The following is a 57,671-nucleotide window of genomic DNA, read 5'->3' on the forward strand; positions in this document are numbered from 1 at the left end:
GTGGTACAGGTGTCGCGGGCACTCCCCCGCCATCATGGCGGCTGACCCGCCCACCCCGACCTCGACGCCGGCAGCTGCGGTACGCCGTCCCGTCACGCCACGCTTGAACACTGTTCGCGCATTGCACCATCTCGAGAGCCCCCGTGCGGTCGATTCACCCTTATCTGATCTGACGCCGCGGGGACCTGTGCGGTTCCCGCGGCGTAAAGATCACACCGCACGAGAGGTGAGCTACCCGCTGTTGCGAAGGGCAGTCGCAAGGCCGTTCATGGTGAGCAGGATTCCTCGCTTGACTCGTTCGTCCTCGTCGCCCGCACGGTAGCGGCGCAGCATTTCCACCTGCATCTGGTTCAGCGGTTCGAGGTACGGGAACCTGTTGTGCACCGACCTCTCCAACGCCGGATTGTCCTCGAGAAGCCGCGAGAACCCGGTGATCCTCAGGTACATCTCGATGGTTCTCGCGTGCTCTTCCTCGATCATCCGGAAGATCCGTATGCGCAGCTCTTCGTCCGGCACCAATTCGGCGTAACGTGCGGCGATCCCCAGATCGGACTTGGCCATCACCTGTGCCAGGTTCGAGAGCACGGTCCGGAAGAAGGGCCACTTCCGGTAGAGCTCGGTGAGCTCGGCAAGCTTGGCGTCGTCGCCGTCGACCCATTCTTCGAACGCAGACCCTGTCCCGTACCAACCGGGCAGCATCACGCGGCACTGACTCCACGACATCACCCAAGGAATCGCACGGAGGTCGTACACCGAGTTGGTCGGCTTCCGCGACGCCGGGCGACTGCCGATGTTGAGCTCGCCCACCTCCGCCACCGGTGTAGACGTCCGGAAATACTCCACGAACCCGGGTTCTTCGTGGACCAACCTGCCGTACGCGGCACGCGCCTTCTCCGCCAGTTCGTCGAGCACCGCATACGCGGGCTCGGCGCTGTCTCCGAGACCCTCGACGTCGAGCAACGTGGACTCGAGCGTTCCGGCCACGAGCGACTCGAGATTGCGGCGCGCCATCGACGGTTCTGCGTACTTGGCAGCAATGATCTCGCCCTGCTCGGTCAACCTCAGCGAACCTTGGACCACCCCCGGAGGCTGCGCAAGGATCGCGTCGTAACTGGGGCCGCCACCGCGACCGACGGTGCCGCCGCGGCCGTGGAAGAGCCGCAATCTGATTCCGGTCTTGCGTGAGGCCTCCAGCAAGTCCAGCTCGGCACGGTAGAGCGCCCAGTTCGCTGCCAGGTAGCCACCGTCCTTGTTGGAGTCGGAGTATCCGAGCATGACCTCCTGATTCATGCCGCGTCCGGCGACCAGTGCCCGATAGACCGGGACATCGAGAGTCGCAACAAGGGTGTTCGCGCCCTGCTGCAGATCCTCGATCGTCTCGAAGAGCGGAACCACACCGACCGTCGAGGTCGGCGCGGACCCGTCCGCACCCGGATCGAGAATGCCCGCTTCCTTGAGCAGCACCGCCGCTTCCAACATGTCGCTGACCGACTGGCACATGCTGATGATGTAGTTCTGAATGGTCTCCGGCCCCAGGTGATCGATTGCGATCTTGGCAGCACGAACGATCCCCAGCTCTTTGACGGCCAACTCGCTCAGTTCGGCGTCAAGCGCGACGAGCGGTCGCCGCGTGGACAACTCCTGGGACAAGACAGCCACCCGCTCGTCCTCGTCCAGCGACAAATAGTCGGCATGTACCCCGGCCCAGGCCAGCATTTCCGCGACCACGATCTCGTGGGTTTCGGAGTTCTGCCTCATGTCGAGCGCCTGCAAATGGAAGCCGAAAGTTTCGACCGATCGACGCAGCGAGAGCAGTCGGTCGTCGGCGATCAGCGCGTCACCGTCCGCCCGCAGCGCCCGGTCGAGCGTGTCGAGGTCGTCGAGCACTTCCTGGGGTGTCGAATACGGCGTCGATCCGATTTCCAACCCGGCCACCGGAACCGAGTCGAGCACGGAGGCCGCGGTAGCGGTCAGCCTGGCTCGGACACCCCGTACTGCCACCCGGTACGGCTCGTCGTCTCGCTTGTCGTTCGGATCACCGGAATGGCTTGCAAGCGTGAGGAGTTCGTCTGTGACGGCAACGAGCCGAGCAGACATCGACAATTCCTTCTCGAGCGCGACCAGCTCCTCCAGATAGTGCGAGAACGCAACGTGGCCGGCCTGATGGGTTGCCGTGTGGACAACGTCGGCCGTGACGTTCGGATTGCCGTCGCGATCGCCGCCGATCCACGATCCTGGGCGCAGAATCGGCCTGGACAGCAGGTCTTCCTCGGGCCACCGCTGGCGTAACGCTGCGCGTACATCGGCGTTCAGGGCGGGGATGACCTCGAACAGTGAAGTCTCGAAGTACCGCAGCCCGACCTCGATCTCATCCTGAATTCGCAAGCGCGACAGACGAATCAACGCTGTTTCCCACAGCGTCAGGATCTGTCGCCTGATCTGAACATCGACGGCGGCGAGTTCGGTGGACGCGAGGCCATTCGACGTCGCTGCCGCCACCTCCCGGCGACGCATCAGTTCGGTGATCTTCGACTGGACGTCGAAGATCGTGCGCCGACGTGTCTCAGTCGGATGGGCGGTGATGACCGGCGAGACCAAGGCGTCGGTCAGACCTTCGACCACCTGCTCACGCGTGAGCGCGGCAGCGTCCAGCTTGAGCCACGTGGCATCGATACTGCTGTCCTGCGGCGGGTCCTCGCGCTGCAGATGTATCGCCCGACGACGCTCTCGGTGAAGGTCCTCGGCGAGGTTCGCGAGCAGGGAGAAGTGACTGAATGCGCGGATCAATGGAATCGCGCTTGCGATCTCGAGGTCGGCATAGATGCCGAGCGAATCGTCGCGACCGACCTCGGCGCGGCGCACTGCGAAAGATTCGACGCGGGCGCGTTCGATCAGATCGAAGACATCCTCGCCCTCGTGTTCGCGAACGATATCGCCGAGAATCCCGCCGAGGTAGCGAATGTCCTCGCGCAGTGGCTCCGTCAGCTCCCGGCCCCGGGTCGTGGGAGTGACGAACGCGGGAGATCCAGCCGATTCGGAAGGGGTTTTGCTCATGTGACGATTATCGTCGAACATCTACCCAGGCGCAGTCCGGGACCGACCCCTATCGGGTCAGGAGTACTTGATCTCCAAGCCGATACCGAGAATTGCGATCAACCACACGACAGCGGTGAAGACGGTGAGACGGTCGAGGTTCTTCTCCACCACGGTGGAGCTGGAGAGCGACGACTGAACACCACCACCGAACAGGCTGGACAGGCCACCTCCCTTGCCGCGGTGCAGCAGCACCAGCAATATCAGCGCCAGGCTGGTGATAACCAGCAGAATATCCAGGAACAGTGCCATATCCGCCTCACATCGATTCAGCTCACAACCTGTGTCAGCGTACCCGTACGACGAACACTGCCGCGCCACCACCTCGGGGGTGACGGCGCGGCAGGTACGACGGGCACGTAAGAAGCAGTCCGATTCGGTACAGCTTCTCAACGCAGCAATGCTGCGTCAGTGCATGTCGGTCAGGGTAGAGGTCCGCCGGCAGCAATGGCCGACAACGTCGCGAACTGGTCCGCCTGGAGCGACGCACCTCCGACGAGCGCGCCGTCCACATCGGGCTGGCCGACGATCTCGCCGACGTTCTTGGCGTTGACCGACCCGCCGTAGAGAACACGGACGCCTGATGCGACCTCGGCCGATGCGAGAGTCTTCAGTTCCTCTCGGATCGCCGAGCACACCTCCTGCGCATCCGACGCGCTGGCGACACGGCCGGTACCGATTGCCCACACCGGCTCGTACGCGATGACGACCTTGGCGATGTCCTCCACGGAGAGCCCACTCAGCGATCCGCGTAGCTGCGCCACGTTGTAGGCAACGTGCTCCCCCGCCTCACGGACATCGAGTCCCTCGCCGATGCACACGATCGGAGTGAGATCGTGCTTCAGCGCGGCCTTCGTCTTGGCGAGGACGGTCGCGTCGTCCTCGCTGTGGTGGGTACGACGCTCCGAGTGTCCGACGACGACGAACGTGCAGCCGAGCTTGGCGAGCATGGACCCGCTCACCTCGCCGGTGTATGCACCCGAATCGTGTGCCGAAAGGTCCTGGGCGCCGAAGGTGAGCAGTAGCTTGTCACCCTCGATCAACGTCTGGACGCTACGGATGTCGGTGAACGGGGGGATGACGGTCACATCCACCTTGTCGAAGTACTTCGTGGGCAACGAGAAGGCGATCTTCTGCACCAACGAAATAGCTTCGAGGTGATTGAGGTTCATCTTCCAGTTGCCGGCGATGAGCGGCTTACGTGCCATTTTCTAGCCCTCCAGAGCTGCGAGACCGGGAAGCGCCTTGCCTTCGAGGTATTCAAGCGACGCGCCACCCCCGGTCGAGATGTGGGAGAAACCGTCGTCCGGCAGTCCGAGCGCTCGAACGGCCGCCGCCGAGTCACCGCCCCCGACAACGCTGAACGCGCCCTTCGAGGTGGCCCCGACGATCGCCTCGGCGAGCCCCTTGGTACCGGCTGCGAACTTCTCGAACTCGAACACACCCATCGGGCCGTTCCAGAACACCGTCTTCGCCGCGCGGAGCACCGTTCCGAAACGGTCGACCGACTCCGGACCGATGTCCAAGCCCATCCACCCGTCGGGGATCTCGTAGGACGGCACCGTCTTCGCCTCCGCGCTCGCGGAGAACGAATCGGCAACGACGACATCCTTGGGGAGATGGATGACGTCACCGAACCGCTCCAGCAAGTCCTTGCACGTGGGGATCATGTCCTCCTGCAGGAGCGAGGTACCGACCTTCAATCCCTGTGCCGCCAGGAAGGTGAAGCACATGCCGCCACCGATGACGAGGGTGTCGACCTTGGGCGCCAGGGCCTCGATGACCGCCAGCTTGTCCGAAACCTTCGAGCCGCCGAGGACGACCGCGTAGGGACGCTCGGGGGTCTCGGTGAGCTTCTTCAAGACCTCGACCTCGGTGGCAACCAGACCGCCCGCGTAGGACGGCAGCAACTGCGCCACGTCGTACACGGACGCCTGCTTGCGATGCACCACACCGAAACCGTCGGAGACGAATGCGCCCTCGCCGTCGGTCAGCGCCACCAGCTCGGCAGCCAGCTGCGCGCGCTCGTCGTCGTCCTTGCTGGTTTCGCGAGCATCGAAACGGATGTTCTCGAGCAGCAGCACGTCTCCGTCGGTGAGACCCTCGGCCCGCGCCTGAGCGTCCTGACCGACGACATCGCCGGCCAACTGGACGTGTCGACCCAGGAGTTCACCGAGCTTCGACGCGACCGGCGCCAAGGAGTACGCGGCGTCGGGCTTGCCGTCGGGGCGACCCAGATGCGCGGTGACGATCAACTTGGCACCGGCATCGAGCAACGCCTGCAGTGTCGGCACCGACGCGACGATCCGGCCCGGATCGGTGATCACACCGTTCTCGATCGGAACGTTGAAGTCCGAACGAACGAGCACCGGGCGACCGGAGACGCCGTCGTCGATCAGGTCTTGCAGAGTTTTGACTGCCATGTGATCAGAGAGACTTTCCGACGAGACCGATGAGGTCGGCGAGGCGGTTGGAGTAGCCCCACTCGTTGTCGTACCAGGACACGATCTTGACCTGGTCGTCGATGACCTTGGTCAGGCCCGAGTCGAAGATCGAGGAGTGGGGATCTGTCACGATGTCGGACGAGACGATCGGTGCATCGGTGTACTTGAGGATGCCCTTCAGCGGGCCCTCTGCAGCGGCCTTCATCGCGGCATTGATCTCGTCGGCGGTGGCCGACTTCTTCAGGTTCGCGGTGAGGTCGGTGACCGAGCCCGTTGGGATCGGCACGCGCAGTGCGTAACCGTCGAGCTTGCCGAGCAGCTGCGGGAGAACCAGGCCGATTGCCTTCGCTGCACCGGTGCCGGTGGGAACGATGTTCAGCGCGGCGGCACGGGCGCGACGGAGGTCGGCGTGCGGAGCGTCCTGCAGGTTCTGGTCCTGGGTGTACGCGTGGATCGTGGTCATCAGACCCTTGACGATGCCGAACTCGTCATCGAGGACCTTGGCGATGGGGCCGAGGCAGTTGGTGGTGCACGAGGCGTTGGAGATGATGTTCTGACTGCCGTCGTACTTTTCGTCGTTGACGCCCATGACGATGGTGATGTCCTCACCCTTGGCCGGAGCCGAGATGATGACCTTCTTGGCGCCGGCTTCGAGGTGTCCCTTGGCCTTTGCGGCATCGGTGAAGATTCCGGTGGACTCGACTACGACGTCGACGCCCAGCTCGCCCCAGGGAAGCTCGTTCAACGGGCCACGGTGCGCGAGGGCCTTGATGCGCTGGTCGCCGACGACGATGGTGTCGTCACCGTCGAGCGAAACCTCGTACGGCAAACGGCCGAGGATGGAGTCGTACTTCAGCAGGTGAGCGAGCGTCGCGTTGTCGGTCAGGTCGTTGACAGCCACGATCTCGATGTCGGTGGTGCCCAGTGCTTTCTGCGCATCGACCGCTCTGAAGAAGTTACGTCCGATGCGGCCGAAGCCGTTCACGCCTACCCGGATCGTCACTGTTCGCTCCTAAGTTGTTGAAAGTTGTGTGAATCAATGGTCGTGCTCAGCACGCGGGTACGTCCCCACATGCGGTTTCCACCCTAGTGGTCGAGCGGCGCCAGCGCGCGCGTCACCCGTTGCCGCACACTCACGCCTCGTCGAGCAGTTCAGCGGTGACCGCCGACTCGGTATCGGGGATACCGGTGTCCTTGGCCTTCCGATCGGCCATCGACAACAGCCGCCGAATTCGTCCGGCCACCGCGTCTTTGGTCATGGGCGGGTCTGCAAGCTGACCCAGCTCTTCCAGTGAAGCCTGCCGATGCTGCACCCGCAACGCACCGGCCGCGGCCAGATGATCCGGCACGTCCTCACCGAGTATCAGCAATGCCCGCTCCACGCGTGCAGCGGCAGCCACCGCGGCGCGGGCCGAACGACGCAGATTGGCATCGTCGAAGTTCGCGAGACGATTCGCGGTCGCACGAACCTCGCGGCGCATGCGGCGCTCCTCCCACACCAGCCTGGTGTCCTGCGCGCCCATCCGAGTGAGCAGGGCGCCGATGGCCTCGCCATCGCGCACCACCACCCGATCGGTTCCGCGGACTTCGCGCGCCTTCGCTGCCACGCCGAGTCGACGGGCCGCACCCACCAAGGCCAGAGCGGCCTCGGGACCCGGACAACTGATTTCCAGAGCTGAGGACCGGCCCGGTTCGGTCAGCGATCCGTGCGCTAGAAACGCGCCCCGCCACGCCGCCTCAGCGTCGCCGACCGTACCGCCTACGACCTGCGCGGGGAGCCCGCGTACGGGCCGGCCGCGCATATCGAGCAACCCCGTCTGGCGCGCGAGGGCCTCACCGTCCTTGGCCACACGCACCACGTAACGAGAGCTCTTTCGCAAACCTCCGGCGCTCAGGACGTGCACGTCGGAGGAGTATCCGTACAGATCGAAGATTTCACGACGCAACCGCCGTGCGATGGACCCGAGGTCGACCTCGGCTTCCACGACGACTCGTCCCGCAACGATGTGAAGCCCTCCGGCGAAACGCAGGAGCGCCGACACCTCGGCTCGCCTGCAGCTGACCTGAGTGATCACGAGCCTGCTCAGCTCGTCCTTCACCTCCGCTGTCATGGCCACGAAGTGATCCCCTCTCTGCGCGGCACATCAGTCGCGGTGTCGTCACCCGAGGTGACGATGCTACCGAGTGCCGCAGCCAGCTTTCCGAAATGATGAGCGTGAGAACCTGATTCAGCAACGTCGACATAGACGATTTCGGCTCCGAGACGCGACGCGGCCCGAGCGAGATGGTCGCGTTCGCCCCCCTGAGGCACGAAGGCAGAGTCCACCACGATGTGGTCGACTCGGAAATCAGGCGCGTGTTGGGAGAGTACGTGCAGATGCCTCTCCGCAGAGAATCCGGTCGTTTCGCCGAGCTCGGGTGCCAGGTTGAGCACCAGCACCTTGTGCGCCGTCGACCGGTCCAGCGCGGCCAGCAGTTCCGGAACCAGAACGTGTGGAATGACACTCGAAAACCACGAGCCCGGACCCAGAACAACCAGGTCGGCCGCCTCGATAGCCTCGACGGCTTCCGGTGTCGCGGGCGGCTCGGACGGCATCAACCGCACCCGACGTACCTTGCCTGGCGTGGTGGCCACCGCCACCTGTCCCCGAATGACCCTGCTGACACGCGGATCTTCTTCGAGTCCGGACACATCTGCTTCGATGTCGAGCGGAATCGGCGCCATCGGCACCACTCGGCCGGCGACCCCCAGCAGCCGCGCCGCCTCGTCGAGTGCCAGCACCGTATCGCCCAGCACCTCGGTCAGCCCAGCAAGAATCAGATTGCCCACCGAATGCCCCGCCAGCGCCCCGGAACCACCGAAACGATGCTGCATGACATCGGCCCACATTCGCGTCCGCGGCTCGTCGCATGCCAGCGCCGCCAGCGCCATCCGAAGATCCCCGGGCGGAAGCATGCCGAGCTCGGTCCGGAGGCGACCCGACGAGCCACCGTCGTCGGCGACGGTCACCACGGCTGTGACGTCCGAGGCAAGCATTCGCACCGCACTGAGTGTCGCGTACAGCCCGTGTCCACCCCCGAGCGCCACCGCTTTGAATTGCCGTCGCTCGACAGGCACCCCGTCGGCACCGCCCGGCGCCGGCTGCGCGAGTGCATCGTTGGTCGGTCGCAGGGTCATTCGCGACCCACATCTCGGTGCAGCACCCGCACCGACAGGTCATCGTGTGCATCCAGCATTGTCGCCAACGCCTCGGACATCGCCACGCTGCGATGCTTACCTCCCGTGCAACCGACCGCCACCGTCATGTAGCTCTTTCCTTCTCGCCGGTAGCCCTCGACGGTCAACCGCAGCAGATGATGATAAGTCTCCAGATAGTCCTGCGCCCCATCCTGACCGAGCACATAGTCGCGTACCGCCGGTTCGCGTCCGGTATGGGCACTCAACTCCGGAACCCAGTGTGGATTGGGGAGAAAACGCACGTCGCACACCAGATCGGCGTCGATCGGCAGCCCGTACTTGAAGCCGAACGACTGCACAGTCACCCCGATCATCACGGTGTCAGACCCGCTGAACGACGCCTCGATCTTGCGACGAAGCTGATGAACCGACATCGACGTCGTGTCGATTACTACATCAGCGACCGCCTTGACCTGCGCCAAACGGATTCTCTCCGCCGCGATACCCTCCGTGAGAGTGCCGTCCTGGCCGTCGTTCTGCAGAGGATGGCTGCGCCGGTTGGACTCGAAACGTTGAATCAACACCGCGTCGGACGCGTCGAGAAACAACACACGGTTTCGAACGCCCTTGGACTCCAGTTCCTTGACGACCCAGCCCAGATCACCGGTGAACAAGCGACTTCGTACATCCATCACCAGCGCGAGCCGCTCGATCCGTGGCTGCGACTCCAACCCCAAATCGATCATCTTCGAGATCAATTCGGGAGGCAGATTGTCCGCGACATACCACCCCAGGTCCTCCAAGACCATCGCGGCAGTCCGCAGCCCCGCACCCGAGAGCCCTGTGACCAGAGCAACCTCTATCTCCCCCGACTTCGTGCGGTCCACGCTTCCAGTCGGCTCCGGCCGCAGCTCGGTGCGCCGAACATCCGATTCGCTCACGTCACAGCCTGCCCTGTCGAAGTTGTCTCGTGCCGGCCCCCACCATCGCGAGCATCCCCGAGAAGTCGAGTCCGGTCGTATCGGGCACCATCATCCCCCACCACCGGCACAGGTGTGCCGGAACCCGGGTCGCTGGCTTCCACTACCTCCGGTACCTCCGGGGCGCCCGCTCCCAGTACCTCCGGGTCGCCCGCTCCCAGGGCCTCCAGGACGGCCTTCGCGGTGGTCGCCCCGATCCCCGGCACCTCCGTTATCTCGGCGACGCTCGCCTGCTTGAGTTTCGCAACAGACCCGAAATGCGTTACGAGCGCGGAACGGCGAGCCTCACCAAGCCCGCGAACCGAGTCGAGTGCAGAGGCCGTCATGCGGCGAGACCGTTTGCTGCGGTGGAACGTGATGGCGAACCGGTGTGCTTCGTCTCGGACTCGTTGAAGAAGGTACAAGGACTCGCTGGTTCTCGGCAGAATCACCGGGTCGGATTCCCCCGGCACCCACACCTCTTCCAGACGCTTCGCCAGACCGACCACGGCAACGTCGGTGATACCCAACTCGTCCAGCACTTCAGCAGCCGCAGCGACCTGTGGTGCACCGCCGTCCACGACGAACAGGTTCGGCGGGTACGCGAACCGTCGCGGGCGTCCGGTCTGCGGATCCAACGCGGCCTCCGGAGCCAGGTCACCACCGGAAAGGGCGTCACCCAGCGTCGACGCACCCGAATCCGCTGTGTGCCGCAGAAAACGACGACGTGTCACTTCGGCGATGCTGCCGACGTCATCGGAGCGTCCGTCGCCGGCCGCCTCTTTGATTGCGTAATGCCGGTAGTCACTCTTGCGCGGTAGGCCGTCCTCGAATACGACCAACGAGGCCACCACATCGGTGCCTTGAACGTGGGAGATGTCGATGCACTCGATTCGCAGGGGGGCCGAATCGAGATCCAGCGCCTCCTGGATGCCCTGCAACGCCGCCGACCGCGACGTGAAGTCGCCGGCACGCTTGAGTTTGTGCTGCTGCAACGCTTCTTTGGCATTGCGCTCGACCGTTTCCGCCAGCGCCTTCTTGTCACCGCGCTGTGGCACTCGGAGTTGAACATTGGAGCCGCGCAGTGCCGACAACCACTGTTGCACCTCCTCGGCATTGCCCGGCAGCACCGGTACGAGAACTTCACGCGGCACCGCGTTGGAACTCCCGTCCTCGGCGTTCGGTGACTGCACGGCCAGCGCCGCTTCCTGACCGTAGAACTGTGTGAGGAACTGCTCGACGAGAGCCGGCAGGTCCGATTGGTCGTCGTGCTGCTGTTCGATGACCTCGCCGGCCTTCTCCACCACCCAGCCACGCTGGCCGCGAACGCGTCCACCACGCACGTGGAAGACCTGGACTGCCGCCTCGAGCGGGTCGGTGGCGAAGGCAACGAGATCTGCGTCCGTGCCGTCGCCGAGAACCACAGCCTGCTTTTCGAGCGCTCTCCGCAGCGCGCCGACGTCGTCTCGGAGCCGCGCCGCGGTCTCGAAGTCGAGATCCTCGGACGCGTCCTGCATCTTCTTCTCGATCTGCCGGACCAGTTTGTCCGTCTTGCCGGACAGGAAGTCGCAGAAGTTCTCGACGATTGTTCGGTGCTCCTCGGCGGTGACACGCCCGACACACGGCGCCGAGCACTTGTCGATGTAGCCCAGCAAGCACGGTCGACCGATTTGCTGGTGCCGTTTGAATACCCCGGCCGAGCACGTGCGCGACGGAAACACCCGCAGGAGGAGATCAAGGGTCTCGCGAATCGCCCACGCATGCGCATAGGGCCCGAAGTAGCGCACGCCTTTGCGGCGCGGACCCCGATAGACGAACAACCGCGGATATTTCTCGTTCATGGTGACCGCGAGCATCGGATAGCTCTTGTCGTCCCGATAGCGGACGTTGAACCGGGGATCGAACTCCTTGATCCAGTTGTACTCGAGTTGCAGCGCCTCCACTTCCGTGGTGACGACCGTCCATTCGACGGAGGCAGCGGTAGTGACCATCTGCCGGGTGCGCGGATGCAGGGAAGCGATATCCGCGAAGTAGGAGTTCAGTCGGCTGCGCAGGCTTTTGGCCTTGCCGACGTAGATCACGCGCCCGTGCGGGTCGCGAAACTTGTAGACGCCGGGCTCGACCGGGATGGTTCCGGTTGCCGGACGATATGTAGCTGGGTCGGACACGAATTCCAGGCTAGTCGCAGCCACCGACGAGGTGCCGCGCGCAATCGATCACGACTGCGCCCCCGCGTACTTCTTCTCCAAGGAGCGAAACGCGCGGACCGCGGCCACCGCGTGATCGTTGTCATTGGCCTGGATGGCCATCACGGAGATGAACTCGTCGTCCGGGATGTCGACGCGGGCCCAGATCGCACCTTCAGGAAAAGACAGCCCCTGAACGAGGTCCCATTCGATGAGGCGCTCGGACAATATGTTGCGAACCGCAACGCCCTCTGGCCCCACGCGGATACGCGGTCGCGTCAGCAGCAACGCCAACGAGGCCATCAGCACGCCCAAACCGGCCAGCGCGATCTGGTCCGCTGTGCGGAAGTAGACACCCGTGGGTGTGATCCGCAACAGAAAAGCGACCGCAAGGTGACTGATCAACAGCACCACGGCCGTAGCGATCGCGTATCGAGCCGACTTCTTGGAACGGACCTCGAGGTCCCACTGCGCCTCGGCACTCATCGAAACTCCTGGTCCGTCCACGGCCGACGAAGGTGCTTCAGCGTCAGGGCTGTGTCGATCGCGGCAGCGGCAGCCTGAGCGCCCTTGTCTTCCTTGGATCCCGGCAAACCGGAACGGTCGAGGGCTTGCTGCTCGTCGTCGGTGGTCAGAACACCGTTGGTGACGGGGGTGCTCTCGTCGAGTGAGACGCGTGTCAGTCCCGCTGTGACCGCGTCGCACACGTACTCGAAGTGCGGTGTGCCACCACGAATGACCACACCCAGCGCAATGACCGCATCATTGGACTTGGCAAGCGCTTGCGCGACCACCGGTAGCTCGATGGCACCTGCGACTCGCACCACGGTGATGTCGGTGACACCCGCCTGCTCGACTCTTCTCTTGGCGCCCTCCAACAGCGCGTCGGAGATGGTGCGGTGCCACTGGCCCGCCACGATGGCCACTTTCAGATCGGCAGCGCCGTCGAGCTGCAGCTGGGGTTCGCCCTCGCCGCTCACGGTTTGGTGCCTGCGTCGAAGTCGGCTGCGGAGTTCACTTCGTAGTCCTCGAGTCCGATGAGATCGTGGCCCATGCGGTCACGTTTGGTACGGAGATAGGTCAAGTTCTCGGCGTTGGCGCGCAGCGGCATAGGCACGCGTTCCGTCACGTGCAAACCGTATCCGTCGAGGCCGACGCGCTTGGCGGGATTGTTGGTGAGCAGACGCATCGAGGAGATACCGAGATCGACGAGGATCTGTGCGCCGATTCCGTAGTCACGTGAGTCGGCGGGCAGTCCGAGCTGCAGGTTGGCGTCCACGGTGTCCGACCCGGCGTCCTGCAGTTGGTAGGCCTGCAACTTGTGCAGAAGTCCGATCCCGCGGCCTTCGTGACCTCGCATGTAGAGCACGACCCCTCGACCTTCGTGCGCAATCATCTCGAGTGCGGCGTCGAGTTGTGGTCCGCAGTCGCAGCGGAGCGATCCGAACACGTCACCGGTGAGGCATTCGGAGTGCACGCGCACGAGAACATCGCTGCCATCCTCGTCGGGCCCGGGTATGTCACCTTTGACCAGCGCGACGTGCTCGACCTCGTCGTAGACGCTCTGATAACCGACGGCTCGGAAGACCCCATGGGAGGTGGGTATTCGGGCGTCGGCGACGCGAACGACGTGCTTTTCGTGCTTCCTTCGCCACGCGATGAGATCGGCAATGGAAATGAGGGCGAGATCATGATCATCGGCGAATACGCGTAACTCGTCGGTCTGAGCCATCGCGCCTTCGTCTTTCTGGCTGACGATCTCACAGATGACGCCGGCCGGACGTAGGTCGGCCATGCGTGCCAGGTCGACAGCTGCTTCGGTGTGTCCCGGGCGACGCAGGACTCCGCCGTCCTTGGCGCGGAGCGGTACCACGTGCCCAGGTCGAGTGAAGTCGTTGGCGCCGGTGTCTGCGTCGGCCAGCAACCGCATGGTCGCCGCCCGATCCGAGGCAGATATGCCGGTGCCGATGCCCTCACGCGCGTCCACCGTCACGGTGTACGCAGTGCCGTGCTTGTCCTGATTGGTGGAGTACATCGGCGGCAGACCCAGGCGATCACAATCGTCACCGGACAGCGGGACACACAGGTAGCCGGATGTGTAGCGCACCATGAACGCCACGAGTTCCGGTGTCGCCTTCTCCGCCGCGAAAATCAGATCGCCTTCGTTCTCACGATCCTCGTCGTCGACGACCACTACGGCTTTGCCTGCGGCTATGTCGGCGACCGCACGCTCGATACTGTCGAACCTTGTCACGTCCTACGCTCCATACGTCCCGTTCCGCACCCTGACTCGGCAGGCGAACACACCGCGATGAGACGGCGGCGCGACCACACAGCGATGCGGATACCCCACAACAGTACTTTCCGGTATACCTACTCCGCGGCGAGGGTCTGCAGCCGCTCCACGTACTTGGCGATGACGTCGACCTCGAGGTTGACCGGTGTTCCCACCTCGGCGCGGCCGAGCGTGGTGAGGTCGAGCGTGGTCGGTATCAGCGAGATTTCGAACCAGTGACTGTTGTCACCGTCGCTGTCACGGCCGAGTCCGGACACTGTCAACGACACACCGTCGACGGTGATGGAGCCCTTCTCGACAACGTATTTGGCCACCGAGGTCGGCATGGCGATTCGTACCACCGTCCAGTTTTCGGACGGCGACCGACTCACGACTCGGCCGGTTCCGTCCACGTGCCCCTGCACGAGGTGGCCCCCGAGCCGACTGCCCAACGAGGCCGCCCGCTCGAGATTGACCCGACTGCCGATCTCGAGCCGTCCGAGACTCGACCGGTTCAATGTTTCCTGCATCACATCGGCGGTGAACGACCCCTCGGCCGACACCTCCACGACGGTCAAACACACGCCGTTGACGGCGATGGAATCACCGTGCCGCGCATCGGAGGTGACGATCGGCCCCTTTACTGTGAACCGGGCCGCATCAGCGAGTGTTTCGGCGCCGACGATCTCGCCCAGCTCTTCGACTATTCCGGTGAACATCTCTTCACACTCCTGTTCGACGAAACCGAATCGGCTCGCTGTCTTCCATGTCACGTCGCTGCGACCTATTTCGCTGGAGCGACGTCTTTCGGCGGGGCGAGGTCTTTCGGCGGGGCGGGCACCGCACTGATCACGATGTCCGAACCGATCGGCTCGACACTCTCGATCGAAAACCTCAGCGCATCGGCGATTGTTCCGACTCCCGCATTCTCCAGCGCGGATGTGCCCGATCCCAGCACGACCGGTGCGATGTATGCCACGATCCGGTCGACCATGCCTGCAGCGAGAAACGCACCGGCCAGCTGCGGACCACCTTCGACGAGCACCTCGGTATGGTCGGCGAGCGCGGCGACCACGGTCTGCACCTCGCGCGTACGCAAGAACACCGTCGGTGCCGTGGCATTGCGAATCCGGGCGTCGGCGGGGATCTCTCGGAGTCCGACCACCACTCGCACCGGTTGATGAGGGGCATCGGAACCGTCGGGAAAGCGGGCTGTCAGAAGTGGATCGTCCGCCAGCACGGTCCCAGTGCCGACGACGATGGCATCGAGCTTCGCGCGCTGCGAATGCACGTGCTCGCGCGCGTCGGGGCCGGTGATCCACTGGCTAGTGCCGTCCGCGGCGGCGCTCCGACCGTCCAGACTCGCCGCGTACTTCAGTGTGATGTGGGGCCGACCAGTGCGCTGCTTGTGCAACCAGGCCCGAAGCGGGCCGCGCTCGACCCGATCCGCCCCCACCCCCGCTTCGACGCGCACGCCTGCCTCGGCGAGGGCACGTGCGCCGCCCTCGGCCAGCGGATTCGGATCGGCGACGGCGTAGACGACTCGCGCGATGCCCGCCTCGATCAGCGCACGCGAACACGGCCCGGTTCGGCCGGTGTGGTTGCACGGTTCGAGTGTCACCACAGCCGTGCCGCCGCGCGCCGCGGCCCCAGCCCGCTGCAACGCCACGACCTCGGCGTGGGGTCCGCCGGGTGGACGCGTCGATCCCACCCCGACGACGTTTCCGGAGGCGTCGAGCACGACTGCTCCGACCGGCGGATTGGGGCTGGTTCGCCCGCGGGCGGCCTCGGACGCGTCGACGGCTGTTGCCATCGCCTCGTTCACTGTCGCCTGGTCGAGCGTCACCTCGCTCATCAGAGAGACAGGTGCCTGGATGCTCCCGCTGCCTGCGCGCGCAGAGCGCGAACCGTTGCGGCCGGGTCCTGGGTTCCGTAGACAGCCGACCCGGCAACGAAGCAGTCGACTCCGGCCTCTGCGGCCTGTTCGATGGTATCGGCGTTGATTCCGCCGTCGATCTCGACGATGAGCCTGAGCTCACCCGAATCGACCAGGTTGCGAACGAGGCGGGCCTTGCTCAGCACTTCGGGCATGAAGGATTGGCCTCCGAAGCCCGGTTCGACGCTCATCACCAGGAGAGTGTCGAACTCGCGAAGGATCTCGAGGTACGGCTCGATGGGGGTGTTCGGTTTGACACTGAGACCGGCTTTGGCGCCGGCTGCGCGGATATCTTTGGCCACCGCTATCGGGTCATCGGCCGCCTCGGCGTGGAAGGTGACGTTGTAGGCCCCTGCCTCGGCGTACGGCGGCGCCCACCGCGCGGGATCCTCGATCATCAGATGGCAGTCGAGTGGGATGTCTGTTGCCTTCAGCAGACTCTGCACGACCGGCAATCCCAGTGTCAGGTTGGGAACGAAGTGGGCATCCATGACGTCGACATGCAGCCAGTCGGAGCCGGCCACTGCGTCGGCCTCGGCCCCCAACCGTGCGAAGTCGGCGGAGAGAATGGACGGTGCGATCATCGGAGCTGCCACGAGTGAACAGCCTAATGGGACGGAACGGAGCGTCTTCGACAGGCGTGCGTTCCGGCAGGAATCAGAGGGGTCGGCGCAGAGCCGCCATGAACATGGCGTCGGTACCGTGTCGATGCGGCCACAGTTGCACCGACGTTCCGTCACCGAGCTGCGGCACCCCGGGTAGAAGCGCACGGGTGTCGAGCTGTTCGACGCCGTAGCGTCGAACAGCATCGGCGACGACACCGGTGGTCTCGGCCAGATGCGGCGAACAGGTGGAATAGACCACGACACCTCCGGGACGCACCAGCGTCAACGCCGACGCGAGCAGCTCCTTCTGCAACGTGACCAGACCGGCGACATCCTTGGGCGAACGACGCCACCGCGCCTCGGGACGACGCCTTAGAGCGCCGAGACCGGTGCAGGGCGCATCGACGAGCACTCGGTCGTAGCCGCCCTCCAGACCGGGCTCACGTCCGTCGACCACGTGAACCGACACCGGTAGCGCCCCGGTGGTCTTGCGCACGAGCTCAGCACGATGCGGCGTCGGTTCCACCGCGTCGAGATGAGCACCGTCGATCTCGGCGATCGCGCCGAGCAGAGCCGCCTTGCCACCGGGGCCGGCACACAGGTCGAGCCACCGGCCGTGATCCTCGCCGTCGAGCGGGGCAAGCGTGAGTGCACGGGCGACGAGTTGACTGCCTTCGTCCTGGACTCCGGCGAGTCCGTCGCGTACGGCCTCGAGCTTGCCCGGATCACCGCCGTCGAGGTAGACCGCGTACGGCGAGTAGAGCCCCTCTTCGCCGCCGGTGATGACGGCCAGTTCCTCGGCCGAGATCTCTCCGGGACGCGCTACGAGGTGCACTGCCGGGCGTGAGTCGTCGGCCTCGAGTACAGCTGCGAGTTCACCGGCATCGGCGCCGAGCGCATCGGCGAACGCCTGGGCGATCCAGCGCGGATGGGCGTACTCGAAAGCGAGCCTTCCGACCGGGTCCTGCTCCGCCTTCGGAGCCAGCTCGTCCACCCACTGCTCCGCGGTTTTCTCCGATACGCGCCGAAGCACCGCATTGACGAATCCAGCTTTGCCGCTGCCGAATTTGGAACGAGTCAGATCGACCGCTGTTGCAACAGCAGCATGCGGGGCGACCCGCGTGCGGAGGAGCTGATACGCACCGAGTCGCAGAATATCGAGCAACCCGCCGTCGATATCGGCCACCTCTCGGCCGGATCCGCTCTCGATGACAGCGTCGAGTAACCCGCGAGCACGACACGTGCCGTAGGCGAGCTCGGTGGCAAGCGCGGCATCGCGCGTGTCGAGTTTTCGTTCACGCAGGAGTCCCGGGAGCACCAGGTTGGCGTAGGCGTCGCGTTCGCGCACCGCCCTGAGCACGTCGCGTGCCGCCAGCCTGGCGCTGTCGATTGCGGGCGCCGACGCGGGACCGTTGCCGCGGCTCGGTCGGTTGCTCTGCGGCCCTTTGGACCGCGGTGGCTGCGCACCCCGATTGCCTTGGCGTTTGCCCTCGCTGGATCGGCCACCGCTGCGTGGATCCCGGTCTCGGTTGTTTTCCGCACTCATTTCGCCACCACCGTATCGGTCAAGCGCGCACCACGAGCCCAGTCGGTGGCCCGCATCGACTTCTTCCCCTGGGGTTGCACGTCGCCGAGCAGGACTGCCTCGGTGGCCGTACCCACGAATACGCCGTCCTTTCGAATCAGCATCGCCCCGGGTTCGAGCTTCACATCGGAGTCGGTGAGCGGAGAGATGGTGATCGGCGATACCTTCACACGGGTGTCGCCGATCGTCGTCCAGGCCCCTGGCGCGGGTGTCACCGCGCGAATATGACGATCCAGAAATGCGGCCGAGCGTGACCAGTCGATGCGAGCTGCGTCGACAGTGAGCTTCGGCGCATAGGACACACCGTCCTCGGACTGGGGTACGGCCGACGCTTCACCGGCCTCGATTGCATCGAGGGTGGCTTCCAACAGGGCGGCACCGCTGTGCGCGAGCCGGCCGAGAAGGTCTCCAGCGGTGTCGACGGATCGAATGACTTCGGTGACGACACCCAGCACCGGACCGGTGTCCATACCCTCTTCGAGGAGGAAGGTGCTCGCCCCCGTGACGTCGTCGCCCGCGGCGATGGCCGCCTGCACGGGCGCAGCACCGCGCCACGCCGGGAGAAGCGAGAAGTGCAGGTTGATCCAACCGAACTTGGGTACATCCAGGACCGGGCGCGGCAGCAACGCACCGTAGGCGACCACCGGGCACACATCGGGCGCGAGGTCGGCGAGTTCACCGAGGAAATCCGGGTCCGATGGCCGCGCCGGGGTCAGGACCGGTATGCCATGACTGTCGGCGAGAGCTCCCACGGGCGAGCGACCAGTCTTCCGGCCACGCCCAGCAGCTGCGTCGGGGCGAGTGATCACGCCCACCACGTCGTGTTTGGCCGAATCGATCAGACGCTCCAGCGAAGGAATCGCCGGATCAGGCGTCCCTGCAAACACAACTCGCACCAGTGGGCTCCCACGACTAGATAGCTCGGATTACTTGCAATGAACTACCCATCCTAGGGACCACTGCACCGCCTAGGGACCACTGCTCCGCACTATGCCCGGCGGTGCAGCCCTCTCTCAGGCTTCGTTGTCGTCCGAACCCGAATCGGGTGCATCAGGCCGCTCCTCCTCCGCCAGAATTCGGTACAGCTTCCGGCGCGCGGAGCTCAGAACTTCACCTGCCTCCTTGACCTGCTGCGCAGTACCCACTGCGGCAACCTGCCCGGCCGCACCCATCAACAGTCCGATCAAGCCGCGAAGGTCGATGGCGTCTCCCCCGACACTCTCTTTGACCTCGTCCCACGGGGATCCCAGATCGGTGCGGTGCTCCGCGACGTGGGCACGACCCGCATCGGTGAGTTGCGCTGTCTTGCGCCCCGCGATCCTCTCGATGAGCACGAGTCCCTCGTCTTCCAACTGAGCAAGCGCGGGATAGATCGATCCCGGACTCGGCTTCCAGGCACCGTCGCTCCGCGCGACTATCTGCTGGATCAACTCGTATCCGTGCATCGGCGATTCGTCGAGCAAGACCAGTATTGCGGCCCGAACATCGCCGCGGCGTCCGCGGCCGCCGCGGCCTCGGCCGCGACCGAGGTCGTGTCCGAACTCATGTCCCCCGCGCCGATCTCGTCCCCCGTGAGATCGCTTCGGATGAGGACCACGGCGGCCGTGTCCATGGCGTCCATGACGACCATCACCTTCACCGGGGCCCGGCTGTATATCGAAGAAGCTCTCCATCTCTGTTCCCTTTCGTATCGTTGTGACATATTGACGATATATCGACAATATGCCTACGACAAGGAGTCGGTCGACACAGATGGGTCAGCCGATTCGGATTGGGTCTATCTGCACGCGAACCGACTCGGTGTTCTTACGCGCACTGCGCACCGCCTGCGCATCGGCGAGAGCGCGAGCAAGAGCGGCACCCGAACCGCGCGACACACGCAACAGCAGACGCTGCACGTCGCCGTCGAAACCGTCGTCTCTCCCGGATCCCCCGCCCGCGGGATGTCGCTGCCCCTCGGGAAGGTCGACCGGTCCGAGGATCTCGACGCCATCTGGTAGCGCCGCCTCCTCCACGAGGGCGGCGATCGCTGCGCTCGATCCATCGACGGCGGCGACATGCACAGCCGGCGGGAACCCGACCTCGATTCGCTCGTCGAGCTGAGCACGAGCGTGCCCGACCGGATCCCACCGAACCAGCGCCTGGACGGTCGGGATCTCGGATTCCGCCACCACCACCACCCGGCCGCCGTCCGCGCCGGCTCGCACGAGCGCCCCAGCGGTCATCCAGCGCCGCAGTGTCTCCTCCGCAGCCCGCAGATCCGCACGTCCGAGGAGAGCCCAACCGTCCAGCAGGAGCGCTGCACCGTAGCCACCGGGTGTCGATGGTTCGGCACCCACCGTCGAGATGACCAAGCTCGCGCCGGACGCCACCGAATCGAGCACTGTCGCGCCCCCGGAGGTATGCACCGGGACGCCGGGAAACGCCCGCCCCAGTTCCTCGGCGGTCCGGTGCGCCCCGATCACCACTGCCCGCAGAGTTCTCGAACCGCACACCGTGCAGCGATGATTGGCGTCGGCGATGCCGCACCACCGACACGTCGGCGTTCCCGCACCGTCGGCCCCGGGCGCCGATGGCAGCGCGAGCGGCCCGTTGCAGCGGCGGCAGCGCGCGGGATTGCGACATTTTCCGCACGCAAGCGAGGGAACGTAGCCTCCGCGCGGAACCTGCACGAGCACGCCCAGCCCGTTCTTCAGCGCGTTACGTGCTGCATCGAACGCAATGGCCGGCAGTCGCGCTGCCCGCGCTCCGGGATCTCGAGCGAGTGCATGGTCGCTGTCCGCCAGCGCAACCACGTGCGGCTGGCGCTCGCGAACGACGGCACGCGGCGCGAGGAGGTCGTGTGCCCATCCCGCATCCACGAGCGCTTCCGCCTCCGCTGTCCGGGCATGCCCCGCCAGCACCGCTGAGCAACCGATTCCATGCGCACGCAGCAGCGCGATCTCGCGCGCGTGCGGGTACGGCGAGCGCGGCTCGGCGTACCCATCGTCGCCGTCGTCCCACAACACGATCAAACCGAGATTTCGGACAGGCGCAAACACCGCACTTCGAGTTCCGACCACTATGGAAACCTCGCGCCGCAGAGCGCTCAACCAGCGTCGATACCGCTTGGCAGGACCGAGACCCGCCGAGAGTGCAACCACCGAATCAGTACCGTTGACCGCCTCGCACGCCGCTGCAACTCGATCGAGATCACGCTGATCGGGTACGACGACAAGCGCACTCCGCCCGGACGCCGCGCATGTCCCGGCCAACTCGGCGATGCGCGTAGGCCAGTCCTCTCCCGGCAACACCTGCCAAGCCGCCCGCGGGTTTCGGCCTGCGGCCACGGCGTCGAGAAACGCGGCACCATGGGTGTAGGACGCCCAAGCGTCCAGGTCGACCTCCGGCGCTGCGATTTTCGGCGGATCCACCACCGGCTCCGCCTCGACCTTCGCGTGCCGAGGCGGCACTGCCAGTCGCAGCACATCCGCACGGGTCCCGGCATAGCGATGCGCGACCGCTGTGACGAGATCGACGATCTCCGGTGTCAGAACCCGCTCGGCGGACACCACACGATCCAGATAACCCAGCTTGCCCGGGTGATCGGAGGCGGCAATCCGACCGACGATGAACCCATCGACGAGGCGGCCGGCAAATCGCACGCGCACCCGAACCCCGACGGCAGCAGCCTCGTCGAATTCCGCTGGAACGAGATAGTCGAACTCACGGTTCAGATGGGGTAGCGGCAAAAGCGGCAGCACCCGAGCTACGGGAAGCTCGGGTGCCGCCGCTCTCGCCGACCCACTCAGGTGCACACCTTTGGTGGTCGGCCGTGATCCGTTCGATTCGCCGACAGGCTCAGAGACCCGCCGCGGCACGCAGCTTGTCAGCTCTGTCGATCGATTCCCACGGCAGATCGATATCCGTACGACCGAAGTGCCCGTACGCCGCCGTCTGCGCATAGATGGGACGCAGCAGATCGAGGTCCCGGATGATCGCACCGGGCCGCAGATCGAACACCTCGGAGATCGCCGCCTGGATGCGGGCGGGGTCGGTCTTCTCCGTTCCGAACGTCTCGACGAACAACCCGACGGGAGCTGCCTTGCCGATGGCGTAGGCAACCTGAACCTCGATGCGGTCCGCGAGGCCCGCTGCCACGGCGTTCTTGGCAACCCAACGCATCGCGTATGCCGCGCTGCGATCGACTTTCGACGGATCCTTGCCGGAGAATGCCCCGCCACCGTGACGGGCCATGCCGCCGTAGGTGTCGACGATGATCTTGCGGCCGGTGAGTCCGGCGTCGCCCATCGGGCCGCCGAGGACGAATTTTCCGGTCGGGTTGACCAGAAGACGAATGTTCGAAGTGTCCAGCGTCGGAACGTTCAGTTCCGACAGGACGGAGTCGAGAACCTTGTTGCGAATGTCCGGCGTCAGCAAGTTGTCGAGGTCGATGTCGGCAGCATGCTGCGTGGAAATGACCACGGTGTCCAGGCGCACGGCGTTGTCGCCGTCGTACTCGATGGTGACCTGAGTCTTGCCGTCCGGGCGCAGGTAGGGCAGTACGCCACTCTTGCGGACCTCGGTGAGACGGCGAGAGAGTCGGTGCGCCAGCGAGATGGGAAGCGGCATCAGTTCCGGGGTGTCGGTGTTCGCGTAACCGAACATCAGCCCCTGGTCGCCCGCACCCTGACGGTCGATCTCGTCGTCCGACAGACCTTCCACACGAGCTTCGTGCGAATGGTCGACGCCCTGAGCGATCTCGGGCGACTGAGCCCCGATGGCCACGTTCACTCCGCAGGAGTTTCCGTCGAAGCCCTTCGCCGACGAGTCGTATCCGATTTCGAGTACCTTCTCGCGCACGATCTTGGGGATGTCTGCCCAGGCCGTGGTGTTGACCTCTCCGGCTACGTGGACCTGACCGGTGGTGACGAGCGTCTCCACCGCCACCCTCGCCCGCGGGTCTTCGGCGAGCAGTGCATCGAGAATCGAGTCGCTGATCGCGTCACAGATCTTGTCGGGGTGTCCCTCTGTCACGGACTCACTGGTGAAGAGCCGACTACCGGACTTGCTCACGAAATTCCTCTCGAGTTGGGCCTACGACCGATCACTGCAACCGACGCATCGCACCTGGGCGTTAAGAGACACATCGACTTTAGTCATTCGAACTGCGCGAGCGCATGCCCGGTCCGACGCCGATAGACGTCGAACGAGCGTTCAGGGCGGGGTGGGGCACGGCGGGAGAATCGAGACCACTGCATCCAGAACACGCCCGGCCAGCAGCGCTTTCGAACCTTCACCGAGCGCGGACTCCGATCCGTCCGATCCGAGCAACCACCCGTCGTTGTGGTCCACCTCGAAAGCCTTCCCATCGCCGACGGCGTTGACCACCAGCAGGTCACAGCCCTTCCGTGCGAGTTTCGCTCGAGCATAGGTGAGCACGTCACCGTGCTCGTCTCCGGTTTCGGCCGCGAATCCCACGATCACCGTGGATGATCGAATCTGGCCACCGCGACGCGCGTCGACGAGACCCGCGAGGATGTCCTCGTTGCGCGTGAGCGGAATGGAATCCGGTTCCTCGGCGCCACCCTTCTTGATCTTGCTGCTGGCGATCGAGGTGGGACGGAAATCCGCTACCGCGGCCGCCATGACGATCGCATCTGCTTCCGGTCCGAACTTGTCCACGGCGGTATGCATCTGCTGGGCAGTCTTGACCCGAACGACATCGACGGCGGCAGGATCTGCCAGTTCCGTGGTGAAACCGGCAATCAACGTCACATCCGCGCCGCGCTGGGCCGCGACTCGGGCCAGCGCATAGCCCTGCTTCCCGGAGCTGCGATTGCCCAGAAACCGGACAGGATCGAGCGGTTCACGGGTGCCACCCGCGGTGATCACGACCTTGCGGCCGACCAAATCTCGAGGCAGGGAATCTGCGCGCTCGGCCAACAACATGGCGAGTCCGAAGATCTCGTCGGGCTCGGGAAGGCGACCCGCACCGGTGTCCCGGCCGGTCAGACGGCCTGATGCAGGCTCCAGCACCGTGACGCCGCGACTGCGCAGTGTCGCCACGTTTGCGACTGTGGCGGGGTGCTCCCACATCTCGGTGTGCATGGCCGGAGCCACGAGCACCGGACAGCGGGCGGTCAGCAACGTTGCGGTGAGAAGGTCGTCTGCTCGCCCACCAGCCATCCGCGCCATCAAGTCTGCCGTGGCAGGCGCCACAACGACCAGATCCGCTTCTTGCCCGAGACGTACGTGCGGCACCTCAGGGACGTCGTTGAAGACGCCCGTGTGGACGGGACTACCCGAGAGGGCTTCGAACGTGGCGCGCCCCACGAACTCCAACGCGGACTCCGTGGGGACGACCCGAACGTGATGGCCGCTCTCGGTGAAACTACGAATGAGGGAACAGCTCTTGTAGGCGGCGATGCCACCGCCCACCCCGACCACTATGCGCAACGGCTGATTCCTTACCGGTCTTATTCGCCTTCGGTGTGCTCGAGCAGGTCCTCGTGGATCTCACGCAGTGCGATCGAAAGCGGCTTCTCCTGCAGACCCGGCTCCACCAGAGGGCCGACGTATTCGAGGATGCCGTCGCCGAGCTGGTTGTAGTAGTCGTTGATCTGGCGTGCACGCTTGGCTGCATAGATCACCAGGGCGTACTTCGACGACGTGCGAGCAAGGAGCTCGTCGATGGGAGGATTGGTGATACCGAGCGGCGTGTCGTAAGCCGGGAGAGCGCTGTGCGCGTCGAAGTCGGAACCGGCCACTGATGTGCTGCTCACTGTTGATCTCCTGAAATTGCATCGTTGGTGCTGCGAAACCGCTGCTTGGTACAAGGTCGAACCGCGAAAATGATCGGCATCAACCGACTGACGACCTACCGACCAACAAGGATACCAACTCTTCGCACGAATGGTCGACGTCGGTATTGACAACCACCGTGTCGAACTCGCTCTGTGCCGCCAACTCGACCTTCGCAGTCTCGAGCCTCCGCTCCGTCGCGGCCGGTTCCTCGGTGGCCCGCGAGGTCAGCCGATGCACCAAATCCTCCCAGGTCGGCGGAGCCATGAACACGAGCGTTGCCTCCGGCTTGGAGACGCGCACCGCCCGGGCCCCCGCGAGGTCGAGCTCCAACAGAACAGGTTTCCCCTGCTCCAGAGCCCGTTCGACCGGTTCTGCCGGCGTACCGGAGCGATGCAAACCGCCGTGTACGCTCGCCCACTCGAGCAGCTCCCCAGCCTCGATCATGCGATCGAACTCGTCGGCAGTCACGAAGTGGTAGTCCTCACCGTCCACTTCACCGGGCCGAGGATCTCGAGTGGTGACCGACACGCTGAACCACAGCTCGGGCAGCACACGTCGCAGAACTCGGACAACACTGGACTTTCCGACACCGGAGGGACCCGCCAGCACTATCAGCCGACCCCTCCTGCTTGCTGACGCGTCGCTGTCGGACACGTGCGCTACCTCCGCGGTCACCTGTTTACTCAGGCCTCGAAATCGAATTTGGTCAACAGCGCTCTGCGCTGACGGTCACCCAGCCCGCGAAGACGGCGCGAGGGTGCGATCTCCAGTTCGGTCATCAATTCCTGGGCCTTGACCTTGCCGACCTTGGGCAGCGCTTCGAGCAAAGCCGAGACCTTCATCTTGCCGAGGATCTCGTCCGTCTCGGCATCCTTGAGCACCTGCTTGAGATCGGTCCCGCCTCGCTTGAGGCGCTCCTTGAGCTCGGCCCTCACCTTGCGGGCGGCGGCAGCCTTTTCCAGCGCAGCTGCACGTTGCTCGGGGGTCAGTTGGGGAAGCGCCACGTTTCCTCCGTCTCATCGTCGATGAAACATGCACGAGTGTTCTCCGTGCACGTTGCTGCTGTAAGACAAGCGATAACCAGCAACGATAGCGACGGTACCCACGCGGCGCGATGATGGCTAACCCACCCCCGTGGCCGGAGCAGAACAACCGATGGTCTATGCCAACGCGGTTTCGATCTCGTCACGCAAAGCCCGGGCCGCGTCCTGCAACGCTCCGACCGAAGGCCCTGCACTCAGCACACCGCGAGAGGAGTTGGGCAGCAGAAGCTCTCGCGAACCAGTGAATATGTGCCTGAGATCATCCGCGCGCGCACCCTGCGCTCCCAGTCCCGGCGCGAGAATCGGGCCGGAGTACGCGGACAGATCCAGGCCGTGGTCCCGAGTCGCACCGATCACGAGCCCCACAGTCTCCGTGCCGTCCTCGTTGCACGCGACCGCGTCGTCGACGATCGATTGAGCGACGGTCCGGCCATCGGTAACAGAGCCCTGTACGGCCGCACCCTCGGCGTTGGACGTCCGAGCGAGCACGAACACTCCCCTACCGGCGTCCACGGCGGTGGTGAAGGTCTCGGTCAGCGAGTCGAATCCGAGGTACGGCGACACCGTCATCGCGTCCGAGGACAGCGGTGAATCCGCACCGAGCCAGGTGCGGGCATACGCGGTCATCGTGCTGCCGATGTCACCACGCTTGGCATCGGCAACCACCAGCGTGCCCGCGTCCCGCAACACCGTGATGGTGCGTTCGAGCACTGCGTAGCCGGCACTGCCGTACGCCTCGAAGAACGCGACCTGCGGCTTCACCACTGCCACCTCACCGACGAACGCTTCCACGCAGGTTTCGGCGAACACCTCGAGACCGTCCGCGTCGGGAGTCAATCCCCAAGCTTCCAGGAGCGACGGGTGCGGGTCGATTCCCACACACAGGCGCCCCCGCGTGGCCACCGCCGCGCGAAGACGCTCCGACCAGCTACCCGGACGGCTCATGTCCTCGGCGCCGAGCTCTGTTGCTTGGACTGATCGGCAAGCGCGGCGTGCAGGTCTTGAAGCGAGCGCACGCCGATGTCCCCCGCGATCGCGGCCTCGATTCCCTGAACGGCGGCCGACGCACCCTGGACGGTGGTGATGCACGGAATGTTCTGCGCAACCGCAGCACTGCGGATTTCGTATCCGTCCACGCGGGGGCCGGAGTTGCCGTACGGGGTGTTGATCACCATCGCGATATCACCGGCGAGGATCTTGTCGACGATCGTCGATTCGCCGGCGGGTACCTCTTCACCGGACTGCTTGTACACCTTCTCGCACGCAATACCGTTGCGTCGCAGAACCTCTGCGGTGCCGTCGGTGGCCAGAATCGTGAACCCGAGGTCCGCGAGCCGCTTGACCGGGAAGATCAACGAACGCTTGTCCTTGTTGGCCACCGATACGAACACTGCGCCGGAGAGCGGCAGCGATCCGTACGCCGCAGTCTGGCTCTTGGCGAAGGCGGTGCCGAAATCGGCGTCGATTCCCATCACCTCACCGGTCGATTTCATCTCCGGGCTCAGCAGTGTGTCCACCCCGGTGCCGTCCGCACGACGGAATCGATTGAACGGCAGAACCGCTTCCTTGACCGCAATGGGTGCGTCGAGGGGGGTGGTGCCGCCGTCGCCGACAGCCGGGAGCATTCCGCTCGCGCGCAGATCCGCGATCGATTCCCCCAGCATCACCCGGGCGCACGCCTTGGCCAACTGCACCGCCGTAGCCTTGGACACGAACGGCACGGTACGGCTGGCACGGGGGTTCGCTTCGAGGACGTAGAGGATGTCGTCCTTGAGCGCGTACTGGACGTTCAACAGACCCTTGACGCCGATCCCCTTCGCGAGCAGTTCGGTCGAGCGTCGCACGTTCTCGATGTCGGAGCGGCCCAGGGTGATCGGGGGCAGCGCGCAAGCGGAATCGCCCGAGTGGATTCCCGCCTCCTCGATGTGCTCCATCACGCCGCCGAGGTAGACCTCGGTGCCGTCGCACAGGGCGTCGACATCGATTTCGACTGCGTCCTCGAGGAAACGGTCGACCAGAACCGGTCGATCGTGGGAGATTTCCGTGGCCCGAGAGATGTAGTCGGCCAGCGAGGCCTCGTCGTAGACGATCTCCATGCCGCGTCCACCGAGCACGTACGACGGGCGCACGAGCACCGGGTAGCCGATGCCACCGGCGATCTCTCGGGCACCGTCGAACGTCGTCGCCGTCCCGAATTTCGGTGCCGGGAGCCCTGCCTCGGTGAGAACCCGTCCGAATTCGCCGCGGTCCTCAGCGAGGTCGATAGCCTCGGGACTGGTACCGACTATGGGAACTCCCGCCGCCTTCAAACGCTTTGCGAGACCGAGAGGTGTCTGGCCACCCAACTGCACGATCACGCCCACGACGTTGCCGGACTGCGACTCCGCGCGGAAGACCTCGAACACGTCCTCGAAGGTCAGGGGTTCGAAATACAGGCGATCGGCAGTGTCGTAGTCGGTGGAGACCGTCTCGGGATTGCAGTTGATCATGACGGTCTCGTAACCGGCCTCGGACAGAGTCTGCGCCGCGTGCACACAGGAGTAGTCGAACTCGATTCCCTGGCCGATGCGGTTGGGACCGGAGCCCAGGATGATGACCTTCTCGCGCTCGCGCTGCTCGGCAACCTCGGACTCGGCATACGGATCGAGCTCGTAGGTGCCGTAGTGATACGGCGTCTTCGCCTCGAACTCGGCAGCGCAGGTGTCGACGGTCTTGTACACGGGGTGGACACCGAGCGCCTCGCGCAAGGCTCGAACGCCGTCCTCGTCGACCAGTTCCGGTCGCAGAGCTGCGATCTGACGATCGGAGAGCCCGTGATACTTGGCCTGACGCAGCAGTGCCTCGTCGAAGTCTTCCGCGGCGCGAAGCTCGTTGCCGAGCTCGTGGATCTGCTGGAACTGATCCAGGAACCACGGATCGATCTTCGTGGCCTCGAACAGTTGCTCGAGGGTGGCACCCATCGCGAAGGCCTTCTCGATGCCGTACATCCGGCCGTCCTGCGGAACCGAGAGATCCTGCAGCAGTTCCTCGAGGCTGTCTGCCTCCACCTCCGGACCGGTCCAGTAACCCGCGCGCTTGGTCTCGAGCGAACGCATCACCTTGCCGAACGCCTCGGTGAAGTTACGGCCGATCGACATGGCCTCGCCGACGGATTTCATCGTCGTGGTGAGAGTGCCGTCGGCGCCGGGGAACTTCTCGAACGCGAACCGCGGGGCCTTGACGACCACGTAGTCGAGCGTCGGCTCGAAGCAGGCCGGTGTTTCGCGGGTGATGTCGTTCACGATCTCGTCGAGCGTGTAACCAATGGCAAGTTTCGCGGCCATCTTCGCGATCGGATATCCGGTGGCCTTCGATGCCAGGGCCGACGAGCGCGACACACGTGGGTTCATCTCGATGACGACGAGGCGACCGTCGGCCGGATCCATCGCGAACTGGATGTTGCAGCCACCGGTGTCGACGCCGACCTCCCTGAGGATGTCGATGGAGAGGTCGCGCATCTTCTGGTACTCGCGGTCGGTGAGCGTCATGGCCGGTGCGACCGTGACCGAGTCACCGGTGTGCACGCCGACCGGATCGACGTTCTCGATCGAGCAGATGATGACGACGTTGTCGCGACCGTCGCGCATCAGCTCGAGTTCGTATTCTTTCCACCCGAGGATGGACTCCTCGATGAGCACATTCGCGGTCGGCGATGCCGACAGGCCGCCGCCCGCGATGCGGGTCAGATCGGCGTCGTTGTACGCCAACCCCGAGCCGAGCCCGCCCATCGTGAACGATGGCCGAACCACGACCGGGAAACCGAGTTCGTCGACGGCGTCGCGCACTTCGTCCATGGTGTAGCAGACAGCCGATTTAGCCGACTCGCCACCGACCTTGGCGACGATGTCCTTGAACATCTGACGGTCTTCACCGCGCTGGATGGCGTCGAAGTCCGCGCCGATCAACTCGACGTCGTACTTGGCGAGGATGCCCTGATCGTGCAGTCCCACGGCAGCATTGAGAGCTGTCTGACCGCCGAGGGTCGCGAGAACGGCGTCGATCGGGTGGCCTTGAGCAGCCTCCCGAACGAAGATCTTTTCGATGAAATCCGGGGTGATCGGCTCGACGTACGTCGCGTCCGCGAACTCCGGGTCGGTCATGATCGTTGCGGGGTTCGAATTGACCAGGCTGACGCGCAGCCCCTCCTCGCGGAGCACCCGGCAAGCCTGGGTTCCGGAATAGTCGAACTCACAGGCCTGACCGATGACGATCGGCCCCGAACCGATCACCAGGACGTGGCCCAGATCGCTGCGGCGTGGCATTACTTGTCAACTCCCTCGAGCACTGAAGTGAAACGATCGAACAGGTAGGCGGCGTCGTGCGGACCTGCCGCAGCCTCCGGGTGGTACTGGACCGAGAAGGCGCTACCGCCGAGCAGTTCGACGCCCTCGACTGTCCCGTCGTTCGCGCAGGTGTGGCTGATCCGCGCACGCCCGAAGTCGCTGTCGAACTCCTCGCCCGCCTCACCCTCTAGCGCGAACCCGTGGTTCTGTGCCGTGATGGCGATGCGACCGGTGGCGTGTTCGATGACGGGGATGTTCATGCCTCGGTGACCGAACTTCATCTTGTAGGTCGAACGTCCGAGCGCGCGACCGAGAATCTGGTTGCCGAAGCAGATGCCGAACAGTGGCAGCTCTCGCTCGAGTACCTGACGAGTCAGGGCGACATTCGAGTCGGCGGTTGCCGGATCGCCCGGGCCGTTGGAAAGGAAGACACCGTCCGGGTTCAACTCCAGCACCTGTTCGATGCTGGTGGCCGACGGGACGACGTGCACGCGAATGCCGCGCTCGGCGAACATGCGTGGGGTGTTGGTCTTGATGCCGAGATCCACCGCCACCACGGTGAAGCGCGCTTCACCGGCGGGTTCGATGGTGTAGCTCACATCGGTGGTCACCTCACCGGCTAGATCGGCGCCGAGCATCGTGGCCTGACCCACCACTTGCTCCAGCATCTCCTCCGCGGTTCCGAGTGCGTCACCGGAGAAGACACCGGCACGCATGGACCCTCGGGTGCGCAGGTGCCGAACGAGCGCGCGGGTGTCGATCCCGGCGATGCCGACGATGTTCTGAGCATCGAGTTGATCCTGCAGCGAACCGGTTGCGCGCCAACTCGACACACGGCGGGCCGGGTCGCGAACGACGAATCCGGCAGCCCAGATCTTGTTGGGGTTCTCCGCGCTCGCCGCTTCGCCGTCTTCCTCGTTCCAGCCGGTGTTACCGATCTGGGGCGCCGTGGCGACGATGATCTGGCGGTGGTAGCTGGGATCGGTCAGTGTTTCCTGGTACCCGGTCATACCCGTGCAGAACACGGCTTCACCGAGCGTCCGGCCCTGTGCCCCGAAGGTGGTGCCGCGGAACGTCCGGCCGTCCTCCAGAACAAGAACTGCGCTGCTCACGCGGTTGTCTCCTTAGATTCGTTCGTGTCGGTATCGGTGTGTACCCAGATCGGGTACACACCCTTGTCGTCTGCGCGGAAGCCCGTGTCGATTTCGGTTCCTGTCGGCAATTCCCAGCGGATGACCAGGAGGCCGTCCTTGCTCATGACCTTGCCGGCAAGGCCGCGCTCGGTGCGTATCGCGCGCACGGACTCGCGCGGTATCCAGATAGTCGACTCTCCGGTGCGGGTGAGGAGGATTCCCCGCTCGTGCCGAGAAAGCTCGGCGATCGCGCGGTGGCCGATGTCGCCGACTGCGATACGGTCCTGCCAACTCGGGGCAATCGTGCTGCCGACGTACAACCCGGTCGACGGCTCGATCAGTGTCGCGCCCAGGTCGGCCGGCACCGCCGGCAATTCGCCAATTGTCTCGGCCTGGCGCTTCTGACGACCGCGCCAACCCCAGAAGATGAGGGCGATCATCGCGATCCAGAAGATGACGAAGGCGATGACGATCAGAACTCTGTCCATAGGGTCAGGCCTCCGTCCCGGTGCGAGGGATGCCGTCGCGAGCAGTGACTCGGCCGCGGAGCAGCGTCGTGGTCACCTTGGCCGAGAACGTCATCGACTCGTAGGGAGTGTTGTCCGAGATACTGGCGAGTCCCTTGCCGGTCACCGTCCAGGTCGCCTTCGGATCGACCACGGTGAGGTTCGCGATCTCACCGACCTCGATCGGCCGACCCTGGTCGGCAAGTCCGACGATCTCCGCGGGACGCTCGCTCATCACACGCGCAACGCCGCGCCAGTCGAGCAGGCCCGGCTCGACCATGGTCTGCGCGACGATGGCCAAGGCAGTCTCGAGCCCCAACATCCCCGGCCTGGCCTGGGAGAACTCGCAGCACTTTTCCTGCTCGGCATGCGGTGCGTGGTCGGTCGCGACGCAGTCGATGGTGCCGTCGGCGAGACCGCGCCGCAGCGCGTCGAGGTCCGAGGGCTCACGAAGCGGCGGATTGACCTTGTTGACGGCGTCGTAGGTCTCCAACCGGGAATCGTCCAGCAGCAGATGATGCGGCGTCACCTCGGCGGTGATCGAGATGCCCTGTCCACGCGCCCACTTCAGCAGTTCCACCGTCCCCGCGGTCGAGGCGTGGCAGATGTGCACCCTCGCCCCCGCATCGCGGGCCAGCAGCGCATCGCGAGCGACGATCGACTCCTCGGCTGCACGCGGCCATCCCGCCAGACCCAAGCGCGCCGCCGTCGGGCCTTCGTGCGCAATCGAACCGACGGTGAGCCGCGGTTCCTCGGCATGTTGCGCGATGAGCACGCCGAGCGAGCTCGAGTATTCGAGGGCTCGGCGCATGATCAGCGGATCGGCGACACAGTGGCCGTCGTCGGAGAACATCCGGACCTTGCCGACGCCGGCTGCCATGGTTGCCATCTCGGCAAGTTGCTTGCCTTCGAGCCCGACGGTGACAGCACCGACAGGGTGGACGTCGACCAGGCCGACTTCCTGACCGCGACGCCAAACATGGTCGGTGATGACCACGGAGTCGGCGACCGGTGAGGTGTTCGCCATGGCGAATACCGCCGTGAAGCCACCCAGAGCTGCAGCTGCCGAGCCTGTTTCGATCGTCTCGGTGTCTTCTCGGCCCGGCTCGCGAAGATGCGTGTGGAGGTCGACGAAGCCGGGCAGCAGGATGTGACCGACGGCATCGACAATCTCGACATCCGCACCATCGACTCCCGCACCATCGACATCGAGATCTGATCCGATGGCGACGATTTGGCCGTCGTCGATGAGAACATCCGTCACGGGCGCTTCCCCGTAGATCAACACCCCGCGCAGCAGCACACTCACAGCGAACCTCCGTCCGAGCCGACGAGCAATCGGAACAAGACCGCCATGCGCACGTGCACTCCGTTCGTAACCTGTTGCAGAACAGCAGTTCTGGGGGAATCTGCGACCGAGGCGGCTATTTCCATCCCGCGCAGCATCGGCCCCGGATGCAGTACTACGGCATGCTCGGGCAGCAGGTCCATTCTCTTCTGGGACAGCCCGTAAGTGAGCGAATACTCCTTGGGGGATGGGAAGAATCCACCGTTCATGCGCTCCGCTTGAACTCGAAGCATCAGCACCGCGTCCAGGGCGGGTAGCTCGGCATCGATGTGATGCGAGAGACGAACCGGCCACGTCGATGCGCCGACCGGAAGCAGAGTCGGGGGCGCGATGAGCACGACCTCCGCGCCCAGCGTCGAGAGCAGAATCGCATTGGATCGAGCGACCCGACTGTGCAGGATGTCCCCGACGATTCCGATGCGTTTGCCTGCGATCGAACCCAGACGCTGACGGAGCGTAAGGGCATCGAGCAGCGCTTGCGTGGGATGCTCGTGCGTGCCGTCGCCGGCATTGATCACCGCGGGTCCGCCCGAAGTGGAGCCTGCGGAACTCCCGAGCGCACCGCTCTCACTCTGACCTGCCGTCCAGGCAGCGATCTGATGGGCTGCACCCGAGGATGGGTGCCGCACCACCAGCGCGTCGGCTCCCGCCGCGCGCAGGGTCATGGCGGTATCGCGCAGGGACTCCCCTTTGCTCACCGACGAGCTGCTCGCACTGACGTTGATGACGTCAGCGCTCATCCACTTGCCCGCCACCTCGAAGGACACACGGGTACGTGTCGAGTTCTCGAAGAACACCGTCATGATCGTGCGGCCGCGCAGGGTGGGGAGCTTCTTGACTTCACGACCGAGCAGCGCCTGCTCGAACCGGTCGGCCTCGTCGAGAAGTTCTGTGGCGGACTCGGCGGTGAGATCGGCGACGGACAGCAGATGCTTCACCGCGGCGTCCTCCCGTCGAACAGCCTGACTGCGTCGTGGCCGTCGTGTTCGGTCAGCTCGACCGAAACATCCTCGGTGCGCGCCGTCGGCACGTTCTTTCCGACGTAGTCGGCCCGCAGCGGGAGCTCCCGGTGACCGCGGTCGATGAGAACCGCCAGCTGAACCGCGCGGGGACGGCCGAGATCTCGGAGCGCATCGAGAGCCGAGCGGACTGTGCGACCCGAGAAGAGAACGTCGTCCACGAGCACCACCAGAGACCCGTCCACGCCCCCGGGTGGAACAGACGTGCGTTCGAGGGGGCGGTGCGGTTTGCCGCGTAGGTCGTCCCGGTAGAGCGTGATGTCCAGCGAGCCCACCGGAGGCCGCACCCCGGAGAACGCCTCGATCCGGTCGGCCAGGCGTTCGGCGAGTGACGTGCCGCGGGTGGGGATGCCCAGCAGGACGACCCGGGGAGCATCCGTGGAATCCAACGCCGACTTCTCGATTATCTGATGCGCCATCCGAGCGATGGTCCGGCCGACATCTGCAGCGGACAGAAGCTCACGAGAGGCTCGAGGCTGGGACGACTCGAGCGGGGAAGACTCGGATGGGGAGGATGAATCGGGCGCAGGCAAACTACGACCTCCTTCTCCGCCTCTCTGGACGGATCGTTAAAGGATGTCTGACAGTGCATCAGCCTAGCAATGACACGCCGCTCATCACGCACTCGGGACGCCCGACGTGAGCACGATTACGTCGCGGAGCCGCCGTGTGCGTCCTCGGCCCGGTCGGCCGGCTCGATCTCACCATCGGAGGCGTCGAGCGGACGCGAGGACACCGCGGCGGCTGCGGCTCGGACCTGGGGTGCAACCAATACGATCTGACCGAGTACACCGTTGACGAAAGACGGCGAATCATCGGTGGACAACTGCTTGGCCAGCTCGACGGCCTCGTCCACCGCCACCACCGGCGGCACATCGACTGCGTGGAACAACTCCCATACCGCGACGCGCAGGATCGCGCGATCGACGGCGGGCAGACGATTGAGTGTCCAATCGTTGAGGTGATCCGAGATGACGCTGTCGAGCCTGTCGAGGTTCTCCGCAACGCCACCGACGAGCGTCTGGGTGTACTCGCTCACCGGTGCGATGGAGTCGTCGCCGCGTGCGAGCTCGATGCGCTCCCTGGCGAGGTCGACGGGGTCGGCATCTCGCGCCTCGGCCTCGAACAGGAAGTCGACTGCTCGCTTGCGTGCCTTGTGGCGTGCACCGAGCTTCTTCGTCGGTTGAGCTGACACGTTCTTCGGGGACAAGTTTTTCGGGGACACGCTAGGAATTCACGCGTCCCAGGTAGTTTCCGTCGCGCGAGTCGATCTTCAGCTTGTCGCCGGTGTTGATGAACAGCGGGACCGATACCTCGGCACCGGTCTCGAGTGTCGCCGGCTTGGTGCCACCGGTCGAGCGGTCACCCTGCAGGCCGGGGTCGGTGTGCTTGACCTCGAGCTCGACGGTGACCGGCAACTCGACGTAGAGCGGAACATCCTCATGGGTGGCGACCTGGACCTGCATGTTCTCGAGCATGAATCGCGCGCCGTCACCGACGGTCGCTTCGGAGATCGAGATCTGGTCGTAGGTGTCCCCGTCCATGAAGACGTAGTCACTTCCGTCGTGGTACAGGTAGGTCATATCGCGACGATCGACCACCGCGGTGTCCACCTTCACACCGGCGTTGAACGTCTTGTCGACGACCTTGCCCGACAGCACGTTCTTGAGCTTCGTGCGCACGAACGCAGGGCCCTTGCCCGGCTTGACGTGCTGAAACTCGATGATCGACCACAGCTGTCCGTCGATGCTCAGGACAAGGCCGTTCTTGAAATCGCTGGTGGAAGCCACAGGTTCTGACGTCTCCTCGTGTTCTCGTGTGCGCGGTAGGCGCAAGTGGGTCTGGAATCTCGGTCGTGACCAAGGCCGTAGGTTCTTCTACGGACGAACCGCCGTGCGTCAGACGAAAGTAAGTTCCTTGCTGGTCATGGTGAGCAGCTCAGGACCGTTGTCACGAACGATGAGCGTGTCTTCGATCCGGACGCCTCCGCGCCCGGAGAAGTACACACCCGGTTCGACGGTCACGGCTGCACCGCACTGCAGTGTACCGGTGCTCGACTTGGCGATGCCCGGCGCTTCGTGGATTTCGAGTCCGACACCATGCCCGAGGCCGTGCAGGAAGAGCTCTCCGAAGCCGGCTGCGGTGATCACCGACCGCGCCGCCGCATCGACGCTTGCAGTCTCGACCCCTGGGGCGAGGGCCTCGCGGCCGGCGGTTTGCGACCGGAGCACGAGCTCGTACAGGTCCTTCTGCCAGTCCGACGCGGCACCGATGACGACAGTTCGTGTCATGTCCGAGTGGTATCCCCCGACGAGTGCGCCGAAATCGAACTTCACGAAATCGCCGTGCGCGAGCACAGCGGCGGTCGGCCGGTGGTGCGGAACCGCGGAGTTCGAGCCGGTTGCGACGATCGTCTCGAAGGAGATGCCGTCCGCGCCGTGTTCGATCATCGCACCCTCGAGCTCGCGTGCGACGGCGAGTTCGGTGCGGCCGGCTCGAATGCTTTCGCGCTCGATCAGCTGCGCGAACGCCGCGTCGGCGGCCCGGCAAGCCTCGCGGAGCAGTGCGATCTCGTGTTCGTCCTTGACCATTCGAAGCTCCTCGACGAGGCCCGGACTACGAACCAGATTCAAGGAGTCGTCGATCCGCGTCCAGGACAGGTGCTGATCCACCGTCACCACGTGCGACTCGAAACCGACCCGCTCTGCGCGAGGTGCTGCGTCGCTGCGCAGGAGGTACGCAGCCGAGCCACGATCTATGACTGCACGTAGATCCGGCACCTGCTCGGCCACCTGAGTCACATAGCGGCCGTCGGTGCAGACGACGGTGTGGTCCTCGTTGACCGGCGAATCCTGCGCCGAGACGAGCAACGCAGCGTTGGACCCGGTGAATCCCGTCAGGTACCGGATGTTGAGCAGGTCGGTGACGAGCAGGGACGCGAGATCGTTGGTTTCCATGATGCGTCGGAGCGCGGCGCGTCTGCCGCGAAAATCTACAGCCATCGCTACAAGGTACCGCCGCAGCGAGGCCTCGCTGCGGCGCGTAGGGACGTGTTTTGTGGGGTGGGACACAGCTACGGCGAGCTACGGATAGGCTGTCCCCCATGACAGGGTGGGTGGTACGCGGAATCGGAATGTGTCTGGTCAACGTAGGGGTGCGAATTCTGCTCGGGGCCGCTGTGACGCAGTGGCCGCTGCACGGATCGCAGATGCGTTGGCTGGGGTTGGCAACTGTGCTGCTGGTCGTGATCGTGTGGGCGGGGCTCGACGGCATCAGAGATCGGCGCGCCAATCCGGATCCCGACGACAGTGCGGATCTGGCAATGGTGTGGTTGAAGGCAGCTGTCTTCGCTGGACTGACAGCCGGCGCGATCACCTGGTTCCTCCAGCTGATCGTCGACTTCAGCCTCGGCCAGAACACGTTGGTGTTCGAGCTGACCTCGGGTGCGGCGTTCACCATTCTGCTTGTCTTCATTCCCGCAACGGCAGCGGTGTTCTTCGGACGCATGCTCGCCAACCGCGAAGCGAAGAAGAAGCTCGAAGAACGCGACAAGGTGCGCGCAGAACACCACCACCACGTCGGTGCCGCGTCGGCTCCGCAGCAGAGGTCGCAGTGGTCCGATGGCGATGCCAATGCCGACACCGAGGTCTTCCAAGCCGTCGACCCAGATGCAGGCGATCCGCGCAAGACTCGATAAGCAACTCTCATCTCCGACACAAAGCGAGACCCCGCGCAGCGCGTGCGCGGGGTCTCGCTTTGTGTCGGCGCGAAAAGGTGATCGGCGCTAGAGCATGATCCCCGTCGGCGATGGATCGGTCTCGCTCTTGGCGATGGCCGAGTACGCGGCGACGAGCAGGGACGGATCGGGTCCTTCTAGTCGTCCAGGCTTGGCGAGGCCATCGAGCACGACGAACCGAAGGACACCGGCGCGGTTCTTCTTGTCCGACTGCATGCCCTTGAGCAGGTCCCCGAAAGCGTCCGCGTCATAGCTCGTGGGCAGACCCACTGCCTCGAGCACGGTGCGATGACGGTCCGCCGTGGCGTCATCCAGGCGCCCCGCCAATCGGCCCAGTTCCGCAGCGAAGACCAGTCCGACGGCGACCGCTGCGCCGTGACGCCACCGGTACCGCTCGCGACGCTCGATCGCATGACCGAGGGTGTGTCCGTAATTGAGGATTTCACGCAAGCTGGCCTCGCGAAGGTCGGCGGCGACCACGCGGGCCTTCACCTCGACAGAGCGTCGAATCAGCTCGGGAAGCACTGCCCCGGACGGATCGAGTGCCGCCTCGGGGTCGGCTTCGATCAAGTCGAGTATCACCGGGTCGGCAATGAACCCGGTCTTGATGACCTCCGCGAGTCCGGCGACGATTTCGTTTCGCGGCACGGTTTCCAGTGTCGCGAGGTCGATCAACACTGCGGCCGGCTCGTGGAACGATCCGACCAGGTTCTTCCCTGCCTCGGTGTTGATCCCTGTCTTTCCGCCGACCGCGGCGTCGACCATCGCCAACAGCGTCGTCGGGACGTGCACGATCTTGACTCCGCGCATCCAGGTCGCCGCGACGAACCCGGCCAGATCGGTCGCAGCTCCCCCGCCGAGGCTGACGACGGCATCGCTTCGTGTCATCCCGATTCGGCCCAGCACCTCCCAGCAGAATCCCGCGACGGCGAGTTCCTTGCCGTCCTCGGCGTCGGGAATTTCGATCCGGTGCGCGTCGATCCCCTTTTCGGCGAGCGCTGCCCGCACAGCCTCGGCGGTCTCGGCGAGAGGAGGTTGATGGAAGATGGCGACCGTTGCCACCCCGACGAGTTCCTCGACAAGATCCGTCAGCAGTCCCCTGCCGATGATCACCGGATACGGGGCAGCTGTCTCCACCATGACGCGTACTGGTTCGGTCATCGATTCACCTCATCCACTCGTGAAATCCTTGTTCGTGCTTGTAGGGCATTGCCTGCTGGCGTCATGTGCCGGAGCCGGCATGGTGCTGCTCGAGCTTGGTCACCACCTGACCGACCACCCGAGCCGGACTGCGACCGTCCGTGCGCACTCTGATCGTCGCCACCGACCGGTACAACGGACGGCGTATTCGCATCAGGTTCTGATACTTGGCGCGGGGGTCCGGGCCCGCGAGGAGGGGACGGGAAGTGTTGGCTCCGGTCCGCCGAAGCCCTTCGGCAACGCTGATCTCGAGGTAGACGACGGGCAGAGGCTTCAGCAGCGCTCGAGTTCGCTCGGAAAGAACCGATCCACCGCCGAGTGACACGATGCCCGTGTGCGATTCCAGAGCATCCGCAACGACCTGCTCCTCGATTCGCCGGAACGCCTGCTCGCCATCCTCGGCGAAAATATCGGCGATGGTCCGTCCCGTCGTGCGTTCGATGGCCACATCGGTATCGAGCAACTCTTTCCCCAGCGCCGCTGCCACCCTGCGGCCGATCGTGGACTTACCGGCGCCTGGTGGTCCCACCAGCACCGCGTACGGCGTCATCGCGGTGGCCGGGCGGCGGTGCCCTTCACGTAGTGATCGACGTTGCTCGTGGTTTCCGCGATGGAGTCACCGCCGAACTTCTCCAGCACAGCCTGCGCGAGTACGAGGGCCACCATGGTCTCGGCGACCACACCTGCCGCCGGGACCGCACACACATCGGAGCGTTGGTGAATTGCGACGGCTTCCTCCCCGGTGGACATGTCCACTGTCGCGAGGGCACGTGGCACCGTCGAGATCGGCTTCATCGCTGCTCGCACTCGAAGGGGTTCGCCGTTGGTCATGCCCCCTTCGACGCCACCGGCGCGGTTGGTGGAGCGATGGATGCCGTCGGGCCCCGGAGTGATCTCGTCATGGGCCGCGCTGCCTCGGCGTCGGGCCGTTTCGAAGCCGTCACCGACTTCGACGCCCTTGATCGCCTGGATACCCATCAGAGCGGCGGCAAGCCGAGCGTCGAGCTTTCGTTCGCCGCTGACGAAGGACCCGAGACCGACGGGGAGCCCGTGGACCACCACCTCGACGATTCCGCCGAGCGTATCGCCGTCGCGCTTGGCCGATTCGATTTCGGCGATCATCGACGCCTCGGCCGCCTGATCGAACGCACGTACGGGGCTCGCGTCGATAGCGTCGAGGTCATCGCCCATGGGCGCGGGCCCGACGTATGGATCCGATGCGCCGATCGAGATCACGTGCGAGACAACGTCGACACCCAACGCCTGCTTCAGGAACGAGCGCGCCACGGTGCCGATGGCCACGCGGGCCGCGGTTTCGCGGGCACTGGCGCGTTCGAGCACCGGCCGCGCGTCCTCGAAGCCGTACTTGAGCATTCCGGAATAGTCCGCGTGACCGGGCCGAGGTCGCGTCAGCGGAGAATTGCGCGCGAGATCGGCGAGCACGCTCTCATCGACGGGATCGGCCGACATGACCTGCTCCCACTTGGGCCATTCGGTGTTGCCCACTTCGATGGCGACGGGACCACCGATCGTCCGACCGTGCCTGATGCCACCGGTGATGGTGACCTTGTCGGCCTCGAACTTCATCCGCGCGCCTCGCCCGTATCCGAGTCGTCGCCGGGCGAGTTGAGTGGCAATGTCCTCGGAGGTCACTTCGACGCCCGCGATCATGCCTTCGAGGATGGACACGAGAGCGGGGCCGTGAGATTCTCCGGCAGTTATCCAGCGCAGCACGCCGTTATCTTTTCACGTCCCGGCAGCCGTCAGTGCCAGCAGGGTGGCCAGGCACATCGACGGCCCGTGCGGCACCGAGCTCTCGGCTCGGCGAAGCGCTCGACAGGCAAGACCGACCACACCGGTGAACAGCGGCGCCAGCAGTGCAGCGCACACCCATGCATGGGTTCCGAACAGGCCGGCGAGTCCGCCGAGCACAAAAGCGAGCTTCACATCGCCGGCACCGAAGGCGCGCGGCATGAGGAGGTGGACGGCGAGATAGCAGCCGAACAACACACCGCCGCCGACCAGTACTGCCTCGAAATCCCCTACCGCGATCGCGTACGCGGGCACGCCGACGGCGCCCGCGGCGGTGAGTGGATTCGGCAACCGACGCGACGCGATGTCCGTACACATCAGACATGCACACCACCACGTGAGCAGGAGCGCGGGCGCGCCGCCGCCGAACCCGACCGCGGCTGCCCAAAGCCCGGCCGATACCAGCGGCAGACCCACCGGTCGCCACGATGTGATCCGATGGACCGTCCACGCGGTCAGCTGGCCGACCAGTAGGCCTGCCCCACCCCAGATCACGATGCAATTCCATGTCACAGGATGCATCGTCGGATACGACCGAGCGCGAGCGCGGGTGAAACCGCAGGCCAAGAATCGACCTGTGGACAAGCGTGATGCCTGTGGAGGAACAGCCGCTGTGGCAGCGGCTCCGGCTCCGATCAGGCCGCGTCGATCGCGGCCCGCATTGCAGCCTTCGGCGCCGGTTGCCCGGTGAACTGCTCGACCTGTCCGTAGGCCTGGTTGAGCAGCATCGCCAAGCCGGGCACGATGGTTCCGCCAGCAGCTGCGACAGCGTCCGCGAGCGGGGTGGGCCATGGATCGTAGATCGCGTCGAGAACCACCGGCGCGTGCGCCAGTGCCGTCGAGATCGGTGCTGCGCCGGGGGCAGGCACGGTGCTGACCACGACGGCCGACGCCGCTGCCACATCGGCGAGCACGGGATCGTCGACGGAGACGAACCTCGTGTCCAGTCCGGCGGCACGGCCGCACGCGAGGGTGTCGGCTGCGCGGTCGGCCGAACGCGCGACGATCGTGACGGACTTCGCGCCGAGTCCGGCCAAGGCGACCACAGCAGGACGCGATGTTCCCCCCGCACCGACCACGGTCACTGCCTGCCCGGACAGATCGGTGAGACCGACCTCTTCGAGTGCACCGCGGACGCCGTCGACGTCGGTGCAGTCTGCTCGCCATCCGGTCGGTGTACGTAGCAATGTGTTTGCCGAACCTGCCAGAATCGCTCTCTCGGTCCGCTCGTCGGCGAACCCGAGCGCCGCAACCTTGCCCGGCATGGTGACCGACAACCCGACCCAGTCCGGTCCCAAACCTTCGACAAGGCCGGGAAGCTGCTCGGCCGAACATTCGATGCGTTCGTAGCTCCAGTCTCGCAAACCCAAAGCCCGGTAGGCAGCGAGATGCAACTGGGGCGATTTCGAGTGCTGAATGGGACTGCCCAGGACGGCCGCGCGCACGTCAGCGACCGCTCGCGAGGAATCCGTCCTCGACCAAACCGATGTTGGCCAGGTGCTCGGAATACTCGCGGGTGAACAGAGTCTCGCCGGCGTTGTTGATCGTCACGAAGTAGAGCCAGTCACCGTCGGCTGGTGCCTCGACGGCCTCGACAGCAGCCACACTGGGAGAGGCGATCGGTGTCGCGGGCAGACCCTCCATGGCGTAGGTGTTCCACGGTGTCACGGTGGCGCGGTCCAGATCCGTGGTGGCAACCTCGGTGGTGTCGAGGGCGTAGTTGACCGTCGAGTCGAACTCGAGTTGCTGCGGCTCGGCCAATCGGTTGAGGATCACGCGCGCCACCTTGCTGAAATCGGCCGGTAGTGCCTCTCGTTCCACCAGGGACGCCGCGATCAACGTGTCGTACGGATCGAGCCCCGAATTGGCGCCGGCGGTCAGAATGCCGGTGTTCTCGTAGGTCTGCGCGCTCTCCGAAACCAACTGGGCGAGTATCTCCCCTGCTGTAGCCGTCGGATCGATGTTCCAGCTGCCTGCCGCGATGAGCCCCTCGAGCTGCCGGTCGCGATCGGGAACGCCCTGAACCCTGGCCATGGCCCATTCCGGTACACCGAGAGCGGCGGGGTCGTCGTTCGCGCCGGCGGCATTGAAGTCCTCGTACGAGATGCAGGTGGGGGTGCCACCGCCGGTTCGGTCGATGCAGCTCGCTTCGGACAGCAAGGTGTAGATGCCCCTCTTCACGGCATCGGTGTTGACATCGCGGGAATCGTGCAGCTGACGCCCTTCCGCGATGATGACGCTGCCGACCCGAGCGGACGGATCGACCAATGCGCTCACCGCCTCGGACGCCGGAATGTTGGTGGGCACGAGGTAGTAGCCGGGCTGCACGGAAGACATCGCTGGATTCTGCACGGCGGCACCCATGAACGCGTCGGCGCTGGCCACGACACCCTTCGCCACGGCGTCGACTCCGATCTCCTGCGCGGTATCACCCGGGTCGACCCGGACGACCGCAGACTCACCGGCATTTCCGGCCGCGAAGTCCTCGGCCGGCGCAGGTCCGCCACTGAGGCGGTCGAACACGAAATAGCCGCCGCTTGCGACAGCCACGAGCAGGACCAACCCCAGCACCGCACCGATGAGTTGTCCACGCCTCTTGCGGCTTCGTGCCGCACGCCGTCGGATGTTCTGTGCACGCCGTGTGGGACGCGGCTCCCCCGCAACGACCGCACGATCGAACTCACTCCCCTGACCGACCGAATATCCGATCGGATCGGTGTGCGCGTCGTTCTCGTACCGTCTGTAGTTCACTCGCCGACCTCCGGGATGCGACCCTGTTGTTCCGTCTGGATGGGCTGTTCCGACGGGCTCGAACTCATCTCTGGTTGCGATACACGGTGGGAGGCTCGCTCGTCCAACCATCCCTGGAGGATGGCGACTGCTGCAGCTTGGTCGATGACCCCCCGTTGCGACTTCGCCCGGACACCGCTTTCGCGCAGCGCCCGCGTTGCGCTCACCGTAGTCAATCGCTCGTCGGCCATCCGAATCGGCACGCCGGGCACCTGCCTGGCCAGGGCGCGAGCCAAGCGCTCCGCCGCGTGCACCGCCGAACCGCTCTCACCGCGCAGGGTGCGCGGCAGGCCGATCACCACTTCGACGGCCTCGTACTCGGCAATGATGGCGGCGAGGCGCGCAACGTCGGGGGCATTCGGCCCCTTCACCTTCGAGCGTGCGACCGTTTCGACGGGCGTGGCGAGAATGCCGTTCGGATCGGACGATGCCACGCCGATCCGAACGCTCCCGACGTCGATGCCGATCCGCCTGCCGACACCGGGATCGTCGGCACCGGGCCGATCGGGTTCACGACGCTCGGGTGCACGACGCTCGGGTGCACCCCGCTCGGGTTCAGGACGCTGCGGCATCGGCGATACGCGCGCGAACAGCGTCCACGGCAGCGTCGATGCCCTGCGGGTTGGTTCCCGAACCCTGCGCCGAGTCGCCCTTGCCACCACCCCGTCCGCCGATGGCAGGCCCGAAACTCGACACCAGTTCGCCCGCGCGTACACCGGCGTCCTGTGCACCCCTGTTGGCGGACACCACGAACGGAACCTTCCCGTCGACCGATCCGAACAGCACGACGACTGCCGGATCGTTGCCCAAACGGCCACGGACGTCGGCAGCGAGCCCCCGCAGGTCATTTCCGCCGACCCCTTCCGGTGCCCGAGCGACGACCGCCTGGACCGCGCCCATCCGCTCGGCCTTCGACGCCAGGCCACCGGCAGAGGCCAGCACCGACGCAGCCTTGACGGCTTCGAGTTCCTTCTCCGCGACCCGCAGCTTTTCCACGAGGTTTTCGATTCGCGCGGGCACCTCATCGGTAGGGACCTTCAGCGACGAGGCGACGCCGGCGAGCAAGGCACGTTCCTTGGCCAGGTAGCGGTACGAGTCGAGTCCAACGAATGCCTCGACGCGTCGGACACCGGACCCGACGGACGACTCCCCGAGCAGCGTGACCGGACCGATCTGTGAAGAGTGCTCGACGTGCGTGCCGCCGCAGAGTTCCATCGAGAACGGCCCGCCGATCTCGACCACCCGCACCTCGTCCCCGTAGTTCTCACCGAAAAGCGCCATCGCGCCCATCGCCTTCGCGCTGTCGAGGTCCGTGATGGAGGTGTTGACGGCATAGTCGGCGCCGATCGCATCGTTCGCGACAGCTTCGATATCGACACGCTGAGCTTCGGTCAGGCCACCCTGCCACGAGAAATCGAAGCGCAGGTAACCCGGCTTGTTCAGTGAACCGGCCTGCGTGGCGTTCGGTCCGAGCACCTCGCGGAGCGCGGCATGGACCATGTGAGTGCCGGAGTGCCCCTGCGTCGCTCCCTTGCGCCACGCCGGATCGACATCGACGCGAACCACGTCACCCTCGGTGATCTGGCCGGCCTCGACGGTGACCTTGTGCGTCCAGACCTTCTTGGCGATCTTCTGCACGTCGTCGACCTTGACCTTCAGCCCCGGGGCGCTGATCGTACCGATGTCGGCGATCTGCCCACCGGACTCCGCGTAGAGGGGAGAGCGATCCAGGATCACCTCGATGGAATCGCCGGCGACGGCCGTCGGGACCCGCACGCCACCGGAAATCAGCGCGAGAACGGTGGCCTCCGAGGACAATTCGTCGAACCCGGTGAACTCGGTCGCACCGCGATCGACGAAATCGCGGTACACAGACAGATCGGTGTGCGCATGCTTGCGGGCACGCGCATCGTCCTTGGCGCGCTGACGCTGTTCGGCCATCAGCGCGCGGAACCCGTCCTCGTCCACCTTCAGACCGGCTTCGGATGCCATCTCGAGCGTGAGATCGATCGGGAAGCCGTAGGTATCGTGCAGCGCGAATGCCTCGGCGCCGCCGATCGTCGACTTCCCCGAGGACTTCACCGTCTCCGCCGCTGTGTCGAACAGCTTCGATCCGGAAGTGAGCGTCTTCAGGAACGCGGTTTCCTCACCGACCGAGACCGAAAGGATGCGGTCGAATCCGGTGACGAGTTCGGGGTAGGACTCGGCCATCGTGTCGCGAACGACGGTGATCAGCTCGGCCATGGTCTGATCCGGTGCACCGAGCAGGCGCGCGGAGCGGACGATTCGACGCAGCAATCGTCGCAGCACATAGCCGCGGCCGTCGTTGCCGGGGTTCACGCCGTCCGAGATCAGCAGCGCCGCTGTGCGTGCGTGATCTGCGATGACTCGGAAGCGGATATCGTCCGCATGATCGACGCCGTACGGCCGACCGCTGAGCTCCTCCGCCTTGGCGATGACCGGGCGCACCAGATCGGTTTCGTAGACGTTGTCGACGCCCTGCAGCAGGAAGGCGACACGCTCGACGCCCATGCCGGTGTCGATGTTCTGCTTGGGCAACGGTCCGAGGATCTCGAAATCGTCCTTGCCGAACCCCTGGCCGCGCTCGTTCTGCATGAACACGAGATTCCAGATCTCGATGTACCGGTCCTCGTCGGCCACCGGGCCACCGTCGCGCCCGTACTCGGGCCCGCGGTCGTAATAGATCTCCGAGCATGGACCACACGGGCCGGGGATGCCCATGGACCAGTAGTTGTCGGCCATTCCGCGGCGTTGAATTCGCTCGTCGGGTATCTCCGCGATCTCTTTCCACAATGCGATGGCGTCGTCGTCGTCGAGATACACCGTGACCCAGATGCGCTCCGGATCGAATCCGTAACCGCCGTCGGCGACACTTCCGGTCAGCAGCGACCATGCATACGCGATCGCCTCGCGCTTGAAGTAGTCGCCGAAGGAGAAGTTTCCTGCCATCTGAAAGAAGGTGTTGTGTCGTGTGGTGATTCCCACATTCTCGATGTCGAGCGTGCGGACACATTTCTGAACGCTCGTCGCGGTGGCGTACGGCGGCGTCTGCTGACCCAGGAAGTACGGCACGAACTGCACCATGCCTGCGTTGACGAACAGCAGGTTGGGGTCATCGAGCACCAACGAGGCACTGGGCACTTCGGTGTGACCGGCCTTGACGAAGTGGTCGAGGAAACGCCTGCGGATGTCATGGGTTTGCACACCTACAGGTTAACGTCCCGCACGAGCGACCTGTGCAGTCCCCGCGGAGCAGCGGCTCAGTGACTGGGCAACGAAGCGACTCAGCGACTCAGCGACTCAGCGACTCAGCGACCGCGCACGATACGACGCAACTTGCCCACCCGAGTTCCGATCTCTCGTTCGACACCGTGATCGGTCGGCTCGTAATAGTTCACGCCCACCAACTCGTCCGGCGGATACTGCTGTCGCAGGACGCCGCCGGGGTCGCTGTGCGGGTACTTGTAGCCCACCGCGTTTCCGAGCGCCTCGGCTCCCTTGTAATGCCCGTCGCGCAGGTGGGCTGGGACCGAACCCGACTTGCCGGCCGCTACGTCGGCCATGGCCGCGCCGAGCGCAGCGATCACCGCGCCGGACTTGGGGGCCGTGGCCAGGTGGATTGTTGCCTGGGCCAATGCCAGGCGCGCTTCCGGCATACCGATCATCTGCACCGCAGTCGCGGCCGCTGTCGCCGTCTGCAGCGCTGTCGGGTCGGCCATGCCGACATCCTCGCTGGCGTGCACGACGAGGCGCCGCGCAATGAATCGTGGATCCTCCCCCGCGGTGATCATGCGCGCCAGGTAGTGCAGGGCTGCGTCGACGTCCGATCCGCGGATGGACTTGATGAAGGCACTGATGACGTCGTAGTGCTGGTCACCGTCACGGTCGTAACGGACCGCTGCTTTGTCCACGCTGGCCTCGACGGTTGCCAGATCCAGCGTCGGGCCGGTCGCGGCTCCCGCTGCCGCTTCCAGCGCCGTCAGTGCGCGGCGAGCGTCCCCGGCCGCCAAGCGCACGAGGTGCGCCATGGCGTCGTCGTCGATGCTCACGGCACCGTCGAGTCCACGCGGATCCTGCGCCGCCCTGGTGAGCAGCAATTCGATGTCGGCCGAGCTCAGCGGCTGCAACTGCAGCACGAGAGATCTCGACAACAACGGCGACACCACCGAGAACGAAGGATTTTCCGTCGTCGCCGCGACCAGCAGAACGATACGGTTCTCGACTGCTGCCAGCAGCGCGTCCTGCTGAGTCTTGGAGAAGCGGTGCACCTCGTCGATGAAGAGAACGGTCTGTTCGCCCGCGGTGAGCCTTCGACGCGCCAGATCGATGACGCCGCGGACTTCCTTCACACCAGCCGACAATGCCGAGAGCGCTTCGAACTTGCGTCCGGTGGCGCCGGAGATGAGTGATGCGAGTGTGGTCTTTCCTGTCCCAGGGGGCCCGTACAGCATGACCGAGGACGCGCCCGACCCGTCGACCAGCCGGCGCAACGGCGCTCCGGGAGCGAGCAGATGCGCCTGACCGACAACTTCCTCCAGCGTGCGGGGGCGCATTCGCACAGCTAGTGGCGCCTGTGGCCGCACGGAGGCTCGGGGTGGCTCGGCCCAATCGTCCCGCTCGCCCGCGGCAGACGATGGTTGCCCAGGCTCGTCGAAGAGGCCATGTTCGTCCGAGTCATCATCGCCGAACCCTGTCCCCATAGTGTCGGTCAGCGGTCCCACTTCGCTTCGAGGGCAGCAACGACGCGGCGAGCGAAGTCGGCGACGTCGCTGTCACCGGTCGTGACGGCCTGGTCGACGAGCGCAGACCACCGCGACAGCAGGGCATCCGACCGGGGAACCGACAGGTGGTGCGCCCGCGCTGCAGCGATCCGCGTGTGATCGTTCGGCAAGAACCAGTACGTGGTGAGCCAGACCCAGATGAGTTGGGCGTCGAGGATCTTCGAGGCGAGAACGGCGTCGTCGGCCAGGTGCGGCCAGATACCGACCACCTCGGAGCGCCACGCGTCGATCATTGCCTGCGCCAGCTCGGCAGAGAGATCGAAGTGGCACAGGCATCCGGGGAACGACGCCAGCGCGTACGTGATGTCGAGTGTTGCGTCGCGGAAGCCGCCCCACTCGTAGTCCAGGAAGCGAACTCCCTCCTCGTTGACGATGATGTTGTCCGGGCACAGGTCGGAGGGGCTGAACGCGCGCGATGTCCCATGCGCGAAGAGTCGGCCACTGCGTTCGACACGGTCGAAGAAGGCACTGGGTGTCTCGGCAATGCCCAGTTCGTCGGCGAGCATGCGCGGCACCGCCACGAGCGCATCGGGAATCTGCGCGGTAATGCCGTCGGCGGTGTTCGGAAGCCCGACCCGGCGCAGCAATGCGGCGAAGTCGTCCTCCCTGCCCACCGTCGCAGCGTGCATCCGTCCCAGCGCCTGAGCCATCGCCATCAGGGAGTTGGTCACCGAAGCGGCATCGGAGTGCTTGAGCAGGGCAGTGATGGGGCTTGCATCGCCGAGGTCGCTGAGTACGAGCAACCGGGCGCTCAAGTCGTAGGCCAAGAGCTCTGGTCCTGGTCTGGAGTCGGTGGCGAGCGCATTCGCGAACTGGTACGACGCGGCTTCACGCAGAAACGCCGATTGGCCGCCGCCGTCGGCCGCCGAACTCTCGACGGGGTTGTCACGAACCTGTTTGACCACCAGCGTGCGTGGGAGTTGGAAAGGATTCGCGGACACGCGCACACGAACGACGGTTGCCTGGCCACTGCCCCCCAGGTCGACCGGGTCGACGAGGGTGACGGATGCGCCGGTGCGCCTGGTGAGCAGCCGCTGAGCGGCGGCTACTACCTCTGAGACAGGATCTGCCAATATTGCGGTCATCGGGTACCAAGGTACCCGGTCCGTACGACGAACTGGGCTGTGTCGCCCCACCTTTTCGGTCCGACCTGGCAACTATTCGATACCGGCTATGTCACGACGGGAGCAACGTCGACCGACACCGAGATAGTGCTCTCGTCGGCCTCGGTGTAGATCACACCGCGCAGCGGGGGTACGTCAGCGTAGTCGCGTCCCCACGCGAGAGTGGTGTACCGCTCGTCGACGAGTTGGTCGTTGGTGGGGTCGAATGCGAGCCACTTGTCGTCGGGCGTCCAGACGGCCGCCCAGGCATGCGTGGCGTCGACCCCGATCATTCTCTCCTTACCGGGCGGAGGCTCGGTGGCGAGGTATCCCGACACGTAGCGAGCCGCCAATCCCTTCGAACGCAAACAGGCGATCGCCAGCCGCGCGAAATCCTGACAGACCCCCGAGCGTGCCGACAGGACGTCCGCGACCTTCGTCGAGACGGTCGTCGAACCCGATCGATACGTGAAGTCCACGAAGATGCGATGCGTCAGATCGACGACGACGTCACGCAACGCGCGTCCGGGGGCGAAGCTCGCCTCGGCGTAATCGCGAACCGCGTCGGTGATCTCGGGTGAGTCGAGATCGAGGACGAATTCGACCGCGGCGGCACGTGCCCCCTCTGCTGTGTAGGTTCCCGGCTCCTGTGGCCGCGCACTGCGCCACTCGCCGACGGTGCCGAGCGCGCGCGAGGTGTCGTCGGGCGGATCCACTTCGACGAGCGAATCAGCAGTGACCACGAGTTTTTCGTGGTCTGTGTTCACATGGAAATACACGTCCTCGTTGCCGTACACATCGACCCCGAACGACTGATCCGTCGGAGACGGCTCCACCTCGACGGACTTGACGATGCAGCGCTGCCCGTCCATGTCACGGGGAGTCAGAAAACCCCTGCCGTAGGACGAGGTCACTCGATCCGAATAGGTGTAGGTGGTGATGTGCCGAATCCGATAATTCCTGCTCATACGCCTTCGCCGTTCTGTGCTGCGACGGTCCGGTCTGCCCGCCGGTTCCGGACCGTTCCCCAGAGTGGTTGCGTCCCGCCCGGCAGCACCATGTGCGTCGCCAGCACCACGTTCGAGAGCTCGAGCAACTGACGGTGAATCCCATCGACGAGTTCGACCAGCTCGACGCGCCGCCCCGAGGCGTCCACCGACTCGAGATCCCCCGGATCGACCCGTCGAAGTCGCACGGCGATCTGCTCGACCAGCTGCTCTCCTCGCGAGGTTCCCGACGCGTCCGGTAGCGACCCGAGATCGTGTTTGATTCGGTCGAGTTGATAGACGAGCGAGCGTGGATTCCCCTCGTCGAACAGCAGAAGCTGCGCGACCGCGGCAGGTCTGGCGCGTCCGCGATTGCGACGACGGTAGACGACCGACGATTCCGCCGCGGACAGAATCGAGTCGATGACGGCCTGTTCCGTCGACGGCGTGAGAGCGTGCTCCAGGGTGGCGGAAAGCAGCGCCGTCAGCTGCAGACCACGCTCGATCCGCTTGCCGCAGTCCATCAGGTACCAACCGGGGTCGCGGACCATCGACTCCGACGCCAACCCGCTCAGCGCCGACAGCCCGCGCAGCACATCGGCCTGAGAGGCTGCCAACTGCGCACCGTTGTCGGGGCTCGCGTTCTCCAACTCGCCCAGCGCGAGCTCGATATGGCTCAGGATCGCCCATGTGTCGATGGACAGTTGATCTCGAACACCGCGTGCAGCCTGCTGCAGGCGATCAACGGATTGAGCCAGCGAGCCGAGCCGACCGACGGACAGCGTCAAGGAGCGGAACTCCGCAATCGCGTTCCCTCGAACGTTCTCGTTGTAGAACCCTGGTCCGGTACCGGAAACCTTGGTCACCGCCTCGAGCAGTACTGGGAGGCTGTCGCTACCGTCGAGCCACGGCATCGATCGGTAATCCTGGTGCCTCTCCCGAGCTGCGATCAGCAGCCGCGTCATATCCTCGGCTCGCTCGCTGTAGCGACCGAGCCAGAACAGATCACCGAGCACACGCGGCGAGCTCACGACATCGACGTTGGCGGCGGCTGCGTAATGCGGAAGTTCCTCCGCCGTCGCGGGTGGGGTGTGCGGGGCGGAGTCCGCCGGTGTCACCCGATGAGCCGAGCGGACCCACACGTCCTTCGATGCCACCGTGATCAGCGGTTCGGCGACCGGTTCAGTGACAAGCACCTGTCCCAGACCGCCGGCCATCGGTGTGTATCCGACGCTTTGCGCGACGCTGAAGAGTCGCAAACCAACCTCGGCCACGCCGATGTCTCTGCCCCCGGATCCCGATCCCGATGGGGATGTGGAGAACTCCGGGGTCTCCTGGCCGACCCACTTCCACGGTTCGGCTGCCAAGCGGCGCCGAAATCGGTCTGCGGCGGCGTCGTCGAGGTCGGGTCCGACGACCACCTCGTGGTCGGACACGGACCGGAAGACCAGCGACCGCATGCGTGCAGTGAGGTGGGAAAGACCATTCTGCGCGCCTCCCCACGTCGAGGGTGTCGATTCCAGCAGCAAGTCCTCATCGAGCAGAGCGCGGCTCAGCGCAGGCAGCAACGTCGGTAGCGCAGGGTTCTCGAGAACGCCGCTGCCCAGAGTGTTCACCACGCTGACCGCGCCTCGACGGAGCACTTCCACCAGGCCGACGACGCCCAACCGCGAGTCCGGCCGCAGGTCCAGCGGGTCCGTGTAGTCGGCGTCGACGCGGCGCAGCACGACGTCGACCCGCCTCAATGTCCCCAACGACCGCATCCACAGGCAACCGTCGCGTACCACCAGGTCGGCATTCTCGACGAGCGGAAAACCGAGCACGGTTGCCAGATATGCCTGGTCGAATGCAGTCTCGGAGTGCGATCCCGGAGACAGAACCACCACCACGGGGTCTTCTGCCGCGGCAGGTGCGGCATCGATCAGAGCGAGCCGCACAGCGCGGGCGAACGTCGACAGCGGCCGCGGATTGGTGTCCTGGAACAACTCGGGTGTCGCCCGGGACATCACGCGTCGATCAGCGAGCGCATATCCGATCCCCGACGGGGCCTGTGTCCGGTCCGCTGCGACACGGAAGCTTCCATCCGAACTGCGCCCGACATCGGCGGCATGCAAGAAAAGCTGGTGGGGCCCAGGGATGGTGATCCCGTGCGCGGCCCGCAGGTAACCAGGGTCACCGAACACCAACTGCGGGGGGATGAGGCCGCGCCGCACGGTATCCATCGGGCCGTAGAGGTCGGTCAGCACAGCGTCGAGCAACCGGGATCGTTGCACGAGTCCGGCCTCGATCAGCTTCCAGTCGTCGGCGGACAGAACCAGCGGAAGCCCGTCCAAGCCCCACCGGACCGGCGCGACGACACCGTCGGAGCCGTCCGCGGGAACCGGGTTGTAGGTGATGCCGTGGTCGTCGACAATCCGGCGTACGCGGGACTGCAGGACGCGCTCGCCCTCGGGTCCGGCAGCGTCGAGCGTGCCGACGAGTTCGGTCCACTGCGGACGCAGCGCACCGTCCGAATCCAGCAGTTCGTCATAGCGCGGTCGTCCGCCGACGAACCCGCCGAGTCGGTTGCGATAGTCGGCGATCACCTGCGCGGACGCGCTGGGCAACGGACCGGAAGCCGTGTGGGAGCTGGGGTCCGTGCGGGCGCCGGAGTCGACCGCATCCACGGGAACCATCGAGTCGTCATTCCTTCCGTCGGGCGACCGACGTGCCGATTCAGGGCCACCGACGAGTGGATCCCAGAAGTAGCCCGATGGTCGTCACCGGTGTTTCGACTCGTTGTTCGACCTTTGTCGCTACCTGGAATGGACGCCCGTACGACGGAGATCCAGCATTCCCGGGGCCGCGACATCGATCGACTGTCGAGCATGCATCTCGAGCAATCTTGCTATGTCCACCTTGCCTGCGGTGAACCCGCCCTCCTCGAACCGTCCGTTCCGACGCGCCTCGGCCTCCACGGAATTGACCGGAGGTCCCTCGTAGGACCTACCACCCGGGTGGACCACGTGGTAGGTGCAGCCACCGAGCGCCCGGCCGGTCTGCTTCTCCACGAGGTCGAATCGCAGCGGAGACTGAACCTCGATGGTGGGGTGCAAGGCGCTCGGCGGCTGCCAGGCCCGGTACCGCACACCGGCCACCTGAACGTCCTGGCGCTCGGTGCGCAACATCGGCACCGGAACTCCGTTGCACGTCACCAGATAGCGGCCCTCGTCCGCACCGGCGATCCGCACCTGAACACGCTCGACCGAGGAGTCGACATAGCGGGCCGTCCCCGATGACGTCGACTCCTCCCCCAACGTGTTCCATGGCTCGATGGCACCGCGAAGTTCGAGTTCGGCGTCACCGATGACCGTGGTGCCGATCCGCGGGAAGCGAAACTCCGTGAAGGGGTCGAGCCAGCTGGTGTCGAATTCGATGCCGTGTTCGCGCAGATCCTCCGCCACGCGACCGATGTCTGCAATGACGAAGTGCGGCAGCATGTACCGGCCGTGCAGGTTGGCACCGTGCCGAATCAGCGGCGCCTTCAACGGGGTGTCCCAGAACCGCGACACCATCGAGCGAACGAGCAGCGACTGAACCATCGCCATCTGATGGTGCGGGGGCATCTCGAAACCGCGGAGTTCGAGCAGTCCGAGCCGTCCGCGCGTGCTGTCCGGGCTGTAGAGCTTGTCGATGCAGAACTCGGCTCGATGTGTGTTGCCGGTGATGTCGGTCAGCAGATGCCGCAGCGCACGGTCCACCACCCACGGAGATGCCGCGCGGTCGGGACCGGTGAGCCTGTCGATCTCGCTGAACGCGACCTCGAGTTCGTACAGTGCCTCCTCGCGGCCTTCGTCGGCACGGGGCGCCTGAGACGTGGTGCCGATGAATCGCCCCGAGAACAGGTACGACAGCGACGGATGACGCTGCCAATGGGTGAGCAGCGACACCAACAGGTCCGGCCGTCGTAGGACCGGCGAATCCGACGGCGTGATGCCACCGAGGGTGATGTGATTGCCACCGCCTGTACCGCGCGTGGTGCCGTCGTTGTCGAAACCTTCGGTGCTCAGCCGCGACAGACGCGCCTCGTGGTAGAGGGTTTCCATCAAGTCGTTCTGTTCGGCCCACGACGACGACGGCTGGACATTGACCTCGATGACACCCGGATCCGGTGTCACCGTCAGTGTTTGGATGCGCGGATCGGACGGCGGACCGTATCCCTCGATCACCACCGGCGTGTCGATGGCGGACGCCGCGTTCTCCACCCGCTCGACCAGTTCGGCGAAGTCGTCGAGACGGTCCATCGGAGGCATGAACACATACAGAATTCCGTCGCGAACTTCCGCGACGAGAGCGGTCACCGCATCGCCGCCGACGCTGGACCGTCCAGCAGCGTTGGATTCGACCAAACGCGCGTAGCGGGCCTGCGCAGGATCGACCGGTCGCGGCGGCCGCTGGGTGAGCTGATGCACCGGCAACGGTTGTTTCGCCTCGGTGGGATCCGACGGATTCTCCGGTGGGCCGCCGACCCAGGAGATCGCACTGAGCGGGAGCCTCAGACCTGCCGGAGAATCGCCCTCCAGCAGCACGATTCGGCCGCGGCGAAGCGTCCAGTCTGCGCTGAGCCAGCCCGTGCCGTCGGCTTTTCGGCTGATCGGGAGAACGAAGGCGGCAGGCTGATCGGTCGACGAATCAAGGCGAGCGAGCAGCGCCGCCCTGGACTCGGCGGAGTCGGTACCCGGCTCGAGATCGCCGTCGTCGACGGGCGGGGCGCCGTAGGGCTGTCGAACCAGTTCGAGCAACCGAACCAATGGGTCTTCGTATGCGGGCCGGGCTTGTTCGGCCGGCAGCCCGAGGGCCTCGACCAGGCTTCGAACCAGCTCGCCCGACGCCGCGTTCTCGACCGGGTCAGGGCGCTTGTCCTCCGGCAACCAGGGATCGGCGATCAGATCTGAATCGCGCCATAGCGATTCACCATCTGTTCGCCAGAACAGTCCGACCTGCCACCGTGGCAACGGTTCACCCGGATACCACTTGCCCTGGCTTCGCTGAACCAACCCGTCCGGCGCGTAGATGGTGCGCAACCTCTCGGCAAGTGCGCTGGCGAGGAGGCGCTTGTGCGGGCCATCTGCGGTCGTGTTCCATTCCGCGGCTTCCTGGTTCTCGATCGCCACGAACGTCGGCTCGCCGCCGACTGTGAGTCTGATGTCCTGCGCGGCCATCTTCTGGTCCAGGAGGGTTGCAGCCTCGACCACGCTCGCCCATTGTTCACGGGTGTACGGCAGCGTGGTGCGTGGGTCCTCGTGCACGCGCACAACGGTGTTGGCGAAGTCCAGCTCGGCCTTGCATTTGCCTGTGGCGCCGGAGATCGCAGCGGCCGTGGAGGGGTGCGGGGTAGCAGACAAGGGAATGTGTCCCTCGCCTGCGAACAGGCCGGACGTGGGATCCATGCCGACCCATCCCGCTCCGGGTAGGTACACCTCGGTCCAGGCGTGCAGATCTGTGAAGTCTTCAGCGGGCCCGGACGGACCGTCGAGAGATTTGATGTCCGATGCGAGTTGGACGAGGTAGCCGGAGACGAACCGCGCCGCGAGACCCATCTGCCGGAGGATGGACACCAGCAGCCACGCGGAATCGCGACAAGAACCGACCGCTGTGGTCAACGTGTGATCGGGCGATTGGACGCCCGGCTCCATCCGTACCGAGTATCCGACGTCACCGAGTACCGCTTGATTTGCCATCACCAGAAAGTCGATGGTGCGCAGCTTGTCACCGCGTTCGCGAACAGCAGCCTCCAGCTTTTCGACCCACGCCGTGACCACAGGTCCCGGGCCGGAGCCGGCTTCGCCTTCGTCGACGGGCCGCAGATAGGGTTCGAGGTCCGGCAGGTCCTCCGCTTCGTACTCGAATCCGTAGTGTTCCGCCCAGTCCTCGACGAAGAAATCGAGTGGATTGATCACAGCCATGTCCGCCACCAACCCGACGGTGATGGACATGTGGTCGGTGCGCTCCGGAAACACGACTCGGGCGAGGAAGTTTCCGAACACGTCCTGCTGCCAGTTGACGAAGTGTTCGGCTGGCTCGATCTTCAGCGAGTAAGCCTCGATCGGGGTGCGCGAGTGAGGAGCTGGGCGCAGCCGGATCTCGTGTGGATAGATCTGCACCGTGCGATCGAATGAATAGCTGGTGCGGTGTTCGAGTGCCACCTTGATGCCCACGGCGAGCCCCTATCGTGTCCCGGTATGGGTAAGAACCACCAACCTTAGAGGTCCCTGCTCGTGACCGCTCGGCGAGTAGAGTCGGGAAAAACACTCGCCGAGCCGTCATGAGGCCTTGACACACTCGGCCCGGTGATGTTCGCTCGGCGACGAAATCTACAGACGTCCACCAGCAAGCCCAACAAAGTCAGTCAAGGGGATTTTCGTGAGTGTGAACCCACCCAACGGACCGCAATACGGCGCCGACCCGAACGAGCCGCAATATCCGCAGAATCCCGCCGGCAACTACCCACCGCCCGGAAACTACCCGCCCCCGGGCAACTACCCGCCGCCACCCGTCTCGGGCAACGCCGGGTACGGGATGGGATCACAGCTACCCGGCGGCGTGCAGCCGGGTAGCTTGGGCATGCGCTTCCTGGCTCGCCTGATCGACGGCGTCATCATCGCAATCGTCTCGGCCATCATCTGGGCGATCGCCCCGGACGGGTTCGTCGGCCAGGTCATTTTCGGGCTGGCGACGGCTGTGCTCGGGTTCGCGTACTTCGTGTACTTCGAATCCTCGCGCGGACAGACGTTCGGCAAGCAGATTCTCGGTCTTCGTACCCTCGGCGCCGCAGGCGGCAACCC

General features: G+C 65.2%; 49 protein-coding genes (1 of these 49 running past the window's edge). 2 read left to right on the top strand and 47 right to left on the bottom strand.

Going from position 1 to position 57,671, the window contains the following annotated elements; translation table 11 throughout:
• Nucleotides 1-231 precede the first annotated feature (231 nt).
• The 34 genes from ppc to J1M86_RS16510 form a co-directional block, all read right to left on the bottom strand.
• Nucleotides 232-3,054 carry a phosphoenolpyruvate carboxylase gene (gene ppc / locus J1M86_RS16345; protein ID WP_075838676.1) on the bottom strand — a complete coding sequence of 941 codons (2,823 nt, stop codon included), beginning with the start codon at nt 3,052-3,054 and terminating at the stop codon, nt 232-234.
• Between the two features lie 57 nt (nt 3,055-3,111).
• The gene (gene secG, locus J1M86_RS16350; protein ID WP_075838675.1) at nt 3,112-3,345 is read right to left on the bottom strand and encodes a preprotein translocase subunit SecG; all 234 of its coding nucleotides are present in this window, start codon (nt 3,343-3,345) and stop codon (nt 3,112-3,114) included.
• Between the two features lie 170 nt (nt 3,346-3,515).
• Nucleotides 3,516-4,301, bottom strand: coding sequence for a triose-phosphate isomerase (gene tpiA / locus J1M86_RS16355; protein ID WP_206510660.1), 786 nt, complete (start codon nt 4,299-4,301; stop codon nt 3,516-3,518).
• 3 nt (nt 4,302-4,304) lie between these two features.
• Entirely contained in the window at nt 4,305-5,516 is a 1,212-nt protein-coding gene (pgk, locus tag J1M86_RS16360) for a phosphoglycerate kinase (protein WP_206510661.1), read from the bottom strand.
• A gap of 4 nt (nt 5,517-5,520) precedes the next feature.
• Nucleotides 5,521-6,540: a type I glyceraldehyde-3-phosphate dehydrogenase gene (gene gap / locus J1M86_RS16365; protein ID WP_075838672.1), complete on the bottom strand. Its 1,020-nt coding sequence runs from the start codon at nt 6,538-6,540 to the stop codon at nt 5,521-5,523.
• Nucleotides 6,541-6,670: 130 nt separating this feature from the next.
• Complete coding sequence (whiA, locus tag J1M86_RS16370) at nt 6,671-7,654, bottom strand: DNA-binding protein WhiA (protein WP_206510662.1); 984 nt, start codon at nt 7,652-7,654, stop codon at nt 6,671-6,673.
• On the bottom strand, nt 7,645-8,715 hold the full coding sequence (gene yvcK, locus J1M86_RS16375) for a uridine diphosphate-N-acetylglucosamine-binding protein YvcK (protein ID WP_083667545.1): 1,071 nt from the start codon (nt 8,713-8,715) through the stop codon (nt 7,645-7,647). The genes whiA and yvcK overlap by 10 nt, the downstream gene beginning before the upstream one ends.
• A complete protein-coding gene (gene rapZ, locus J1M86_RS16380; RefSeq protein ID WP_206511084.1) occupies nt 8,712-9,602 on the bottom strand; it encodes an RNase adapter RapZ in 891 nt (296 codons plus the stop codon). Before rapZ ends, yvcK begins: the two co-directional genes overlap by 4 nt.
• 50 nt (nt 9,603-9,652) lie before the next feature.
• On the bottom strand, nt 9,653-11,842 hold the full coding sequence (gene uvrC / locus J1M86_RS16385) for an excinuclease ABC subunit UvrC (RefSeq protein WP_307786661.1): 2,190 nt from the start codon (nt 11,840-11,842) through the stop codon (nt 9,653-9,655).
• Nucleotides 11,843-11,890: 48 nt separating this feature from the next.
• A complete protein-coding gene (locus J1M86_RS16390; protein WP_075838671.1) occupies nt 11,891-12,346 on the bottom strand; it encodes a PH domain-containing protein in 456 nt (151 codons plus the stop codon).
• Entirely contained in the window at nt 12,343-12,840 is a 498-nt protein-coding gene (ribH, locus tag J1M86_RS16395; protein WP_075838670.1) for a 6,7-dimethyl-8-ribityllumazine synthase, read from the bottom strand. Before ribH ends, J1M86_RS16390 begins: the two co-directional genes overlap by 4 nt.
• On the bottom strand, nt 12,837-14,114 hold the full coding sequence (locus tag J1M86_RS16400; protein WP_075838669.1) for a bifunctional 3,4-dihydroxy-2-butanone-4-phosphate synthase/GTP cyclohydrolase II: 1,278 nt from the start codon (nt 14,112-14,114) through the stop codon (nt 12,837-12,839). The genes ribH and J1M86_RS16400 overlap by 4 nt, the downstream gene beginning before the upstream one ends.
• Before the next feature lie 119 nt (nt 14,115-14,233).
• Nucleotides 14,234-14,854 carry a riboflavin synthase gene (locus tag J1M86_RS16405; protein ID WP_075838697.1) on the bottom strand — a complete coding sequence of 207 codons (621 nt, stop codon included), beginning with the start codon at nt 14,852-14,854 and terminating at the stop codon, nt 14,234-14,236.
• A 65-nt stretch (nt 14,855-14,919) separates the two neighbouring features.
• On the bottom strand, nt 14,920-15,990 hold the full coding sequence (gene ribD, locus J1M86_RS16410) for a bifunctional diaminohydroxyphosphoribosylaminopyrimidine deaminase/5-amino-6-(5-phosphoribosylamino)uracil reductase RibD (protein WP_206510663.1): 1,071 nt from the start codon (nt 15,988-15,990) through the stop codon (nt 14,920-14,922).
• Complete coding sequence (gene rpe / locus J1M86_RS16415) at nt 15,990-16,667, bottom strand: ribulose-phosphate 3-epimerase (protein ID WP_206510664.1); 678 nt, start codon at nt 16,665-16,667, stop codon at nt 15,990-15,992. The genes ribD and rpe overlap by 1 nt, the downstream gene beginning before the upstream one ends.
• A 61-nt stretch (nt 16,668-16,728) precedes the next feature.
• The gene (locus J1M86_RS16420; RefSeq protein ID WP_206510665.1) at nt 16,729-18,222 is read right to left on the bottom strand and encodes an RsmB/NOP family class I SAM-dependent RNA methyltransferase; all 1,494 of its coding nucleotides are present in this window, start codon (nt 18,220-18,222) and stop codon (nt 16,729-16,731) included.
• On the bottom strand, nt 18,219-19,157 hold the full coding sequence (fmt, locus tag J1M86_RS16425) for a methionyl-tRNA formyltransferase (RefSeq protein WP_206510666.1): 939 nt from the start codon (nt 19,155-19,157) through the stop codon (nt 18,219-18,221). Before fmt ends, J1M86_RS16420 begins: the two co-directional genes overlap by 4 nt.
• A 117-nt stretch (nt 19,158-19,274) precedes the next feature.
• Nucleotides 19,275-19,934 carry a PadR family transcriptional regulator gene (locus J1M86_RS16430; RefSeq protein WP_206510667.1) on the bottom strand — a complete coding sequence of 220 codons (660 nt, stop codon included), beginning with the start codon at nt 19,932-19,934 and terminating at the stop codon, nt 19,275-19,277.
• Between the two features lie 84 nt (nt 19,935-20,018).
• Nucleotides 20,019-22,004 carry a primosomal protein N' gene (locus J1M86_RS16435; RefSeq protein WP_307786662.1) on the bottom strand — a complete coding sequence of 662 codons (1,986 nt, stop codon included), beginning with the start codon at nt 22,002-22,004 and terminating at the stop codon, nt 20,019-20,021.
• Between the two features lie 97 nt (nt 22,005-22,101).
• Nucleotides 22,102-23,316, bottom strand: coding sequence for a methionine adenosyltransferase (metK, locus tag J1M86_RS16440; protein WP_075838665.1), 1,215 nt, complete (start codon nt 23,314-23,316; stop codon nt 22,102-22,104).
• A gap of 141 nt (nt 23,317-23,457) precedes the next feature.
• Nucleotides 23,458-24,699 carry a bifunctional phosphopantothenoylcysteine decarboxylase/phosphopantothenate--cysteine ligase CoaBC gene (coaBC, locus tag J1M86_RS16445; RefSeq protein ID WP_206510669.1) on the bottom strand — a complete coding sequence of 414 codons (1,242 nt, stop codon included), beginning with the start codon at nt 24,697-24,699 and terminating at the stop codon, nt 23,458-23,460.
• A 20-nt stretch (nt 24,700-24,719) separates the two neighbouring features.
• Nucleotides 24,720-25,025 carry a DNA-directed RNA polymerase subunit omega gene (gene rpoZ / locus J1M86_RS16450; protein ID WP_068376118.1) on the bottom strand — a complete coding sequence of 102 codons (306 nt, stop codon included), beginning with the start codon at nt 25,023-25,025 and terminating at the stop codon, nt 24,720-24,722.
• A gap of 79 nt (nt 25,026-25,104) precedes the next feature.
• The gene (gene gmk, locus J1M86_RS16455; RefSeq protein WP_206510670.1) at nt 25,105-25,701 is read right to left on the bottom strand and encodes a guanylate kinase; all 597 of its coding nucleotides are present in this window, start codon (nt 25,699-25,701) and stop codon (nt 25,105-25,107) included.
• A gap of 29 nt (nt 25,702-25,730) precedes the next feature.
• A complete protein-coding gene (gene mihF / locus J1M86_RS16460) occupies nt 25,731-26,051 on the bottom strand; it encodes an integration host factor, actinobacterial type (RefSeq protein WP_075838663.1) in 321 nt (106 codons plus the stop codon).
• Nucleotides 26,052-26,207: 156 nt separating this feature from the next.
• Nucleotides 26,208-27,035: an orotidine-5'-phosphate decarboxylase gene (pyrF, locus tag J1M86_RS16465; RefSeq protein ID WP_075838662.1), complete on the bottom strand. Its 828-nt coding sequence runs from the start codon at nt 27,033-27,035 to the stop codon at nt 26,208-26,210.
• Nucleotides 27,032-30,391, bottom strand: a complete 3,360-nt coding sequence (gene carB / locus J1M86_RS16470) for a carbamoyl-phosphate synthase large subunit (RefSeq protein WP_206510671.1) — start codon at nt 30,389-30,391, stop codon at nt 27,032-27,034. The genes pyrF and carB overlap by 4 nt, the downstream gene beginning before the upstream one ends.
• Nucleotides 30,391-31,524 (bottom strand): glutamine-hydrolyzing carbamoyl-phosphate synthase small subunit, encoded by a 1,134-nt coding sequence (gene carA / locus J1M86_RS16475; RefSeq protein ID WP_206510672.1) that lies wholly within the window; start codon nt 31,522-31,524, stop codon nt 30,391-30,393. The genes carB and carA overlap by 1 nt, the downstream gene beginning before the upstream one ends.
• On the bottom strand, nt 31,521-32,033 hold the full coding sequence (locus J1M86_RS16480; RefSeq protein WP_206510673.1) for a transporter: 513 nt from the start codon (nt 32,031-32,033) through the stop codon (nt 31,521-31,523). Before J1M86_RS16480 ends, carA begins: the two co-directional genes overlap by 4 nt.
• Nucleotides 32,034-32,037: 4 nt before the next feature.
• A complete protein-coding gene (locus J1M86_RS16485; RefSeq protein ID WP_206510674.1) occupies nt 32,038-33,360 on the bottom strand; it encodes a dihydroorotase in 1,323 nt (440 codons plus the stop codon).
• The gene (locus J1M86_RS16490) at nt 33,357-34,337 is read right to left on the bottom strand and encodes an aspartate carbamoyltransferase catalytic subunit (RefSeq protein WP_075838661.1); all 981 of its coding nucleotides are present in this window, start codon (nt 34,335-34,337) and stop codon (nt 33,357-33,359) included. Before J1M86_RS16490 ends, J1M86_RS16485 begins: the two co-directional genes overlap by 4 nt.
• Nucleotides 34,334-34,951, bottom strand: coding sequence for a bifunctional pyr operon transcriptional regulator/uracil phosphoribosyltransferase PyrR (gene pyrR, locus J1M86_RS16495; protein WP_075838660.1), 618 nt, complete (start codon nt 34,949-34,951; stop codon nt 34,334-34,336). Before pyrR ends, J1M86_RS16490 begins: the two co-directional genes overlap by 4 nt.
• 116 nt (nt 34,952-35,067) lie before the next feature.
• Nucleotides 35,068-35,613, bottom strand: coding sequence for a transcription antitermination factor NusB (gene nusB, locus J1M86_RS16500; RefSeq protein ID WP_206510675.1), 546 nt, complete (start codon nt 35,611-35,613; stop codon nt 35,068-35,070).
• A 31-nt stretch (nt 35,614-35,644) separates the two neighbouring features.
• On the bottom strand, nt 35,645-36,208 hold the full coding sequence (gene efp / locus J1M86_RS16505; protein ID WP_075838659.1) for an elongation factor P: 564 nt from the start codon (nt 36,206-36,208) through the stop codon (nt 35,645-35,647).
• A 108-nt stretch (nt 36,209-36,316) separates the two neighbouring features.
• The gene (locus tag J1M86_RS16510; protein WP_206510676.1) at nt 36,317-37,420 is read right to left on the bottom strand and encodes a Xaa-Pro peptidase family protein; all 1,104 of its coding nucleotides are present in this window, start codon (nt 37,418-37,420) and stop codon (nt 36,317-36,319) included.
• 101 nt (nt 37,421-37,521) lie between these two features.
• Between J1M86_RS16510 and J1M86_RS16515 the strand changes: the two genes are divergently transcribed.
• Nucleotides 37,522-38,115, top strand: coding sequence for a B-4DMT family transporter (locus J1M86_RS16515; protein ID WP_206510677.1), 594 nt, complete (start codon nt 37,522-37,524; stop codon nt 38,113-38,115).
• Nucleotides 38,116-38,202: 87 nt separating this feature from the next.
• Here the strand turns inward: J1M86_RS16515 and aroB are convergent, their stop codons facing one another.
• From aroB to J1M86_RS16580, 13 genes are all read right to left on the bottom strand, one after another.
• Nucleotides 38,203-39,315, bottom strand: coding sequence for a 3-dehydroquinate synthase (gene aroB / locus J1M86_RS16520; RefSeq protein ID WP_075838656.1), 1,113 nt, complete (start codon nt 39,313-39,315; stop codon nt 38,203-38,205).
• Nucleotides 39,316-39,376: 61 nt separating this feature from the next.
• Nucleotides 39,377-39,904, bottom strand: a complete 528-nt coding sequence (locus tag J1M86_RS16525) for a shikimate kinase (protein ID WP_206510678.1) — start codon at nt 39,902-39,904, stop codon at nt 39,377-39,379.
• Nucleotides 39,901-41,088, bottom strand: coding sequence for a chorismate synthase (gene aroC, locus J1M86_RS16530; protein ID WP_206510679.1), 1,188 nt, complete (start codon nt 41,086-41,088; stop codon nt 39,901-39,903). Before aroC ends, J1M86_RS16525 begins: the two co-directional genes overlap by 4 nt.
• A 12-nt stretch (nt 41,089-41,100) precedes the next feature.
• Complete coding sequence (locus tag J1M86_RS16535) at nt 41,101-41,679, bottom strand: A24 family peptidase (RefSeq protein ID WP_307786663.1); 579 nt, start codon at nt 41,677-41,679, stop codon at nt 41,101-41,103.
• Nucleotides 41,680-41,801: 122 nt separating this feature from the next.
• On the bottom strand, nt 41,802-42,611 hold the full coding sequence (locus J1M86_RS16540) for a shikimate dehydrogenase (RefSeq protein ID WP_206510681.1): 810 nt from the start codon (nt 42,609-42,611) through the stop codon (nt 41,802-41,804).
• 1 nt (nt 42,612) lies between these two features.
• Nucleotides 42,613-43,917: an endolytic transglycosylase MltG gene (mltG, locus tag J1M86_RS16545; RefSeq protein ID WP_307786664.1), complete on the bottom strand. Its 1,305-nt coding sequence runs from the start codon at nt 43,915-43,917 to the stop codon at nt 42,613-42,615.
• Nucleotides 43,914-44,528 carry a Holliday junction resolvase RuvX gene (gene ruvX / locus J1M86_RS16550; protein WP_206510683.1) on the bottom strand — a complete coding sequence of 205 codons (615 nt, stop codon included), beginning with the start codon at nt 44,526-44,528 and terminating at the stop codon, nt 43,914-43,916. Before ruvX ends, mltG begins: the two co-directional genes overlap by 4 nt.
• The gene (alaS, locus tag J1M86_RS16555) at nt 44,512-47,181 is read right to left on the bottom strand and encodes an alanine--tRNA ligase (RefSeq protein WP_206510684.1); all 2,670 of its coding nucleotides are present in this window, start codon (nt 47,179-47,181) and stop codon (nt 44,512-44,514) included. The genes ruvX and alaS overlap by 17 nt, the downstream gene beginning before the upstream one ends.
• Before the next feature lie 104 nt (nt 47,182-47,285).
• Nucleotides 47,286-48,677 (bottom strand): replication-associated recombination protein A, encoded by a 1,392-nt coding sequence (locus tag J1M86_RS16560; RefSeq protein WP_206510685.1) that lies wholly within the window; start codon nt 48,675-48,677, stop codon nt 47,286-47,288.
• An 8-nt stretch (nt 48,678-48,685) separates the two neighbouring features.
• Nucleotides 48,686-49,843, bottom strand: coding sequence for a kinase (locus tag J1M86_RS16565; RefSeq protein ID WP_075838652.1), 1,158 nt, complete (start codon nt 49,841-49,843; stop codon nt 48,686-48,688).
• A gap of 86 nt (nt 49,844-49,929) precedes the next feature.
• A complete protein-coding gene (locus tag J1M86_RS16570) occupies nt 49,930-50,829 on the bottom strand; it encodes a transglutaminase family protein (RefSeq protein WP_206510686.1) in 900 nt (299 codons plus the stop codon).
• Nucleotides 50,826-53,522, bottom strand: a complete 2,697-nt coding sequence (locus tag J1M86_RS16575) for a circularly permuted type 2 ATP-grasp protein (protein WP_206510687.1) — start codon at nt 53,520-53,522, stop codon at nt 50,826-50,828. Before J1M86_RS16575 ends, J1M86_RS16570 begins: the two co-directional genes overlap by 4 nt.
• Before the next feature lie 120 nt (nt 53,523-53,642).
• Complete coding sequence (locus J1M86_RS16580; protein WP_206510688.1) at nt 53,643-57,044, bottom strand: DUF2126 domain-containing protein; 3,402 nt, start codon at nt 57,042-57,044, stop codon at nt 53,643-53,645.
• 205 nt (nt 57,045-57,249) lie between these two features.
• On the opposite strand from J1M86_RS16580, the gene J1M86_RS16585 reads away from it, so the two are divergent.
• Nucleotides 57,250-57,671, top strand: the 5' portion of a protein-coding gene (locus J1M86_RS16585) for an RDD family protein (protein ID WP_230556378.1). 178 nt of this gene lie beyond the right edge of the window; the window shows 422 of its 600 coding nt (coding positions 1-422); the start codon lies at nt 57,250-57,252; its stop codon lies off the right edge, out of view.

It is taken from the genome of Rhodococcus sp. KRD197, assembly GCF_017168235.1.
Taxonomy (GTDB): Bacteria; Actinomycetota; Actinomycetes; order Mycobacteriales; family Mycobacteriaceae; genus Rhodococcoides.

Excerpts from the sequence above, each read along its gene's own strand:
- ppc (WP_075838676.1), bottom strand. The coding sequence starts at position 3,054 with ATGAGCAAAACCCCTTCCGAATCGGCTGGATCTCCCGCGTTCGTCACT.
- secG (WP_075838675.1), bottom strand. The coding sequence starts at position 3,345 with ATGGCACTGTTCCTGGATATTCTGCTGGTTATCACCAGCCTGGCGCTG.
- tpiA (WP_206510660.1), bottom strand. The coding sequence starts at position 4,301 with ATGGCACGTAAGCCGCTCATCGCCGGCAACTGGAAGATGAACCTCAAT.
- pgk (WP_206510661.1), bottom strand. The coding sequence starts at position 5,516 with ATGGCAGTCAAAACTCTGCAAGACCTGATCGACGACGGCGTCTCCGGT.
- yvcK (WP_083667545.1), bottom strand. The coding sequence starts at position 8,715 with ATGACCCTGCGACCGACCAACGATGCACTCGCGCAGCCGGCGCCGGGC.
- J1M86_RS16390 (WP_075838671.1), bottom strand. The coding sequence starts at position 12,346 with ATGAGTGCCGAGGCGCAGTGGGACCTCGAGGTCCGTTCCAAGAAGTCG.
- J1M86_RS16405 (WP_075838697.1), bottom strand. The coding sequence starts at position 14,854 with ATGTTCACCGGAATAGTCGAAGAGCTGGGCGAGATCGTCGGCGCCGAA.
- ribD (WP_206510663.1), bottom strand. The coding sequence starts at position 15,990 with ATGAGCGAGGTGACGCTCGACCAGGCGACAGTGAACGAGGCGATGGCA.
- J1M86_RS16420 (WP_206510665.1), bottom strand. The coding sequence starts at position 18,222 with ATGAGTGCGGAAAACAACCGAGACCGGGATCCACGCAGCGGTGGCCGA.
- J1M86_RS16430 (WP_206510667.1), bottom strand. The coding sequence starts at position 19,934 with ATGGAGAGCTTCTTCGATATACAGCCGGGCCCCGGTGAAGGTGATGGT.
- pyrF (WP_075838662.1), bottom strand. The coding sequence starts at position 27,035 with ATGAGCCGTCCGGGTAGCTGGTCGGAGCGTCTTCGCGCGGCGGTGGCC.
- carB (WP_206510671.1), bottom strand. The coding sequence starts at position 30,391 with ATGCCACGCCGCAGCGATCTGGGCCACGTCCTGGTGATCGGTTCGGGG.
- J1M86_RS16480 (WP_206510673.1), bottom strand. The coding sequence starts at position 32,033 with ATGGACAGAGTTCTGATCGTCATCGCCTTCGTCATCTTCTGGATCGCG.
- J1M86_RS16510 (WP_206510676.1), bottom strand. The coding sequence starts at position 37,420 with ATGGCTGTAGATTTTCGCGGCAGACGCGCCGCGCTCCGACGCATCATG.
- J1M86_RS16515 (WP_206510677.1), top strand. The coding sequence starts at position 37,522 with ATGACAGGGTGGGTGGTACGCGGAATCGGAATGTGTCTGGTCAACGTA.
- aroB (WP_075838656.1), bottom strand. The coding sequence starts at position 39,315 with ATGACCGAACCAGTACGCGTCATGGTGGAGACAGCTGCCCCGTATCCG.
- J1M86_RS16525 (WP_206510678.1), bottom strand. The coding sequence starts at position 39,904 with ATGACGCCGTACGCGGTGCTGGTGGGACCACCAGGCGCCGGTAAGTCC.
- ruvX (WP_206510683.1), bottom strand. The coding sequence starts at position 44,528 with ATGCCGCAGCGTCCTGAACCCGAGCGGGGTGCACCCGAGCGTCGTGCA.
- J1M86_RS16560 (WP_206510685.1), bottom strand. The coding sequence starts at position 48,677 with ATGGGGACAGGGTTCGGCGATGATGACTCGGACGAACATGGCCTCTTC.
- J1M86_RS16565 (WP_075838652.1), bottom strand. The coding sequence starts at position 49,843 with ATGACCGCAATATTGGCAGATCCTGTCTCAGAGGTAGTAGCCGCCGCT.
- J1M86_RS16570 (WP_206510686.1), bottom strand. The coding sequence starts at position 50,829 with ATGAGCAGGAATTATCGGATTCGGCACATCACCACCTACACCTATTCG.
- J1M86_RS16575 (WP_206510687.1), bottom strand. The coding sequence starts at position 53,522 with ATGGTTCCCGTGGATGCGGTCGACTCCGGCGCCCGCACGGACCCCAGC.